The following is a 57,671-nucleotide window of genomic DNA, read 5'->3' as shown; positions in this document are numbered from 1 at the left end:
ATAATACACATATCGGCACATCCTGCGATGGTAAGGGCATTGGACTGAAATTTGCAGATGAGTATGGCGAACTTACTCTTTGCAACGGTATGATCAAAACAGAGAATGATGTGATCTCCTGTACAATTGATATCAGAGTACCTGTAACACTGAAATCAGATGAAGTCCGCAGGATGTGTGAGGGCAGACTTGAGGATGAGAATGGACGTATAGAGATTCTGGGAATTGGTGATGCCTTATTCTTCCCAAGAGAATCCCCACTGGTAAATGCTTTATACAAAGCTTACACAGATGTAACAGGCGATACAGAGAACAAGCCGATGGTGATCGGTGGCGGCACTTATGCAAAGTCTCTTAAGAATATCATTGCATTTGGACCTGAGAAGCCAGGAATCGATTATCGTATCCACAGTGCAGATGAATTTATCCTCGTATCCGGCATGGAAGAGGCAGTTCTGGTTTATATGGAAGCAATTAAGAATCTTCTGGCAATCTGATGAAAAATGATGGAGCAGCTATTAAATGGAGAGCAGAACATGAAGGCAGCAGTATTTTTCCCTGGTATCGGGTATCATTGTGACAAGCCGCTTTTATATTGTTCACGAAAGCTGGCGCAGGAATGCGGCTATGAAGAAACAATTGCATTAAGCTATACTTATGATGGCGGAAATATCCGGGGAAATGAAGAAAAAATGCAGCAGGCATTCGAAAGCCTTTATGAACAGGCGGAGAAAAGTCTTTCTGCCGTTGACTTTGACAAATATGATGAAATATTATTTGTCGCAAAAAGCGTAGGCACGATCATAGCATCCGCATATGCAGAGAAACACAGCATCAGATGCCGGCAGATACTATACACATCATTGAAATACACCTACAATTTTGCTCACAGAGAAGCCATTGCCTTTATCGGAACTTCAGATCCATGGAGTATTGTTTCTGAAGTACAGGCTTTTTCTCAAAAACAGCAGGTGCCAATGTATACTTATGAAAATGCAAACCATTCACTGGAAACAACAGATACACTGGAAAACCTGAAAATTCTCCAGGATGTTATGGGGAAAACCAAGGGATTTTTGGAGCGGAAATAAGAAAAAGCATATAATCATATTGAGTAGATATGGGTGAAGAAGTGTCAAGAAACTATTTCTTGACACTTCTTTTTGCTCCATGTGATAATCAATGATGCAAATTATTTTGCTGTGAGTCGGAGACTGCCCAATCAGTCAATGATACTATACTGCATCATTTCATAATGTAATCTGCATCCTTCTGTGATGTCAAAGGGCAGAAGTGCCCGCGCTACGAGTTTTAATTCTTCTTCAGGCAGATCTGTTCTGCGAAGATGTGCATAGTCACCGTCAATAGATTCTACGATATAATCACAAACTAACATAAAAATCCTCCATTTTACATTTTGTGTAACACAATGATCATATGATGTTAGGGTCAAAAAGCATTTTGCCCCTAACTTGATATCTATAGAATACCACAGAGAAAACAGATATCACAAGTGTCTTCGAACCATATAGACATAAAAAGAGGGCAGTGTTATAATTTTTCCTAAAGAAAATGCAATATGGGAGGTATCGCAATGTCTAAAGTTGTAAAGCTTTCATCCGTAATGGAAAGGGAAGAAAAATTAAAGGAAATCTATGAAGGTCTGGAAGAAATAAAAGATCAGCTGACAGCACTGATCGATGAGTATGAAGAAGAGGAGACACACACAGGAAAAGCAGATGAACTGATCGAAGCCCTGGATGCCCTTGAAGATGCTTCGGAAACTATAGAGGATGTGCTGGAAAATTAATGAGGGAGAAAGCATATTTTCACCTGCCCGGGCTGTTTGAGTTTTATGAACTGTATCGGATGTTTTTGCCATTATATCGGGAACACAGGGAATATTTTTATGACTGGTGCGAAATAGGTTCCGTATATGGTGCTCCGGCAGACTGTGTCTGGGGTGGAGGCAGGGCAGGCTTCGGAGAGAATGATCCGGAGGAGGTTCTTGAACTGATGCAGGAATATGGGATTTCTGCCCGACTGACTTTCAGCAATTCCCTGCTTCGCCAGGAGCACCTTTCAGACAGAAAATGCAATGCACTGTGCCGGTTGTTTGAGAGAAACAGAGAACCGCAAAACGGCGTGATCATTTATTCAGAATTGCTCTTGGAATATATTAAGGAGCAGTATCCGGGACTCTATTTTGTTTCCTCCACTACTAAGGTTCTGACAGATTTTACACAGCTTGAGGAAGAAATCAGGAGAAAAGATTTCCATTATGTTGTGCCGGATTTCCGGCTAAACAAGGCTTTTGATAAGTTAAATACATTGTCTCAGGCTGAGAAGGACAAAGTAGAATTTCTCTGCAATGAATGCTGCTGGTTCGGCTGCAGGGACAGAAAAGCCTGCTATGAAACGGTCAGCCGCAAGAATCTGGGTGAAAACTGCCCGGAGCATTACTGCAAGGCACCAGAAGGAGAGAGGGGCTATCTTTTTTCAAAAGCTATGGAGAATCCGGGATTTATTGGAATCAATGATATCCGGGATATCTATTTGCCAATGGGATTTTCAAATTTTAAAATAGAAGGAAGAGGACTCGGCAGTGCCCTGATACTGGAATTTCTGCTCTATTACATGACCAGACCGGAATACCAGATACATGTCAGAGAAAAAATCTATTTGGACAGTATGCTGGATCTGTTTTGAGAGATTTATACCACCGCATTGTGTTACTATATGACAATGCGGTGGTTTTTCTGTCCGAAAAAGTATGTAGATACCAGAACTCGGTTGCCGTAGCAGTGAAGTTGTCAAAATTATTCCGGAAACAGTTGACATAGCATACAGGTTCCTTTATTATATAGATAACCGATATATAGACAACCTATACAATGGGAGGTGAATACTATGGCTATTGAAAAATCACTGGTTTCCGGGAGTATGACAATGCTTATACTGAAATTGCTGTCAGAAAAGGATATGTATGGATATGAGATGATCGATACCCTGCGGCAGAAATCTCAGAACGTGTTTGAGCTGAAGGCAGGAACTCTGTATCCATTACTGCACAGTCTGGAGGATAAAGGATTTCTGACAGTATACGAACAGGAAGCTGCCGGAAAGACCAGAAAGTATTACAGCCTGACCAGACAGGGAAGAGGATTTCTGGAAAAGAAAGTTGAGGAATGGAAAGAGTATTCTGCAGCAGTGACCAACGTGCTTGTAATGGAGGTGTGATCTATGGACGAATATCTGAAAACATTACTGGAACAGATTCGCTGTAAGAAAGCGCGGCCTTATGTAAAACAGGAATTTCAGGATCATATAGAAGATCAGATCGAGGCAAATATGCAGGCAGGCATGGATCGTGAACAGGCAGAGAGGGAAGCTGTCCGGGATATGGGAGATCCTGTGGAAACAGGAATCTCTCTTGACAGTGTCCACAGGCCTCAGGTTGCATGGAAACTTCTGGGGATAATCGTTCTTATCAGCATTGCAGGCGTTTTGATACATGCAGGGATTGCCAGAAAAATCAGTGAGAACTCTGCGGCCGGTTCGGACAGATATGTGTTTCATGTTGTGATTGGACTTGCAGTTATGATGATTTTATATCTTCTGGATTACACTGTACTGGCAAGATTTTCGAAAATAATTGCTGTCATTTTACTGTTTGCCTGTCTGGTTACCTTGTTGGGTGGCTATCAGTTAAATGGGGCAAGATACTTCATTGTACTGCCGGGAGGAAGAGGAATATCCATGCAGACTCTGATGCTGTTTTATGTTCCCATATATGGAGCAATTTTGTATAAATATCATGGATGGGGATATAAGGGCTTGATGAGAGCAATCATATGGATGTTTGCACCGGTTATATTGGTCTATGCCATGCCTGCGCTTATGACAGCTTGTGTGATGTTGGTATCTATGCTGGTTATGCTGACAATCGCAATTCAAAAGAACTGGTTTACTGTGAGAAAAAGGAGAGCCATCTGTGGAATCTGGGCTGGCTTTCTGGCTATGCCTGTGGCAGCTTTTCTGATCAGGTATCTGAGAAGCAGTCTGACAAAATATCAGATCGCACGTTTACAGGCTGTTTTTTCAGGTGGTGGAGAAGAGGATTATTTCACCGAAATGCTGCATTCATTCTGGCAGCAAAATAAATGGATAGGGAAAAGTGAATCAGATGTAATGGGAAATCTACCGGCCTTTAATGCGGATTATATTCTGACCTATCTGTCATCTGTATATGGAACAATTGCAGCCATACTTTTATGCGGTGTTCTGGCAGTTTTGATTTTTGCAGTTTTTAACACTGCCATGAGACAGAAGAATCAGCTTGGAATGATGATGGGATGTGGATGCGGAATCGTATTTCTTATAAACTTTTTTATAAATATCCTGGAAAATCTGGGTATATTTCCACAATCAGTAACATTTCTTCCCTTTTTATCAGCAGGAGGAAGCTGCATTATAGTTTCCTATGGACTGATGGGGATTGTGCTGAGTACATACAGATATAAAAATATCTATCCACGGCATCTGAAAATAGGTTTTAAATTTGATAAAACCAAAGCGAAAAAAGCTCTGTATGTCTCAAAAATGTCCATGTGCATATGGACAGGAGGCACTGTTGTTGTTATGTGCGTTGCCATATATTGGGATTTGTGTAAGAGTTATATGAATATTCCGTTTAAAATCGTAACCATTGTACTGACATTGCTTTTGGTTGGAAATATGAGAAAGATCGTGCAGTACAATGAAATGAACAGATAGAAAATGTAAGAAACTGTATTAAGAAAGATACCGCCATATTGATTGTGATAAGTCAATATGGCGGTATCTTTATCCGTTAACTATTTGGAGTAATTGACTGACGGTATAATTTCCGGAATACTTCATCTGCATTTTTGTCTTTCAGATAAATCGGTTAGGTATTCCCGTATTCGTTAAGTATAGTCCTCATTCGTGCCTTGAAAATGTCTTCGGCTGTTCTTTTTGCTTTTATCATTTGTAAGGATTTCCGCTTGTCCTCCTTTATATGCTCATTTTACCAGAAAAAAATTTTTCCCGCCAGAGGAAAGTGCTTATATGATATTGAAAAAGATATGTAGGATACTTATCAGATAGGGGATATTTTTTTTAGTTGTACGTCTAATATATGTAAAAAAATTATTGCCGGCCGGCTAAAGAAGGTGGTGCTGAAATGACAAAAGAACAATTAGGAAGTCTGATTCTGGATTCAGAGAGACAATTGTATTCTACTGCCAAAAGCATTTTGAAAGATGATCAGGATTGCGCAGATGCTATCCAGGAAACAATTGTTAAAGCATTTTCAAAGATTAAAACTTTGCGGAACGACAAATATGCAAGAACATGGCTGATTCGAATACTGATAAATGAGTGCTATACGTTGTTGAGAAAATCAAGTAAATTTGTTCCATTGGAAGAAATGAATAAGAGTGCAGAATCTGGGATACAACAGGATACTGATTACAGTGAATTATATAAAGCCGTCAGTTCATTGAAGGAAGAACTGCGCCTGCCTGTTATTTTGTACTATATTGAAGAACTCAGTATAAGGGAAATTGCGCAGATCCTTGGAATAACTGAAGGGGCAGTCCAGAAAAGACTGGCCAGAGCGCGAGGAAAACTTAAGCGTGATTTGCAGGAAAATAAGGAGGTCATGATATGAGGCTGGAAGATTTGAAAAAAGAAATTCCGGAAACACCGGAATTTATCCACACAATGATCCAAAACGAGGTAAACAAACAGATGCAGGATAGGAAAATTACTTCTTTTCAAAACCACAAAACAAAAAAATGGACAGGCAGAAGAATAGCTGCAGCTATTGCCATAAGTGTTCTTCTGACTTCAACAATTACCTATGCCGGTGTCAGATTATATCATATATTTATAGAAAAGCAGGGGACTTATAGCATTTCTACAGGAATTAAAAAAGACAGTGGAAAAATTCATCTTCCTGAAAAAATTCATGAGATTGATATTTCAACGGATTATATTCCAGAAGGTATGGTGTGGACGGATGATATGCATTTACAGTATTCAGATCAGAATTGTCCTGGTGGATTTAGCTTTGCATTTGTACTTCTGGATGAGGATGATTTTGGAAAAACTGCACAGGACAGGAATGTTGTTGATTGTGAAGAAAGGACGTTTGGAAATTATGAAGGCGTATATTTAAAATATAACGATCTTATAGAAGATGGTTCATATAATCAGAGAATTTATCTTCTTTGCCCGGATGTGTACCGTGTAGTCGTTATTTATATCAGTGATAATGTTGAAAAAGAGGATGTATTTAATGTGGCTGAAAACCTTGTGATTAATGAAAAAGAGGAAATGATTAAAACTGCGGATTTCTTTAATACTTGGAGTGAATGGGTTTCATCTGAAGAAGGGTCCGGAGGAGATATGCTGACTTCTGTAAAAGATAATAAGCTGCCTGTACATAAAGTGGGAGACAGTATAGATATGTTTGGAACAGGGGAAGATAAGAATGGAAATTATATAGATAATGTAAAAATTTCTGTTTGTGCGGATTCTGTTCAGATTGCTGATGATCTGCAGTTGTTGGGTGAAAATCCTATTCCACAGAAATGGCAGGATGCAGTTGGGGCGGATGGAAAACTGATAACAAATACATTATCTTATGTTAAACTGGGAGATGGCGTTGATACTGTAGATGAGGTTGTAAAAACAGGCAGTGTTCCGCAAAAGCTTGTCTATGTAACTGTTACCTATACCAACCAGTCAGAGGAAGAAATCAATCATATGCTGTATCTTGGTTCATTAATGCTTTTAAATCATGAAGATGGAAGATATTTTATTCAGCAGGACAGATCAGGGAATGGATTTGACTGTGTTATCTGGGATGGAGCGGCACAAATCTCGGATATGACGTATTTCAGTGTATCTGAAGATTATGGAAATGGTGGAAATTATATTTCATCTTTAAAGCCCGGTGAGAGTGTGCAGGTAAATATGGCCTGGATTGTAAATGAAAGCGATCTGGATGATATATATCTGAATCTTAGTGGGGATGGAGTAATCTATGAATTTTCAGATTCTGTGCTGACAACAGGACTGGTTGATATTCGAAAATGACAAAATAGATTGTAGAATTAATGAAGCAATAGAATATAGTATAGAAAAGTACCGCCATATTGATTGTGATAAGTCAATATGGCGGTACTTTTATCCATTAATTGTCAGGAGTAATTGTCTTGCGGTATTTTTCACGTTTATCTGTCGGAACTTCCAGGGCGTTCATTGCCTGATCAATGGTCAGGTTCATATTTTTCATAAGTTTTTTGATAGAGTCGGTCTGGTTGAGTTCGATACCCTTTTCCATTCCCTCATCCATTAACATCTGTCCAAGTCTGGTCATTCTGATTACCTCCTTAATTTCGTCTAACTCAGCTCTATCTAAGAATTTGTCAGCCAATGTATACAACATGGCGGTTGCCTTTTCAGCACTCAGCTCAATATTGGGCTTTGCCAGACGAATTGCTTCTTTAAACATATCCTTGCGGCTCATTTTTCCGGACATCAATGGTGTCAGGGAAAGAGCTGCGTAATCATCTTCGGTAAAAGCTTCACCGTTATCCTGCTTCTGCTTTAATTTCCGGAATACTTCATCTGCATTCTTGTCTTTCAGATAAATCGGTTGCACTCTGTAAGTATATAATCCACAGTCTAGTTCAGATTTCACATTCGTAATCCCTCCGGAATAAATGACGTAAGTAATAACTTTCTTTCCTGTTTTGTTGGAATATACTGCATCATATGCATGGAATCTTCGCAAATCCGCTTCTTTTTTATCCGTAGTCTGAAACTCTGTATGTATATAGAACCCACCCGTAGTCAGAAAGGTAAAGTCCATATACAAAGACTGAATAGTCAGTTCCACCAGCTCTGTTGGTCCGATTTCTTCATACTGGTAATCAATTCCCAGAGTCTTAAGAATCGTATTCCGAAAATAGTCGAAGCCCATTTTCATAACAGCATCTTCGTGTTTAGCGTTTGCCATAAGGTACTCCCGTATTCGTTAAGTATAGTCCTCATTCGTGCCTTGAAAATGTCTTCGGCTGTTCTTTTGTCTTTTATCATTTGTAAGGATTTACGTTTGTCCTCCTTTATATGCTCATTTTACCAGAATATACTTCATTTCTCCAGTCGAAATTGTGAAAAGACAGGTTGACTTTTCGACAGTGTATTATTTACTCTGGAAAAAGAAAATTATTTTTATTAAAATTGCAACTTTACCATTCAAAATCCGTCTTATCTTATGAAGGCAAATAAAAGAAACGTGAGGTGAAAAAAGTGGAAGATACAGTAATTATCAATCTGTATTTTGACAGATCAGAAAAAGCCATACAGGCGACCGAAGAAAAGTATAGCAGGTACTGCTTCAGTATTGCCTGGAATATTCTGTATGATAAGGAAGACTCCGATGAATGCGTCAATGATACATGGTTGGCTGCATGGAGTTCCATACCACCCAGAAAACCGGCAATTCTGTCTGCTTTTCTTGGAAAAATAACCCGAAACCTGGCAATTGACTGTTTTCGCAGGAAAAAAGCTGCAAAACGGTCAACAGAGCACATATTAGAATTATGCAAAGAACTGGAAGAGATAGAGGATGTAACAGCATATTCTTTGAATGATGAAATCCAGAGAAAAGAGATTCTGGAAATCCTTGAAAAATTTCTGGAATCCCTGAAAAAAGGTGACCGTGACATTTTCATACGACGCTATTGGTATATGGACAGCATCAGTGAAATTTCAGCCCGGCATGGAATTTCGGAAAGCAGAATCAAATCCAGTCTCTATCGAAGCAGAAAGAAACTATGGGAAAGGGTGAAACATTTATATGGAAAAAGGATTTAAGACATTAGAACTGATTGGTGATCTGGATGATAAATATATTTACGAAGCTTCCAGACCATGGAAAAAACAGCATCGTTTTTTCCATATACAAAGGAGTTGGAAAACAGCAGTCGCCGGGATCATATTGCTTATTATGGTTGGATGCACATTAAGATATCAGGAAGATGTAAAAGCAGCATTACAGAGAGTAACTTCATGGATCGGACAGGCATTGGGAATTAAGAACGGTGATACCGATTCTTATACAAATGTTGTAGGAAAAAGCATTTCAAGAGATGGAATCACCATAACATTAAATGAGATTGTGATGGACAGCAAAAATTTATGGATTGCGTATTCCGACAGCGAAGATTCAGACGCAGATATGAAGGATGCGGTGGAAGACAAACTTTTATATACAGAAGTATGCATTAACGGTCAGGAAATTCAGCAGGGCTTAGGCCAAAGAACAGTTAATGCTTTCTCAGAAAATCCAATAACAGTGGAAGATTTCACAATCGGAGAAGAAGTTAACACTGAGGGAACTGTAAACATAGAGTTCAAAGTCTGGCCGATTGCAATGGACGATGCTGATATATGGGAAAATGTTCAGAAAATACAGGCTGATACAGAACCTTATACATTTAAATTTGCGACATCAAAAGAAGAGCTGGAGAAAAACAATGTGGATTTAAATCTGAATCAGAATATTAAAATGGATTCCAATGTCCTGAACCTCACAGAATTCAGATGGAATCCATTCGAAAGTACAATTTACGGAATGTATCATGGAACAGTATATATTGACAGTGATTATTATCTGATTGGAACAGACGATCAGGGAAACAAAATCTGCTATCAGGAGACAGGAAGAAATGGTCAGGAAACTATGTTCCGGCAAACGATAGGTCTATATCCCGGATATGAAGAAATCTCCCCGGAAGCAAACACAATCACATTACAGTTATATGAAGTAAAAAACGACACAGCGCATCAGGTGTCTGAAGAAAAAATGGATAAGGATCCCTCTGATGATATCTACGAAGAATCCACAGTCTATGTATATAATGAGGGAGAAAGCCCCACAGATGACGCAATACCAATAGGAGACAAGTTTACAGTACAGATAAGATGAAAATGAAGAAGACATATTATTTAAACAAAGATGTTCTGCCGACAATCCCGGTACCACATGATTGTATAATTAAAAAAATCCGTATAGAGCACAAATGGCTAATATTTACCTTTGACAATGATACATCCTATTATGATTCTGTCAGAAAACTTAGCCCAAACATCAGGAATTTGATTTTGAAATATCATCTAAGTAATCCAGAAGACTTTTCTGTATATAAGTGTAGTAAAACTTTAAAACGAATCTTAAATAAAGAATGCTATATACGCCAGAATACTAGGAAAATTACAAAATTATCTCGCAAACGTCTGGAATATTTGTACCATAATGTAGGATACTGTTCGATTATAACTAAGTTGCATTCAGATGCTCCTGTTATGATAGATGCAGGGGTTGATTATCTGGTATATGAGTGGATAGAATAGTATGACTAATGAAGTAAAATATATATCTTTGTAGACGTTACATCTTCGAAACGTTATACTATTTCCATAAACTAATCGAGGTGATCCCAAAATGAAAAACAAAATCCTGGTAATCGAAGATGACAGAGCAATTTCCGAATTATTATGTATGAACCTAACCATAGCCGGATACGAAACAGTAGCCGCCTACGACGGAATAGAAGCCCAGCGCCTATTGCTATGGAATGAAGATGCAGACCTTGCAGTTGTCGATATTATGCTTCCCGGCAAAGATGGCTTTGCTCTGATGGAAGATTTCCGCGCAAAGAATCTCCCGGTGATCTACCTTACTGCAAAAGATGACGTAGCATCCAAAGTAAAAGGCCTGAAACTCGGTGCAGAAGATTATATGGTAAAGCCTTTCGAAATGTTGGAACTTCTTGTACGGATTGAAAAAATCCTTGAAAGAACCGGCCGTGCAAAGAGAATTCTCACAATCAAAAATATTCAGGCAGATCTCCAGAGCCATCAGATTCTGAAAGATGGGATTCCCGTAAACCTGAAACCACTGGAATACGATCTCTTTATCCTGCTCTTACAGAACAAAAACATCGCACTTGGAAGAGAAGAACTATTAAAACGTGTCTGGGGCGAAGAATATCTGGGAGAGAGCAGAACTGTAGACGTGCATATCGGCCAGCTCCGCAAGAAACTGGAGTTGTACGATGAAATAAAAACAATCCCAAAACTTGGCTATCGACTGGAGGACTAATCGCTATGAAGTTGTGGAAACGGACAGTAGCACTTATGCTGATAACACTTTTGTGCTCTCTGATACCGGTCGGTGTCCTGAGCCTGTATGTCACAGGAAAAAGAAGCCTGAATAATGCTGCTGAAACCTATGGACGACAGCTTGCAAATGGAAAAAATCTCCTGGAACAATTTTGGGACAACAGTAAATATGAGCAGATGTCAGAAACAGGAAAAAAATCTTATCTGGAATTCCAGTTTCTGAGATGCTGCGGTGAGAAAATGCTCCTCATTAATTCCGAAAGTAAAGAAGCCGTAGTAAACTGCACAGATTATGAGATTGTCAGCATGGATAATCTCGGTTTAAACAACAAAACGGATTCCTATGAGTACAAAATCCAGAAACTGAATCACAAATACTTACTTTTACAGCATGCGCTGCTTACAAATCCAGAGGGTTACGAAATACTTTCAGTCCGTGATGTTACTTCTATGTTTACGGAACTGAGACAGACGGCAGCCTGGTTCCTGGGAATCTATCTGGCAGTATTTTGCATTGCTGGTCTGTTTATCTATCTAATGATGAAGCGGACCGTACAGCAAATGGAAAAACTGCAGGAAGTAGCCGGAAAACAGGAAATGCTTATGGGAGCACTTGCCCACGAAATGAAAACACCTCTTACTTCTATTATTGGATATTCAGACACTCTGCGGCATGTAAAACTAAACGATGAACAAAAAGACCGTGCCTTGGAACATATCAGCCGTGAGGGAAAAAGACTTGAAAAACTTTCCGGAAAAATGCTCCAGATGCTGGGGCTCCATCAGAATGATTCAATAAAAATGGAGTCACACTCTATAGGAGAACTGCTGGAACATGTAGTTCAGCTAGAGGCAGAACAGGTAGCGCAGAGACAGATACAATTACAGACAGAATACGAAGATTTTTCTATGAAAATGGATGATGAATTAATGGAAAGTCTTCTTGTAAATTTGATAGATAACGCTCTCCGTGCTACAGAAGCAGGAGGTCGTATTACCGTAAAAGCATATAAAGAATCGGGTAGGAAAATTCTGGAAGTTGCAGACAACGGTCGGGGAATCCCACAGGAAGAACTGGGAAAAATTACGGAAGCTTTTTACATGGTAGACAAATCCAGAAGCCGCCAGGAGGGCGGAGCAGGACTTGGACTTGCGTTATGTGTAAAAATCGCAGAAGTTCATGGAGGCAGACTGGACATCACAAGCCAGCTTGGAACAGGAACGAAAGTAAGAGTAATATTTGATAAAAAAAGATAAGGATTTAACCTGATCAAACAAATATTCTGCTTCAATTATGAATAACTGACCGATCCAGACGGATTCACTCGTTATTACATGGACAATATTAAACAGATGAAATTTACAACTTGTTTACATCTTGATGAATACATTAGAAGTACAGTATGGTACTCTTTTCTTATAAGAAGAGGGTACCTTTTTTAATGAATCAGGAACGTAGCGAATGCGGATAATTTTATCTGACAGACCAAATTAAGCAGCAAAGAAAATATTTTATCTGTTCAGCTACATATGCGAAAGGATGAGAAAGAAATGAAGAAAATAAAAATATTTGTGGGAGCTCTTTTATGTATGAATCTTTTAACAATATCAGGATGTGACAAGGTCGTTCATTCTGCCGTTGTAGAAGAAAAGGATAAGACTGTTGTAAAGACAGAGGAAAACAAAGAGAAAGAAACAGTTCAGAAAACAGTCACTGAACAGGTGCAGGCTCCGAAAACCTACAAGACAACCATCCAGTCCGATTTAAGATCCGCAGAACGAACAGATCAGGAAAATCCTATGAAATTTACCCTGACAGCCGATGCACCGGTGGAAGTGCCGGATGTGGATGCCATATGTCTGAAAAATGTAAAAAAAGCGACAATTTCTGAAGAAGAGCCACAGAAAGTACTGGATACTTTTGCCAAAGGGCAATTGTTGAAACAAGACTATGATGGATTGGCAGAAACATATGAGGTGGATGGACTGACGTACCAGTATACAGGTACATTCCCCGATTTAGAAGCATTTAGTTTTTTGGAAAAATATGCTGCGTTTGATGATGTGAACGAAGAAAATATGTCTCAGGATGAGAAAAAACAAAGAGCAGAACGATTTCAGAATTATATAAAAGCAGGAAATCAGAATATGACTGATGACGGCGCAGAAAATTATGTAAAGGATATTGTTTCTGGAGAATGGCACCTGTTTGACAGTGCATCAAAAGAACTCACAGAAGAAAACTGCACTTTGGAAAAGACCTCTTTTTTCTTTGAAAGAATGGTCGATGGTGTACCTGTTAATTATATACGGAATTCTTATCTGCCATATGATGAATTATCTCGTCCCTGGATAGATGAAGACGATAATTTTCATGAAGCGAAGTGCGATGTGTGGGATAATGAATCGCTGACAATGATTTTCTGCAGCGGAACACTTCAGAGTTTCCAACACAGTGATCCAATTGAGGTATCAGATGCTTCGGACGAAGCATTGTTTCTTCTGCCATTTGATGAAATCAAAGATATTTTTGAAAAAACAATCACCATGCAGATTATGACAGAGCAGGAAAACCGTCTGCCGGCAGTAGGTGGCATAAGTTTCAGCCGTTATCCCTCTATTGATACACAGAGTGTTGAGATGATGATAACAAAAGTCCAGCTTGGATATATGCGCGTGCGGGAGGGCAACAGCAGTACAGAGGGAAGCCTGATTCCGGTATGGGATTTCTATGGAAACTGGAATTCCCGGGAACCGGCCTATGCAGATGGCGGTGATGAAATGGTTATAGACAGCGTTACTATGGACCGCATTGGTGTACCGCTTCTCACGATCGATGCACGAGATGGCAGTGTCGTACAAAGAGTACAGGGCGGATCATCGACTACGTTTCCTGGTGGTATTGGAGAATGTGAATAAACGGTAATAAAAAAGTGCAGTGTTTATCTGGTTAAAATAGAAATGAAACCGGAAATATGGTATGATTGGGACAACAATTAAAACCAGAGCGTGTTTGGAAATAATTTCTACAATCTGCATGCTCCAGACATTAAGGAGGACACAACAATGGATGCAAACATGAAAAAAAGAAATGAACTTTTGGCAAAAACAGTGATTAAGGGACTGGAATCCCGCAATATGTCCGGGTATTATGCAAAAGATAAAGAAACAGCATTAAAGCAGGCCCTGGAACTGATCCCAAACGGAAGCACAATCGCCATGGGCGGATGCATGAGTGCACATGAGATCGGTCTGGTCAAAGCTCTGCAGGATGGAGATTATAATTATATTGACCGCGCAAAGCTTGAGCCTCGTGAGGGACTTATGGCAGCCTATGATGCAGATTTCTTTTTATCCAGTGCCAACGCAGTCACAGATGATGGCGTCCTTGTCAATATTGATGGCAATTCCAACCGTGTATCCTGCATCGCCCAGGGCCCGAAAAAAGTAATTTTTATTGTAGGTATAAACAAAGTCTGTCCAGATCTTGACAGTGCAATGAAGCGTGCCAGAAATGTAGCAGCTACAGCTAATGCACAGAGATTTGATATCAAAACTCCATGTAAGGAAACCGGAAAATGCTTTGACTGCAAATCCCCGGATACCATCTGCTGTCAGTTTCTGATCACCAGATATTCCAGACATAAAGACAGAATCCATGTGATTCTGGTAAATGACACACTTGGGATGTAACCAAATCAAGTAAGTCCCCGGCTTCGATTACGAATATCGGATTGCCCCCGAATAATAAAAAGAACAGTCTCATTGACGCATAATAAGTCAAAGGGGCTGTTCTTTTTTGGAAAACAATAGGTCTGAAAAAGTCAATATCTGTATCATGTAAATCAATACCGGAATGGTTTCTGACACAGAATCCTAATATAATATCCATGCGGCAGAAGGATAATCATATAAAAGAACAGATACAGGTTAGAGCGTGTCTGAAAAATCATTCCCGCAATCTGCACGCCCCACTTTGCGGGATATTTCACCCGAATTCAGTTGCCGTAGCCCGCTACGGCGCCCTCATCCGGGCAAAATATCCCACAAATTGTGACGCACATCTTGCAGAAAGCATTTTTCAGACACGCTCTAGCACTTTTGCAGCTTAAGAGAATTGTATTCACCGGGATTGCATCCGAATTGTCTGCGGAATGCCCGGGCAAAACGGCTGGCGTTGCTGAAACCGGTCATATCTGCAATCTGGATCATAGAATATTGACAGCTCTGAACCAGAGGCAGACTTTTGTTGACACGATATTCTTCCAGATAGCCGGTAATTGTTTTGCCGGTCATTTTTTTGAACAGGCGGCAGCAGACCTCTCTGGACAGATGAACCTGGTCTGCCAGTTCCTGTAGAGAGATTACAGATCCAAAATGCGTATTAAGATAATCCAGCATTTGTTCCAGCCTTTCCAGTTCCAGCTGGTTGGACGGAATAAATTTTGCAAGATCATTCTGATGTTCGCAGAGAATCATACCGAAAATCTCACAGAGAAGTCCCTTAATCTTCAACTCATAACAGAAGGTCTTCTGATCAAAGAGGGCTTCTGTTTCATTGAGCTTTTGGATCACAGTCCGGGTACATGAGTTTCCGGAAGCAAGAAGGATGCAGGGAACAGAAGAATTCTGGAGGAAAGGACGAAAACATCTGCGTTCCACATCACTTCCGTATTCGCCATATATGAAATCCGGACGTGCCAGAAAGGTACTGTATCTGGCATGACTGTTATTAGGTGAATGACAGCTATGAGGTACATTACGGTTCAGAAGAAGAACATCTCCAGGTCTTACAGTGTAGCTTTTCTGATACACCTGATAGATAGCTTCTCCTTCTCTGGGAAGACTGATCTCCAGGTCATTGTGCCAGTGGATAGGGACACTTTTTCCCTCAAATGCCCACAGGTCATCATGATTAACGGTCATGGGAAAACCGACAGTTCCATGTTCACAAAGTTCGCGGTTGGTTTCATCTACAAGAATTTTACGCATAGCCATATTACAGTTCTCCGATTTTATTATATGTACGCTGTGATGAATTGCTCACAGAAGCATGATCATCAACATGATCTGACAATTTATCACAGGATATATTCATTTACAATGCTTATTATAACCACAATTATAACGTTGGTATACACATCGTGCAAGGAGAGGAGTAGGAAACATGGCAAGATCAAAAGAGATGGATTTGACTACGGGTAATCCGTTCCGGTCATTGCTGAAATTTGCGATTCCTGTAATTCTGGGAAATCTGTTTCAGCTTTTTTATACACTGGCGGATTCTGTGATCGTAGGAAAAACGCTGGGAGCAGATTCCCTGGCAGCAGTAGGTTCCACCAGTATTATTATTTATTTTGTATTCTGTTTTATCAATGGATTTACAGGTGGGTTTGGTATCTGTCTGGGACAGAAATGCGGGGCAAAGGATGAAAAAGGAATGCGCAAGAGCGTTGCGGTTTCCACACTTCTGAGTATTGCCTTTACAGTAGTACTGACACTGATCTGCTGTCTGCTTTCTCATCAGATTCTGCGCTGGATGCAGATTCCTGCTGATATTTCCGGTGAAGCATATGACTATATGTTTGTAGTTTTGCTTGGCACAGGTGCTACCATTTTTTATAATATGATTTCAAATATGCTCCGTGCATTGGGAGACAGTAAAACACCATTGTATTTCCTGGTATTTTCATCTGTATTAAATATTTTTCTTGATATTCTGTTTATTGTACCGTTTCATATGGGGGTGGCTGGTGCTGCATGGGCGACTATTCTGTCACAGTTCCTTTCCGCAGTGCTGAGTCTGGTTGTAGGACTGAAGAATTTTCCGATTTTGCATCTGCACAGAGAAGATTTTACAGATTTAAAAGACACGGCAGTCTTGCACCTGAAGACCGGATTTCCTATGGGATTCCAGATGTCTGTCATGTGTATCGGACAGCTTGCCATGCAGGCAGTGGTAAACTCACTGGGTACTGCAGCAGTTGCAGGATATACCGCAGCATCGAAAGCAGATCAGCTTTCTGTACTGGTAAACAATGCAATGATGACCGCAATTTCCAACTATGTGGCTCAGAACTTTGGTGCAGGCAGATGGGACCGTATCCGTCAGGGCGTGCGCGCCTGCCTGATCCAGACAGAAGCATTTAACCTGATCATGTGTATTGGAATTCTGCTGCTGAGACATCCGATTGTAAGAATGTTTCTCTCAGATCCCACAAAAGAAATCTATCACTATTCAGATATGTATCTGACGATTGTAGCTCCCTTTTACTTTGTGCTTGGGCTGTTGGCAGTATATCGTACATCCATCCAGAGCATGCAGAATGGCAAAGTACCTTTTGCTGCATGTATGATTGAATTGGTTATGCGAATCGCTGCAACAGTAGGTCTTTCCGGAATCGTTGGATATACATCTGTATGTATTGCCAGCCCAATGGCGTGGATCGGAGCCTGTGCACTTCTGATCCCGGTTTACTATAAGATGATGAAAGGAAATTGTGCAGCATTACTGAGAACGGAGTGACGAGTAACAAGATTTTGAGATAACAGCCGCAAGGTGACACTTTACAATGGAAAAACGGATAAAAATGTGCTATGCTATCTATCAATAGACAGAAATCCGTTGATTAAGGAGAGTGAATTATGCGTTTTGTAATTCAGAGAGTAATGCATTCAAAAGTGACAATTAATGGTGAAGTACGAGGCCAGATAGGCAAGGGCTTTATGGTTCTTATCGGAGTAGGAGAAGAAGATACCGTTGAAATCGCAGATAAAATGATTCATAAAATGGTTAATATGCGTATTTTCGAAGATGAAAACGGTAAGACAAACCTTGGCCTGAAGGAGGTGGGCGGAAGTCTTCTGCTTATTTCCCAGTTCACATTATATGCTGACTGTAAAAGAGGAAACAGACCTTCCTTTATAAGAGCAGGGGCCCCTGATATGGCTGAAAATCTGTACAAATACATAATTGCCAGATGCAAAGAACACATTGATATTGTCGAGCAGGGAGAATTTGGGGCAGATATGAAAGTGGAGCTTGTGAATGACGGTCCCTTTACAGTCATATTGGACAGTAATGAATTATAATTATCTGTAACTGTTCAGTATTTTACGGCAGATTGCTGGATGATTATCATTATCTATAACAAGAAAAAGATATGAAAAAAGCAGTTATAAATTATCAGAAAACAACAGGAATTGCAAGAGAGGAGCAGATTTATGAAAATCGGATTTATCGGATGCGGAAATATGGCTTCTGCCATGATCAGTGGTATGCTGAAAAAAGGACTTTATAAAAAAGATGAGATTATTGTTTCCAATCTTACAGAAGAAGGAAGCAAACGAAGCAGAGAAAAGCTGGGAGTGGTTACAACCCTGGATAACCATGAAGTGGTAAAAAACACAAAACTGGTTTTCCTGGCCGTGAAACCGCAGTTTTATGAAGAAGTGCTGAATGAAGTAAAAGATGAACTGACACCGGAACACACAGTTGTAGGCATTGCGCCGGGGAAAACTCTTGCCTGGTTAGAAGAAAAATGTGGACAGCCTCTGAAAGTGGTAAGAATGATGCCGAATACTCCTGCTCAGGTTGGGGAGGGTATGACTGGTGTATGTGCCAATGAGAAAGTATCGGCAGAAGAACTGGCTCAGATCTGTGAGATCACAGACAGCTTTGGCCGTACAGAAGTAGTTCCGGAGCGCCTGATGGATGCTGTAGGTGCTGTAAGTGGCTGTTCACCGGCTTATGTATTTATGTTTATAGAAGCAATGGCAGATGCAGCGGTAGCTCAGGGAATGCCAAGAAAACAGGCATATCAGTTTGCGGCACAGTCTGTATTGGGAAGTGCGAAAATGGTACTGGAAACAGGTATGCATCCGGGTGAATTAAAAGACATGGTATGCTCTCCTGCCGGAACCACCATCGAGGGAGTAAGAATCCTGGAACAGAAGGGATTCAGAAGTGCTGTCTTTGAAGCTCTGAATGGAGCTGCTGAAAAAGGTAAAAAGATGTAATCTTAGTTATATATAAGAGGGACGCTCCGAAATATTGTTCTGCAAATACATATTAACAGAACAATATTTCGGAGCTGTTTTATTATAAATTTCCCTGACTCAGACGACTGTTATGATATTTACCGGAGTTCGTAACATCTTTGCCAAACCATACGGGTGGATTATAACTGAGCGCCTGTTCTTCAGAAGAAAATTCCACTTCTGCGAGATAGAGTCCTTCATAAGGAGCATCAAATACATCCAGTTCAATGATGAGTCCATCTTTTTCCGGGATAAGATAGCGGGTTTTGGAAATGAGGATTCCGTCAGCTTTTGGACGCATATGTTCATAGGATTCTTTGGTAAGTGGAAGATTATATTCCTCGCGGGTCATAAGACCTTTGGATTTATAGGTAAGATAGTAGTTATCATCCTCTTTGCGGATACGGACTACCGGTGCGGTGGATAAGTAACCCTGTTCCAGTCTGTGATGTGGATAAGAATTAAGATCTGCAGGCAGATTTTCTTTGGATATTAAAAATTTGCGTTCGATTTCCATGAGAAATGTTCCTCCTTAAATATGAAATGACAGTACAGTTTTATGATTATGATAACACTTATGGTGAGTATGAGACAAGAAAAATATGTGTGATATTGAGAAAACAGTAACTTATTAAGAATGAATATAACCAACAACTTTAATATTATGTTGGAATATTTGAAAAATGGAGATATAATATTTGTAAGTGCGTAGCTGTAAATATTTCTCACGATCATAGCTGGAGATTATGCACTGATATTCAGAGGAGGCCGTATGAAATCAGATACAAAAAAATATTATAAAATACCACAGAAAATGCTGGAAATCTTCCTTGCGCGTGGTTATCAGGAACTTAGAGTGGAGGATCAGAGCCTGTTTGATCCGTATTATGACAGTATGAATGAACACTGGTCAGCCAACACCAGCTTTTTGAATTTGATTGGATGGAGGGATTCCTATCCCACCTACTTCAAAATAGCAGAAGGGCTTTTAATCAATATTACATATTTGAATACAGAAGGGTATCCGGTAGCTGTTCCGTTTGTAGGAAACTATACGGAGGAAAAGATAAAGAAAGCTATGCAGATCCTGAAGGAAGATTTTGCGGGATTTGATGCACAGCTGATCATTATGGATGTGGTTCCATGGATGCTTCCTTATTATGAAGCCAGCGGCATTCAGTTTGAAATAGAGGATAACCGTGATTATATGGATTATACCTTTACGCCTGAGCAGTTTCTGGCAGGTATGGATATGCAGGATGACCGTTACCGTTATAATTATTTCAAACGCAGATTTGCATATGAGACAGAAGAGATAACCCCTTTCCATCGGGAGGAAATCCGGGAATTTATGGAAAGGGAATGGTGTGGGGAGAAAACTTGTGAGGAGTGCCACTGTGGCTGCCTGCTCCGGGTGATCGACAATCTGGTTCCTGTTTTTGATAAAATCAGGATTAATGGAATCTTTGTAAGAGTAGAGGGAAAAATGGCAGGACTTTGTATTGTGAGCTGCCGTAACGGACTTGGCGTATATCAGTATAAAAATGCAGTTAACCGGATCAAGGGAATTAATGAGTATTTGTTGCGGGAAAGCTTTGAACGATATCTGCAGTCTGCAGATACGATCAATTACACAGAAGATATGGGAGTTGAAAATCTGCGTTATTATAAAGAGCATATGGCGCCTGCCCATACTCTGCTATCAAAACTTACATTAACAGAAAGAGGTTAAGGTGCATGGAACATAAGAGAAAAAAACAGTGGATTTTAATAATTATGCTGCTTTTGACAGTATGTTCTGTTTTTGTAGTGTATGCAGGCAGGGAATGGATGTTTACCAATCCTTTTAAACCTTATACATTTTCTTCAGTATCCTATGCATCCGGAGATGGGGATGGATGTACTTATGTGATTGATGATTCCAACAGGAAAATATTGAAAATATCTGCTGACGGAAGGCTTTTATGGCGGGCATGTGCCTCTGATAAAAGTTTTCTGAGTGCCGAGCGGGTTGTGGCAGACGGAGACGGAAATGTATATCTTCATGATGTCCGTATTGAGCAGGGCGTTCAGATTGCCAGGGAAGGAATCGTCAAACTGTCATCAAAGGGAAAATATATATCAACGGTTGCTTCTGTAGAAGCAGAGAAAGGCAGTGTAAGGCGCAACATTGTGGGAATGGTACCCACAGAGCATGGTGTGATCTACATGCAAAAGGAAGATGACAGTATTCTGGTCAGCAATACAGAGCAGGGAAGCTCAAAGGCTTTTTCTGTTGCTGATGCGCAGGACAGGATTTTGTGCTGTGCTTATGACAGAGACAGTGATAGCCTGTTTTATGTGACTTATGATGGTAAAATTTATAAATATACAGACAGCGGACAGGATGAACTGCTCTATGACAGTGATACAGTTGACGGAAGTATTCCGCAGGAGATCAGTTACTCGGATGGAGTGCTTTATTCAGCTGATATTGGTCTCAGGGATATCATACGGATACCCTGTGATATGGAAAATACAGGAAGTACAGACAGACTTACTGTGGAAGAGTCTTTGAAGGAAAGAGAGATTGCATATCATGTGAGTGCACCGGGAACCCTGGTTTCCTCTACCAATTATTCTGTTATATTGTGGGATGGAGAGGACTATGAACAGTTCTGGGACGTTCCGCTATCAGGAAAACTGCAGGTATGGAACTGCCTGCTGTGGGCTGCCTGTGCAGTGATTGTCGCTGCTGTTTTGTTTTTTGCGGTGACTTTGTTAAAGATACTGGTAAAAAAATTCAGCTTTTATGCAAAGATTACCATGGCAGTCATAGGGATTATTGTGGGAGTTGCGGCTCTGTTTATTGGCACCTTGTTTCCGCAGTTTCAAAGTCTGCTGGTCGATGAAACCTATACAAGAGAGAAATTTGCCGCATCAGCAGTAACAAACAGACTTCCTGCAGATGAATTTCAGAGGCTGGAAAAGCCTTCTGATTTTATGAATGAGGATTACAGACAGGTCCGGCAGGTAGTAAGGGATGTATTCTTCTCGGATTCTGACAGTTCACAGGATCTGTACTGTGTACTTTATAAAGTAAAAGACGGAACTGTTACCCTGGTCTATACCCTGGAGGATATCTGTGTGTCCTATCCCTATGACTGGGAATATGAAGGCACAGATCTTCAGGAGGTTATGGAGCAGGGGGCTACAAAAACCTATGCTACAAATTCAAGCTCCGGAAGCTTTGTATTTATCCATAGTCCCATCCGGGATAAAAGCGGAGATATTATTGGGATTATAGAAGTCGGAACAGATATGAACAGTCTGACAGAGAAAAGCAGAGAGATCCAGGTGTCTCTGATCATCAATCTGATCGCAATTATGGTAGTATTTTTCATGCTTACCTTTGAGGTGATTTATTTTATAAAGGGAAGGCAGGAACTGAAAAGACGAAAACAGGAGGAAAACAATAGCAGACTTCCTGTGGAAATTTTCAGATTTATTGTATTTCTTGTTTTCTTTTTTACAAATCTGACCTGTGCGATTCTTCCCATCTATGCAATGAAGATTTCTGAGAAGATGTCAGTACAGGGATTATCACCGGCCATGCTTGCAGCAGTTCCTATATCTGCAGAGGTGTTATCCGGCGCCATTTTCTCAGCGTTTGGCGGAAAGGTAATACATAAGCTTGGGGCAAAGAAATCTGTTTTTGTAAGCTCTGTACTGCTTACAGCAGGACTTGGATTGCGAGTGGTTCCCAATATATGGCTGCTTACTTTAAGCGCCCTGCTTCTTGGAGCAGGCTGGGGAGTATTGCTTTTACTTGTCAATCTTATGATCGTGGAGCTTCCTGATGAGGAGAAGAACAGAGCCTATGCCTATTACAGTGTATCCTCCCTGAGCGGTGCAAACTGTGCAGTTGTGTTTGGTGGCTTCCTTCTGCAATGGATGTCCTATACAGCGTTGTTTGCTGTCACTGCAGTACTCAGTGTGCTGCTGTTTCTGGTAGCAAATAAGTATATGAGTAAATATACTTCAGATAACGAAGAGGAGAACTGCGAAACAGAAGATACACATATGAATATTGTTCAGTTTATCTTTCGTCCAAGGATTATTAGTTTTTTCCTGCTGCTGATGATTCCGCTTCTGATCTGTGGATATTTCCTGAATTATATGTTTCCTATTGTTGGTTCTGAATGGGGACTTTCGGAAACCTATATTGGATATACCTATCTTTTAAACGGAATTTTTGTACTGATCCTGGGAACTCCTCTCACGGAATTCTTTTCCAACAGAGGATGGAAGCATTTGGGGCTTGCAGCAGCTGCGTTTATTTATGCAGCAGCTTTTCTGGAGGTGGCAATGCTTCAGAATATACCATCTCTTCTGATCGCACTGGCATTGATTGGAGTTGCAGACAGCTTTGGGATTCCATTACTTACCAGTTATTTTACAGATCTGAAGGATGTAGAACGGTTTGGATATGACAGAGGACTTGGGGTTTACAGCCTGTTTGAGAATGGTGCACAGTCTCTGGGTTCCTTTGTGTTTGGCTATGTGCTGGTCCTTGGTGTAGGCAGAGGCCTTATCTTTGTGCTGATTCTTGTGAGTGTGCTTTCAGCAGCTTTCCTGATCAGCACCACATTTGCAGCACACAGAGACAAAAAAGGAGGTCAAAGAGCATGGAAAAAAGACGAAAGCTGAATGTTGAACTGATTAAATTTCTCATCGGTTCTATGTTGGTGGTTGGGGTTTTAATGCTTCTTGGAAGTTCTCTTGTGAATAACAGACAGTATAGAAAACTCTATAATGATAAAGCGCTTGAAATCGCGAAGACGGTATCAGATCAGGTAAATGGGGATTTTATCGAAGAACTGTGTAAAGAGATAGACACAGAGGAATTTGAACAGATCCAGGAAAAAGCAGTAGCAGCTGATGATGAACAGCCGATTATAGACTGGCTTAAAGCGAAAGGCATGTATCAGAATTATGAGAGGATAAATGAATATCTTCATTCTATACAGGCAGATATGAATATTGAATATCTGTATATTCAGATGATCCAGGATCATTCCAGTGTGTATCTGTTTGATCCTTCGTCAGGCTATCTGACTCTTGGCTATAAGGAAGAGCTTTCGGAAAGATTTGATAAACTGAAAGGAAACGAACGCTTGGAGCCTACTGTGAGCAGAACAGAATTTGGATGGCTGTCATCTGCGGGAGAGCCGGTACTTTCATCTGATGGAGAGAAATGTGCAGTTGCCTTTGCAGATATTGACATGACAGAGATTGTCAGAAATACCATTCGTTTTACTGTACTGATGGTATGCCTTTGCATTCTGATCATCCTGGCTGCCGGTATGGGCATATCCAGAAAAATCAAAAAGAGAATCTCCCGGCCCATTGAGCTGCTTACGGAAGCAACACACAAATTTGGCAATGGCGAGGAAGGGTATGATGAGAACAATATCGTAGATCTTGATATTCATACCAGAGATGAGATAGAAGAACTTTATCATGCAACCCAATCCATGCAGAAAAGCATTATTAATTATATGGATAACCTTACCCGGGTGACTGCTGAGAAGGAACGTATCGGAGCAGAGCTGAATGTGGCAACACAGATTCAGGCTTCCATGCTCCCATGTATATTCCCTGCATTTCCTGACAGGGATGAGATGGATATTTATGCGACCATGACACCCGCAAAGGAAGTTGGCGGAGATTTTTATGATTTCTTTATGGTTGATGACAGGCATATGGCGATTGTTATGGCTGATGTTTCCGGCAAAGGAGTTCCGGCAGCCCTTTTCATGGTTATCGGCAAAACCCTGATCAAGGATCATACACAGCCGGGCAGAGACCTGGGAGAAGTCTTTACAGAGGTCAATAATATTCTGTGTGAATCCAATGAAAACGGAATGTTCATTACAGCCTTTGAGGGGGTGCTGGATCTTGTGACCGGTGAATTCAGGTATGTAAACGCCGGACATGAAATGCCGTTTGTTTACCGCAGGGAAACCAACACCTATGAAGCCTACAAAATACGTGCTGGTTTCGTCCTTGCAGGGATAGAGGACATCGTATATAAAGAACAAAAGCTTCAGCTGAATATCGGAGACAAAATATTCCAGTATACAGATGGAGTGACAGAGGCAACGGATAAGGACAGGCAGCTGTACGGAATGGACAGACTGGATCATGTTCTGAATCAGCAGTGCTTAAGCAGTAATCCGGAAGAAACTCTGAAGCTTGTAAAGGCGGATATTGACGCTTTTGTAGGAGACAATGACCAGTTTGATGATATTACAATGCTGTGCCTTGAGTATACAAAGAAAATGGAGAATCAGAGACTTTTGAATAACTGTTGATGCTGTGAAGTGAAGTGCGGATATGTGACTGGAAATATAAAAAAGAAAGCGGACAACAGAATGGATCATACAGACGAATACATAAAAGAAATCTCAGAAAAAATTGACAGTAAGAAAGAATATTATGTTGAGATCAGTAATAAGATCTGGGAATTTGCAGAGCCCAGATTCCAGGAATACAGATCTTCTGAATTGCTGCAGCATGTATTAAAACAGGCAGGGTTTTCCATCAAAGCAGATCTGGCAGGAGAGAAGACTGCATTTATTGCAGAATATGGATCAGGAAAACCAGTCATAGCATTCCTTGGAGAATTTGATGCACTGCCGGGACTTTCACAGAAGGCAGATGTAGCAGAGAGGATTCCTGTACATACTGACAGCTGTGGCCACGGCTGTGGTCATCAGCTTATCGGAACAGGAACTCTTGCTTCTGCCATTGCATTAAAAGACTTTATGAAAGAACATAACCTGCAAGGCACGATCCGTTATTACGGCTGTCCTGCTGAAGAAAACGCAGGCGGCAAGGCATTTCTTGTACGTGACGGTTATTTTAATGATTGTGACCTGGCTCTTTGCTGGCACCCGGAACAGGGGCGGCGTGCATGCTACGGAAGCACCAAGGCAAATTTCAGAGTATTTTTTACATTCCACGGAACTTCGGCTCATGCATCCATGTGTCCCGAACTGGGCCGCTCTGCACTGGATGCAGTAGAGCTTATGGATGTGGGCGTAAACTACATGCGTGAACACATGATAGATGAGGCCAGGATCCACTATGCCATAACAGATACAGGCGGAGATGCCCCAAATGTAGTCCAGTCCAGGGCTCAGGTACTTTATGCTATCCGCGCCCCAAAGATCACCCAGGTAAAAGAACTCTATAACCGCGTATGCAACATAGCCAGGGGCGCAGCACTTATGACTGAAACTACTGTAGAAATACGCCAGGTAGCGGCATATTCAAACCTGATCTCCAGCAAAATCCTGGCAGATCACATGAATGCGTATCTGGAAAAACTGGGTCCGATCACTTACACTGAAGAAGAATATGCCTACGCACAAAAATTCCAACAGTCCCTCTCAGATCAGGACAAAAATCAACTCCCCACAATTGCCCGGGACTACTTCGGCCCCAAAGCTGCTGAAGTAATGAAAAAACCAATCTTTGAGCCAATGGCATACCAGAATTTGTACAGTGATCTCAAATACTCCACTGATGTGGGCGATGTAAGCTGGCTGGTACCAACCGTCCATCTCAACATCCCAACATTCGCAGCAGGAACCGCCCTCCACTCCTGGCAGGCAGTAGCCCAGGGAAAATCCTCGATCGCTCAAAAAGGAATGCTCTACGCCGCTAAGATCATGGCTCTCACAGCCATAGACTTCCTGCAAAAACCAGAGTTGGTAAATAAAGCCAGAGAAGAACTGACAAAAACCCTAAACGGTGAAACATATCCCAATCCATTGCCGAAAGACTTGAAACCAGAGATATGGTAAAAGCAGAAAGCTCCAAACAAACATTGTAACTCCAAACAAAAAATGCTATAATCCATTGCAGAAAATAGGATAAAACTTTTACAAAACAAATTAATCAGGAGGGACCTAAAATGAGCAAAAAAGTATACATTTTCCTCGCCGACGGCTTCGAAGACATCGAAGGCCTCACAGTAGTAGACCTTCTCCGCCGCGCAGAAATCGATATCAAAACTGTATCCATCAAAGAAACCAAACAGATCCAGACATCTCACGGTATCACCATGCTCACTGATACAACATTCGCAGAAACAGACTTCGCAGATGCCGACATGCTTGTCCTCCCGGGAGGAATGCCGGGAACTAAATATCTGGCAGGATACAAACCACTTACAGACCTTCTGACAGATTTCAACAGCAAAGGCAAAAAAATCGCCGCTATCTGTGCTGCACCAAGTGTATTTTCAGGTCTTGGATTTCTCAGAAACCGCAAAGCCACATCCTATCCGTCCTTTATGGAAATCATTGCCGGAGACGGTGCTCAGACCAGTGAAGACAGTGTGGTGGTAGATGGAAACATAACTACCAGCCGTGGCCTGGGAACAGCTGTAGACTTCGCACTTTCCCTGATTTCACAGCTTGAAAATGACGAAAAAGCAAAAGAAATCGCAGAATCAGTAGTATATACCCGCTAAATCGTCCTCAAACCCTTATTTTTATGCGAAAAAACACTAGCACTTTTGGATTTTTTGTGCTATACTGCTACAATGACTGTAAATATATAATTGAGTTATAGAGAGGTCTCCCGCTTCTGCAACAGTGGGAGCGGAGCTTAGACTTAAATATATAGAAATAGGTAAAAACTGTGAATGATATAACGCAGCTGAAAAACCAGTCGCAATCATAACCTGAAAATTAAGGAGGAACATGTAACATGAGTTTACAGGTGGAAAAAATGGAAAAAAACATGGCGAAACTTACTATCGAAGTTGCCGCTGAAGATTTAGAAAAAGCAATGCAGAATGCATACCAGAAAGCAAAAGGAAGAATTTCCATCCCTGGATTCCGTAAAGGAAAAGCTCCAAGAAAAATGATCGAGCAGATGTATGGCAAAGGAGTATTCCTTGAAGATGCTGTTAACGCTCTGATTCCGGAACACTACAGCAAAGCATTAGCTGAATGCGAACTTGAGATCGTTTCCCAGCCGACAATCGACATCACACAGGCTGAGCCTGGAAAAGCATTCATCTTCACAGCAGAAGTTGCTGTTAAACCGGAAGTTACATTAGGTGATTACAAAGGTGTAGAAGTACCGAAAACTGAAATCACAGTAACAGACGAAGACGTAGAAGCTGAACTCAAGAAAGAGCAGGAGAAAAACTCCAGAACAATCAGCGTAGAAGACCGCGCAGCTCAGTTAAATGATATTGTAACAATCGACTTCGAAGGATCTGTAGACGGAGTACCTTTTGATGGCGGACAGGCTACAGAGTATCCTCTGACACTTGGTTCCAACACATTTATCCCGGGATTCGAGGAACAGCTTGTTGGTGCTAAAGTTGGCGATGATGTAGACGTAAAAGTTACATTCCCTGAAGAATATCAGGCAAAAGAACTTGCAGGTAAAGAAGCAATCTTTAAATGTGCAGTTAAGAAGATCGAAGCAAAAGAACTTCCTGAACTGGATGATGATTTTGCAAAAGATGTCTCTGAGTTCGATACACTTGCAGAGTACAAAGAGCATGTAAAAACAAACCTTGAAGATAAGAAAGCAGACGAAGCAAAACGTGCAAAAGAAGATGCAGCAGTAGATAAAGCAATCGAAAATGCACAGATGGATATTCCGGAAGCTATGCTTATGACACAGTGCCGTCAGATGCTTGATGATTTCAGCAGAAGAATGCAGTCTCAGGGATTATCCATGGATCAGTACTTCCAGTTCACTGGCATGACAGCTGACAAGATGATGGAAGACATGAAACCACAGGCATTAAAGAGAATCCAGACAAGACTGGTTCTTGAGAAAGTAGCAGAAGTTGAGAACATTCAGCCAACAGAGGAAGAAGTAAATGAAGAAATCTCCAAGATGGCTGAAGCATACAAAATGGAAGCTGACAAGTTAAAAGAATTACTTGGAGAGCGTGAACTTGAGCAGATGAAGAAAGACATGGCTGTACAGAAAGCAGTTACTGTTATCGCTGATGCTGCTAAGGAAGTTTAATTTTAAAGTAATCGAATTTTAAGATCCGGAAAGAGGCAGACTCAGATGTCTATCTCTTCCGGAAAAAAAGTCAGCCGCGTAAATGGAGGCGTTTATATGAGTTTAGTACCTTATGTCATTGAACAGACAAGCAGGGGAGAGAGAAGCTATGATATCTATTCAAGGCTTCTGAAGGACAGAATCATTTTTCTTGGTGAGGAAGTAAATGATGTGAGTGCAGGACTGATCGTATCACAGCTTCTTTTCCTGGAAGCAGAAGATCCTGGTAAAGATATTCAGCTGTATATCAACAGCCCGGGCGGTTCCGTAACAGCCGGCATGGCGATCTATGATACCATGCAGTATATTAAATGCGATGTTTCTACCATTTGTCTTGGAATGGCTGCCAGCATGGGTGCCTTTCTTCTGGCAGGCGGTGCAAAAGGAAAGAGATTTGCTCTTCCGCATTCCACTATCATGATCCATCAGCCATCCGGCGGTGCGCAGGGACAGGCAACAGAGATCCAGATCGTGGCAGATCATATCGCACAGACAAAGAGAACTTTAAATGAGTTATTGGCTGCAAATACCGGTCAGCCGATAGAAGTTGTTGAGCGTGATACAGACCGGGACAACTATATGACTGCTGAAGAAGCAAAGGCATATGGACTGATTGACGGTGTAGTCATGCATAAATAATGCGAAAGATAAGACTCCTGTGAATCGTCACAGGAGTCTTATTAGTTAGTATAGAGAAAGGACAGACATAAATTCATGGCAGAAAAAATGAGAGAAGGAAAAGTAAGATGCTCCTTTTGCCAGAAGACAGAAGATCAGGTAAGAAAACTGATCGCAGGTCCGGATGGTAAAGTATTTATATGCGACGAGTGCATTGGCATCTGCTCAGAGATCATGGAGGAAGAATTAAATCCTTATGATGACGAGGTTTTGAATTCTGATATTAATCTGTTAAAACCGGAAGAGATCCATGCAGTTCTGGATGATTATGTAATTGGTCAGGATGCAGCAAAAAAGGCTCTTTCCGTTGCTGTTTATAATCACTATAAAAGAATTCTTGCGTCAAAAAATTCTGATGTAGAGCTTCAGAAGAGTAATATTCTGATGCTTGGACCTACAGGTTCAGGTAAAACTCTGCTGGCTCAGACACTTGCCAGACTTCTGAATGTACCGTTTGCTATTGCAGATGCTACTACACTGACAGAAGCCGGATATGTAGGAGAGGATGTTGAGAATATTCTTCTCAAGATCATTCAGGCAGCAGATTATGATATTGAACGTGCACAGTACGGAATTATCTATATTGATGAGATTGATAAGATCACAAGAAAATCTGAGAATCCATCCATAACCCGCGATGTTTCCGGTGAAGGTGTGCAGCAGGCACTTCTGAAGATTCTGGAAGGTACAGTGGCAAGTGTTCCGCCTCAGGGTGGCCGCAAGCATCCTCATCAGGAGTTTCTTCAGATTGATACAACAAATATTCTGTTTATCTGCGGCGGTGCTTTTGACGGAATCGAGAAGATCATTGAGTCTAGACAGGATACCAAGTCCATCGGTTTCGGTGCAGAGGTTTCTGTTAAGGAAGACAGAAATGTGGGTGAGATCCTGAAGGATGTAATGCCGGAAGACTTTATCAAATTCGGTCTGATTCCTGAGTTTATCGGTCGTGTGCCGGTAGTTGTAACTCTGGATGCGCTGGATGAGAATGCGCTGATCAGTATTCTGAAAGAGCCGAAGAACTCACTTACCAAACAGTATCACAGATTATTTGAACTGGATGGTGTTGAACTTGATTTTGAAGATGATGCACTTGAACTGGTCGCAAAGAAATCTCTGGAACGTAAGACAGGAGCCAGAGGTTTGCGTGCAATCATGGAAGGTTCACTGATGGATCTGATGTATAAGATTCCGTCAGATGACACGATTCGCAAATGTACAATTACCAAAGATGTAGTAGATGGCACCGGTGAGCCGGAGATCGTCCGCGGAGAAGCTCCTGCACAGGCGAAGACAGCCGGAAGCAGAAGAACGTCCCGGACACACAAGAAGGATAAACCGGAAACAGCCTGATGAAAGGGACTGAACAATAAATGACAAATCAGAATATAGTGCTGCCTGCGATCGCTCTCAGGGGGACTACCATCCTTCCCGGGATGATCGTTCATTTTGATGTGAGCAGGGAGCGTTCTGTCAAGGCGATTGAAGCTGCCATGCTTCATGACCAGAAGATTTTTCTGGTTACTCAGATTGATCCTGAGGTGGAATCACCGGATCTGGCAGGTGTATATCATGTAGGAACCATTGCCTATATCAAACAGGTTGTGAAACTTCCGCAGAACCTTTTGCGGGTACTTGTAGAGGGAACGGGAAGAGCCACACTTGTGAAATTTGAGCAGGAGTTTCCGTTTATCAGAAGTGAGATCACACCTGTTGATGAAGAAGAAATGCAGATGCCGGAACCAGTGATGGAAGCCATGCACAGAAGCCTTAAGGAATTATTCCACAGATACTGCATGGAAAATGGAAAAGTCAGCAAAGAGCTGGTAGCACAGATTTTAAATATAGATAATGTTGAGGAACTGGTTGAGCAGATTGCCGTAAATATTCCTTTATCTTATCAGAATAAGCAGAAGATCCTGGAGGCACTTACACTGGAGGAACGTTATGAAGTTCTGGGTGCAATCCTTGGAAATGAGATTGAGATCATGCAGATTGGCAGAGATCTCCAGAAAAAAGTGAAGGCCAGAATTGATAAGAATCAGAGAGAATATATTCTCAGAGAGCAGCTGAAACTGATACGTGAGGAATTGGGTGAGGATAATACTGCGGATGACGCAGAGGAGTTTAAGAAGAAACTCCAGGAACTTCAGGCCGGCGATGAGGTAAAAGAGAAGATCAGCAAAGAAATCGAGAGATTTAAGAATACCAACAGCAATGTATCCGAGAATGCAGTACTGCGTGGTTATATTGAGACCATGCTGGCACTTCCGTGGGAGAAGAAATCCACAGATTCTGATGATCTGAAAGAAGCATGGAAAGTACTTCAGGAAGGTCATTACGGTCTGAAAGATGTGAAGGAGCGTGTGATGGAGTTCCTTTCCGTCCGCAAACTGACACATAAGGGAAAAAGCCCGATCCTTTGTCTGGTAGGACCTCCCGGAACAGGTAAAACCTCCATTGCCCGATCGATTGCAGAAGCAATGCATAAGAAATATGTACGTATCTGTCTGGGCGGTGTGAGAGATGAGGCTGAGATCCGGGGCCACAGAAAGACTTATGTAGGAGCAATGCCGGGAAGGATCACTGCAGCATTACAGCAGGCAGGAGTGAGCAATCCTCTGATGCTTCTGGATGAGATTGACAAGACTAGCAGTGATTATAAAGGAGATACTTCTGCGGCACTTCTTGAGGTGCTTGATCCGGAACAGAACAGCAGATTTATGGATCATTATATAGAGGTTCCACAGGATCTTTCAGAAGTACTGTTTATTGCAACTGCAAACGATGTTCAGGGCATTCCGAGACCACTTCTTGACCGTATGGAACTGATTGAGATCGCAGGTTATACTGAGAATGAGAAGGAACATATTGCAAAGGAACATCTGATTCCGAAGCAGATGGAAGAGAACGGTATCGAGAAAGGTAAACTGACAATCCAGTCAGCGGCTCTTAAGAAGATCATCAACAATTATACAAAAGAAGCCGGAGTTCGAAACCTGGAGAGAACCATAGGACAGATATGCAGAAAGACTGCACGTCTGATCATGGAAGAAGATAAAAAGAAAGTTACAGTGACTTCAAAGAATCTGTCAGATTTTCTTGGAAAAGAGCATTTCAACTATCTTATGGCAAATAAGAAGGATGAGATTGGTATTTCCCGCGGGCTTGCCTGGACACAGGTGGGTGGCGATACCCTGCAGATTGAAGTCAATGTGATGCCAGGCAAGGGTGAGCTGATGCTTACCGGACAGCTTGGAGATGTTATGAAAGAGTCTGCACAGGCAGGTATTACTTATATTCGTTCCATTGCTTCCGACTATAAAGTTGAGCCGGAATTTTTCCAGGAAAATGATATTCATGTGCATATTCCGGAAGGGGCAGTACCAAAAGACGGACCATCCGCAGGTATTACCATGGCAACTGCAATCCTTTCCGCAATTATTAAGAAGCCGGTAAGGGCAGACCTTGCAATGACCGGTGAGATCACACTGAGAGGAAGAGTTCTTCCGATCGGCGGTTTGAAAGAAAAACTTCTTGCGGCAAAATATGCTAAGATCAAAGAGGTGTTAGTGCCGGCAGAAAACAAACCGGATATTCAGGAATTAGATAAGGAAATCACAGACGGACTTACCATTACCTTTGTAAGTTCGATGAAGGAAGTGCTGAACAGGGCACTGGTATAAAATAAATGGTCAGTCAGTAAAGATTGACCATTTGTTGTGAAAAAAGAGAGGAAATCAATGGTTATTAAGAATGTATCATTAGATATCGTATGCGGTATTACCAGCAAACTCCCGGACACCAACAGACCGGAGGTTGCATTTGCAGGAAAATCAAATGTGGGAAAATCATCGCTGATCAACGGGCTGATGAACCGGAAATCTCTTGCCAGAACAAGTGCACAGCCGGGAAAAACACAGACCATTAACTTTTATAATATCAATGAAGCCATGTATCTGGTAGACCTACCTGGTTACGGATACGCAAAGGTTTCACAGTCTGAGAAGGAAAAATGGGGCAAGATGATCGAAAGATATCTTCATACATCCAAAAACCTGAAGGCGGTTTTCCTTCTTATTGATATCCGTCATGATCCGTCTGCAAATGACAAGATGATGTATGACTGGATTCTGAACAATGGCTATGAGCCGATCATTATTGCAACGAAGCTTGACAAGCTCAAACGAAGCCAGGTTCAGAAAAATATCAAAGCAATCAAAGAAGGGCTGAAGCTGAGCAAAGATGGCATTATTATTCCTTTCTCTGCTGAGACGAAGCAGGGAAGAGATGAGATCTGGGCTCTGATTGACGAGTTGACCGGACTGGCAGCTACTGAAGAAGCCTGAAAAAATAAATATTCGCTGTTTACTGACGGGATTCTTTTCCTGTGAAAATAAGCAGCAGACAGACAAAATACGAGGACAAAAAATATTATGGGAATTATCAAGGCATTCAAGCTGGGATTTGACTATCTCAAGTATGATGAAGATGGTAACGTGCAGGATACGCAGCGTGCTGTCAATGATGTAAACCTGGACATTGAAGCCGGACAATTCGTGGCTGTTCTGGGACATAATGGTTCCGGAAAATCTACTCTTGCAAAGCACCTGAATGCGCTGTTGCTTCCGACGGAAGGAACTTTGTGGGTAGATGGGATTGACACGTCTAAAGAGCCGGAATTATGGAAAGTCCGACAGAAAGCGGGCATGGTTTTTCAGAATCCTGACAATCAGATCATAGGAACTGTAGTAGAAGAAGACGTAGGGTTCGGACCGGAGAATATGGGTGTGCCCACAGAGAAAATCTGGGAGCGTGTAGATGAGAGCCTGAAAAAAACAGGAATGACATCCTATCGTTATCATTCTCCGAATAAACTTTCCGGCGGACAGAAGCAGAGAGTTGCAATTGCCGGTGTCATGGCAATGCGTCCGAAATGCATCATTTTGGATGAGCCAACTGCAATGCTGGATCCGAATGGACGAAAGGAAGTTCTTGAGGCAGTCAGTGACCTTAACAGACGGGAAGGAGTGACAGTCATTCTGATCACCCACTATATGGAAGAAGTTGTTCATGCGGACAAGGTGTATGTTATGGACAACGGAGAAGTGGTGATGCAGGGAACACCCAGAGAGATTTTCTCACAGGTGGAAACTCTGAAAGAATACAGACTGGATGTGCCGCAGGTAACACTTCTGGCACACGAACTTCATAAAGCCGGAGTGGATGTTCCGGAGGGAATACTGACTACAGAGGAGCTGGTGAATGCCTTATGTCAATAGAATTAAAAAATGTAACTTATACCTACAGTCCGGGAACTGCCTATGAGATCCATGCGCTGAAAGATATCAATCTTTCTATTCCGGACGGACAGTTTATCGGAATTATCGGACATACAGGAAGTGGGAAATCTACACTGATCCAGCATTTCAATGCGCTGATCCGTCCAACTTCCGGTACGATCACTTATAATGGAGAGGATATCTGGGGAGAGAAATATGATCGTCGTGCCCTGCGAAGCGAGGTTGGTCTTGTATTTCAGTATCCGGAGCATCAGCTTTTTGAGAATGATGTGCTTTCTGATGTATGCTTTGGTCCCATGAATCAGGGATTATCCAGGGAAGAGGCAGAAGTAGAAGCAAAGAAAGCACTGCAGCACGTAGGTTTCAAGGAGAAAAATTTTAGTAAATCCCCTTTTGAGCTTTCCGGCGGACAGAAGAAAAGAGTTGCTATTGCCGGTGTACTGGCAATGAATCCGAAAATTCTTATTCTGGATGAGCCAACTGCAGGTCTGGATCCGAAAGGACGAGATGATATCCTTGACCAGATCGCAGAGCTTCATAAAGTAAGAGGGATTACTATTATCCTTGTATCCCACAGCATGGAGGATATTGCAAAATATGCGGAGAGACTGATCGTAGTCAATGACGGAGAAATCGCATATGACGATGCTCCCAAAGCAGTATTTGCTCATTACAGAGAGCTGGAAGCCATGGGACTTGCAGCACCGCAGATTACTTATATCATGCATGCGTTGAAGGAAAAAGGCCTGGATGTAGATGTAACTGCTACAACGGTGGATGAGGCAAAAGAGAATATCCTTGCAGTTTTAAGAAAATGTAATCCCGGGAAATTGTCCGGTGACAAACAATCTGTTTCAGACAGTCAGTCGAAAAAAGAAAATGCCAAAGCAGAAACCTTAATTAGTGAGATGGAAGCTGATCTGACTGAGGATGGGACGAAAGAGTCTCATTCAGATGCGCCTGATGAAGATTTAAGCATTCAGAAGGAAACAATGGATAAAAAGTCTGCAGAACAAGAAGAGAATGAGGGAGGGCAGGAAGTATGATCCGAGACATTACAATAGGACAGTATTATCCTGCAGATTCCGTTCTGCACAAAATGGATCCGAGAGCAAAGCTGGTGGGTACACTGGTGTTTATCATTTCTGTCTTTGTATTCCATACATTTCCGGGATATGCAGTGGCAACTATATTTCTGGCAGCGATGATCGTTCTTTCCAAAGTTCCTGTGAAATTTATGTTCAAGGGACTGAAGGCAATCGTGATGCTTCTTATGATCACAGTGGTATTTAATATATTTCTGACACCCGGAAAGGTTCTCTGGCAGTGGGGAATCCTGCATGTGACAGAGGAGGGCCTGAAGCTGGCCGGAAGAATGGCCATCCGCCTGACGTATCTGGTGATCGGTTCTTCTCTTATGACGCTGACTACCACACCCAATCAACTTACAGATGGTCTGGAACGACTTCTCAGGCCGTTAAATAAACTTCATGTGCCAATCCACGAGATTGCCATGATGATGTCTATTGCGCTGCGTTTTATCCCAATCCTTATGGAGGAAACCGATAAGATCATGAAAGCACAGATTGCACGTGGCGCAGATTTTGAAACCGGAAATATAATTCAGAAGGCAAAAAATATGATTCCGCTTCTGGTTCCGCTGTTTATTTCTGCGTTCAGAAGAGCAAATGATCTGGCCATGGCCATGGAAGCAAGGTGCTATCATGGAGGGGATAACAGAACCCAGATGAAGCCATTGCGTTATGAGTCCAGAGACTACATTTCCTATGTGGTGATGTGGGCTTATCTGGGAATCGCCATTGTTTTCAGAATTGTGGGAATCTGAGAAAGTACTGATATAATTTATAAAGATATTTTATATGCTGTAATCCGGTAGGAAAGGATTACAGCATATTGTTTATTTTGTTATAACAAAAGTTTTCAATTTTTATGGAGGAAAACAGATGAAAAGAATTGGTCTTGTAGTTGCATATGACGGCACCAACTACTGTGGCTGGCAGACACAGCCAAACGGGATTACCGTGCAGGGGGTTTTAAATGAAACACTGTCCGAGCTTCTTGGCGAGAAGATAGAAACGATCGGTGCAAGCCGTACAGACGCAGGGGTTCATGCCATGGGAAATGTGGCAGTATTTGACACCAACACACGCATTCCCGGAGAAAAGATTTCTTATGCACTGAACCAGCGTCTTCCGGAAGATATCCGCATTCAGCTCTCAGAAGAAGTAGAACCGGATTTCCATCCCCGTTACTGCGACAGCGAGAAAACATACGAATACCGCATCCTGAATCGCAAATTCCCAGTTCCGACAGAGCGCTTATACACCTATTTCTACCACTACAAACTGGATGTAGATAAGATGAAAGCAGCAACCTCATACCTGATCGGACAGCATGATTTTGCTTCTTTCTGCGGTGCAAAAGCGCAGGTAAAAACAACTATCCGTACAGTGACAGGAATTGATGTATGGCGTGACGGAGATATCGTAACCATACGTGTAACAGGAACAGGATTCCTCTACAACATGGTACGAATCATCTCCGGAACTCTGATCGAAGTAGGAAACGGACAGTATCCGCCTGAGAGAGTAAAGACAATTCTGGAAGCCTGCAACCGCGAAATGGCAGGCCCAACTGCTCCGGCACAGGGACTGACACTGATGGGGATTGAATTTTTTGATTGATAGTCAGGAGGAGAAAATCATCCGTTTCGATAATTGCCGGTGGGATAACTGATCAACAGTTTTTTTTACTGAAAACAAAAAACGGGGGAGTAACGAAAAAAGTTGAAAAAACGACACAAAACCTATTGACAGAACAGAACCCTTATAATATAATAACCAAATGTGACGTAGTGCGAGATGCTTAAGCCAAATAGCCCAGGCGAAAGTATTTATCAGCGGTTTCGGACATTTCCGCATTTTTAGCACCGGCGTTTCCAATAACTTATATTCGCGGGAAATTCCGCGGTTAATTAAACTATCGTTGATAAATAACAGGAGGTAAAACCATGCAGACTTATATGGCTAATCCAGATAAAATCGAAAGAAAATGGTATGTAGTTGACGCTGATGGATGTACTCTTGGCCGTCTGGCATCCGGAGTAGCAAGCGTTTTAAGAGGAAAAAATAAACCACAGTTTACACCACACGTAGACACAGGTGATTATGTAATCATCGTAAACGCTGACAAGATCAAAGTTACAGGTAAGAAATTAGAGCAGAAAATCTACTACAATCACTCCGATTATGTAGGTGGAATGAGAGAAACCACATTAAAAGAAATGTTAGCAAAGAAACCTGAGAGAGTTATCGAGCTCGCAGTTAAAGGTATGCTTCCAAAAGGACCTTTAGGAAGAAGCATGTACACAAAACTTTTCGTATATGCAGGACCGGAACACAAACATGAAGCTCAGAAACCAGAAGCTTTAACATTTTAATTAGGAGGTAGAAAACATTGGCTAGCGCAAAATTCTACGGAACAGGAAGAAGAAAAAAATCAATCGCAAGAGTTTATCTTGTACCTGGAACCGGTAAGATCACAATCAATAAAAGAGATATCGATGAATATTTTGGATTAGATACACTGAAAGTTATCGTTCGTCAGCCTTTAGCTGCAACAGAAACAGAAGGCAAATTTGACGTATTAGTTAACGTTCATGGCGGTGGATACACAGGACAGGCTGGTGCCATCAGACATGGTGTTGCAAGAGCCCTTCTTCAGGCAGACAACGACTACAGACCAGTTCTGAAAGCTGCTGGATTCTTAACTCGTGACCCACGTATGAAAGAACGTAAGAAATACGGTCTCAAAGCAGCTCGTCGCGCTCCGCAGTTCAGCAAGCGATAATCGACTGCTCAGACTATATCAAAATGGTTCAAAAACCCCGGAAAATCAAGGTTTTCCGGGGTTTTCTTATACCTAAACGGGCTGATATAGTTTGACCTCATTTGACCAAACGAGAGCCGTTTTCACTCAATTTTTAGGTTAAATATAGGACAACCGGCAAAAATGGGGTCAAAAAACGGCCTTAGTGGAAATAGGACAACCAGAAAGGGTGCTATGTGCCAGTGGCACATGTTCAGCACCGACCGGAGCGGGAGCGGAGAAGCGTTGGCAAAACAACAACCTGTGCGAACTTGGGAATAGGTCTGGCACAGGCCGGAAAGAAAGTGCTTTTAATCGACGGGGACCCACAAGGAAGCCTGACAATCAGCTTGGTTTTGAAATGTTTGCTGATGATTGTAACTGCACCGGTCATTTGGGTGTTGACGCTTTTTGTCTGGCTCTGCATGGGGCTGATCTACATATCCGGTCTGGTGCTTGGTCTGCTCAGCACGGTAATTGCTCTGCTTGGCGTGGCTGTGCTGATTACCTATTCCCCGCAGAATGGTGCAATTTTGCTGGTTATGGCATTTTTGATTAGCCCGATGGGACTGCCGCTGGCTACGATCTGGCTGCTGGGCAAGGTGCAGAGTTTGAAATTTGCGATCCAGGATTGGGCGTATGGGTAAATGATGTGAATATAATTTGGAATGAAAAAGAAGCAGGACAATGGGAGATGAGACCCAATGCCCTGCTTCTCTGTTTATTCGGAACGAACTGTAATATATTTTTGATTGCGACTTTTAGGTTTATCGGGAATAGTCATTTCTAATTGCCCGGATTCTAAAAGCGGATTGATATGCTTCAAAGTGAAGTTTCTTAAATCTTTGAAGCCGCAAAATACTGCAAGCTCTTTCTTGGATTTTGGTGTTGTGCAAAAAGCCAAAATCTGTTTGGACATCGTTGATAGTTCAATATCTTGGTGGGTAACTTGGTGGGTAACTTGGTGGGTATCACCCTCTAAGTTGTAGTTTACATTTTTCAAAATAACTCTGAAATCTGTCGCTGTTGAGGAAAATTCGGGCTTATATGCCTCTGTGTATCCAGGCAGCTTTTCAGTTTCACTGACGATTTTGCGTAGGCCACTTCCACGGCGTTCCATGTACTTCATGCGGTGGAACAGGTCAGCAATCACAGGGTTTCGTCGCATGGAACGGATACCGCGCAGCCACAGAATGAAATTCTGTGTTCAAAGGGGCTTGGGGACGCTGCCCTCAACAAGCAAGCGGAGAGGAAAATCACGGAGGGATTTTCTTCTCTGCGGGCCTGTGTGTATTAACACAGGCATTGCTTGCCTCTTTTCTCCGAAATTGAAAAGAACCAGTGAGAGAATCGTTAAATTTCACTCACTGGCTCAATTCGTTTCAAATTTTTCGGACAACTCTGTCAGTTCTTTCACCGTTTCCTGGGTGTGATGCAGCAGGGTGTCACGCATTTCTGGTGGACAGCTGGAATAAAGCATTTTCATCTGATTGACACCCTCATCCTCCAGAGAAACATCTGGACTTATAAGTGTATCTAAAGAGATGTGCAGGACCTTTGCCAATGCTCTTAAAATTAAATAAGAAGGATTCATTTTCCCCTTTTCGATATTGGCGATTTGCTTTACAGAAACATGGCTCAGATCCGCAAGCTCCTGTTGTGTCAGTTCTTTATTCTTTCGGGCTTCCCGCATTTTTTGCCCTAAAGCAGTTAAATCATCAATCGGCATAATCGTTCACCTCAATAATATTGTATCGTTCCGGTTTATGTGATGGAATGACCTTATTATGCCTGAAAAACTGTACGATTATGCCAATTTTATAAAGCTGCGATTGGTGATAAGCTTGTATTGTTCGAGGCAAAGAACTATAATGTACGCTGTGGAGGTGCAGAATGGATTATATGACACTAAAAGAGGCCGCCGAAAAATGGGGCGTGACACCTCGTAGAGTAAATTACTATTGTGCCGCCGGGCGCATATCTGGAGCTGTAAAGATGGCAACTATCTGGCTAATTCCAAAGGATGCGGAAAAGCCGATTGATGGTCGAACAAAACAAGGAAAGGTAAAAAAGTATGAGTAATATATTACTTCTTGAAGATGATCTAAGCCTGATTAACGGGCTTTCTTTTGCTTTCAAAAAGCAGGGATTTGAATTAAATATCGCCAGAACGCTCAAAGAAGCGGAGGAATTGTGGACAGACGGAAAATATGATTTGTTGGTGTTGGACGTATCTCTGCCAGATGGGTCTGGCTTTGAATTTTGCAAAAGAGTTCGACTTAAATCAAAGGTGCCAATTATTTTTCTGACGGCTTCGGATGAGGAAACAAGTATTATTATGGGGCTGGATATTGGAGGTGATGACTATATCACAAAACCGTTCAAACTGGGGGTTCTCGTTTCAAGGATTAACGCCTTACTTCGACGTGCAAATTCTTTTCAAGCAGCAGACACAGAATTGCAGTCGAATGGCATCAAAGTTCTTTTGCTGCAAGGACAGGTTTTCAAAAATGGGGAGCTGTTGGATTTGACTGCCGCGGAATACAAGCTACTGTGCTTGTTTATGAGAAACCCAAGCATGGTGCTGACAAAGGGACAAATTTTAGATAAGCTATGGGATTGCGACGGGAATTATATCGACAGTAGTACCCTTACGGTCTATATGCGTCGGCTTCGTATGAAGATCGAGGATAATCCAAGTGAACCACAAATGCTCCTGACTGTTCGAGGTATGGGATATAAATGGAATATTATCGGGTGAGGTGCAGAATGAAGATACTGGCAAATAAAGAAATCAAAAATCTATTTCATTCGCTTTCACTGGTTTTTGGGGTTACATTTCTCTTAGCCGAGGTTTTTCTATGGCTATCATATCGCCGGCTTTCTCTGTTATTGCTAATCCTTTTTCTATTGGCTGGTGGTGCTGTATGGGCAGTCTGCTTTGTATATTTTAATCGGCAAAATCAGATCATGGAGCAGGCGATATTACAAATCAATGCGTATCTTGATGGTGATCGCAATGCCCGTATTGAATGTGACAATGAGGGCGAATTGTACCGACTGTTTCATTCCATCAATTCTTTAGCGGCAGTGTTAAATGCCCATGCAGATAACGAGTTACGAGAGAAAGAGTTTTTGAAAAATACAATCTCCGACATTTCACACCAACTGAAAACACCGCTGGCAGCACTCAATATTTATAACGGACTCCTTCAAGACGAGGATATAGAAGTGTCCTCCGTGAAAGAATTTGCGGGTTTGTCTGAGCAGGAACTTGACCGTATCGAAACACTGGTGCAAAGTCTGCTCAAGATTACAAGATTGGATGCCGGAGCCATTGTCTTGGAAAAGAACGCAGAAAATGTTGCAGATATGATGCGGGATATTGAACTGCATTTTGCATATAGAGCCAGACAGGAAAAGAAAGAAATCATTCTGTCTGGCTCGGATCATCTTTCTCTTTTTTGTGATCGTGATTGGTTGAATGAGGCAATCGACAATATTGTGAAAAATGCGTTTGACCATACAGAAAGTGGTGCAACAATTCGTGTTGCGTGGAAGGAGTTGCCGTCTGGTGTCCAAATTGTGATAACGGATAATGGATGCGGCATCCACCCAGAGGATATACATCACATCTTCAAGCGGTTTTATCGCAGCCGTTTTTCAAAGGATACACAGGGGATCGGGCTTGGCCTGCCGTTGGCAAAAGCGATTATCGAAGCTCATGGGGGCCTAATAGAAGTGGAAAGTGAATTAGGAATTGGAACGAGTTTTATAATGAACTTCCCAATTCCTACAAAATTGTAGGCTGGTTGTAGGGCTACAGTAATATTAGGGTGCTATTCTTTCAATCGTAGACAGGAAATGAAGTTTACCTGTCTACATCGCAAGAACATAAGAAAGAGGTGTTTGCACTATGAATTTATTAGAGGTCAAGAATATTTGTAAGACCTATGGCAGCGGTGAAACTGCTGTAAAAGCGCTTAGGAATGTTAGCTTTTCTGTTCCTAAGGGAGAATATGTGGCAATCGTCGGAGAATCTGGTTCGGGTAAAAGCACACTGCTGAATATGATCGGTGCGCTGGATATGCCAACTTCGGGAAAGGTGCTGATTGATGGTAAGGACATTTTTTCCATGAATGACCGAAAACTGACGGTATTTCGCCGCAGGAATATCGGCTTTATCTTTCAGGCGTTTAACCTTATCCCGGAGTTGACGGTGGAACAAAATATGATTTTTCCGCTGTTGCTGGATTATCAAAAGCCGGACAAGAGATATTTGGAGGAACTGCTGACGGTTTTGAATTTGAAAGATCGTCGTAATCATTTACCCAGTCAGCTTTCCGGCGGTCAACAGCAGAGAGTGGCGATTGGCCGCGCATTGATTACCCGTCCTTCTCTGATTCTGGCAGACGAGCCAACAGGAAATTTGGACTCACAAAACAGCAGTGAGGTCATAGCATTGCTCAAAGAAACATCGAAAAAATACGAGCAGACCATCATTATGATTACCCACAACCGCAGTATTGCGCAAACGGCAGACCGGGTATTACAGGTATCAGATGGCACTTTGACTGATTTTGGGAGGTGCCGTGAATGAAAAGCTATCTTAGTCTCATTCCCATCTCCGCAAAGGTGCGCAAGCGGCAAAATCGTATGACTGTCTTGTGTATTATCATTTCGGTGTTTCTTGTCACAGCTATTTTCAGTGTTGCTGACATGATGATACGAACAGAAAGCGATTTTATGATAAGTAACCATGGAAACTGGCACATTGCAATAAAAAATATTTCACAGAACAATGCGGATGAAATCAGTAATCGTTCAGATGTTACAGCAGTTGGTGTAGCTTCTCAATTTAATTTTGAAGGAGAACAACCGTACCGAGTCAACGAAAAACGAACTGTTTTGTATGGCACCGATGAAGTCTATATTACTCAGATTTCAAATGGAATTGTAGAAGGAACATTTCCGGCAAATGATGAGGAAGTTATGCTTACACCTAATTCTGTAACTGCTTTAGGAGTACAGCTTGGGGATAGTGTAACCTTACATACCCCTGCTGGAGATCGGACATTTACAATCTCTGGCTTTGGCACAGATGATGAAAGCTATTATAACAATCAGACTTATTTGATAGGCTCTTATCTGACACAAAGTGCATTTACTTCTGTTATGGCACAAAACGGAGTAACAAACAATGAGTTGACTTATTATGTGCAGTTTGAAAGTGCAGCGAAAGCGGCAAATGCAATAACAGAACTACAGACACAGTACCAATTATCCGATGGGAGTATTTCTGAAAATACCGGCGTTATGGGCATGGCTGGGCAAAGCAACAATACAGCGATGCAGAGTATGTACGGATTGGCAGCAATTCTATTTGTTTTAGTGTTGTTGGCAGGAATATTGATGATTTCTGGCAGTATGAATAGCATCATTGCGCAACGAACTCAATTTTTTGGAATGTTGCGTTGCATTGGTGCAAGTCGTCAACAAATTATCCGCTTTGTCCGTTTGGAGGCATTGAACTGGTGTAAAACCGCGGTACCTATTGGAGTGGTTTTTGGAACAATAATTAGTTGGATTATTTGTGCCACACTTCATTATGGAATTGGTGGAGAATTTTCTACAACGCCAGTCTTTCAGATCAGCCCTGTTGGACTTATCAGTGGTGTAGTTGTTGGAGTGGTAACAGTATTTTTAGCAGCACAATCCCCAGCAAAGCGGGCTGCTAAAGTTTCACCCATATCTGCGGTTTCTGGCAATGTAGATAATAAATCTTCTGTTAAACACGCTATCAAGTTTAGCTTAGGAAAAATTGATAATTCACTTGGCATACATCATGCGGTTGAAAAAAAGAAAAACTGGTTTCTGATGACGGTTTCCTTTGCACTGACTATTATGCTGGTTTTTTCTTTTTCTGTAATTTTAGATTTTGCAAAGCAACTTGTTCCATCGTTGAGTGTCACATCAGCCGATATAGCATTATCCAGTTATGCAAATAAAATGGATATTGAGCGCAGCCTGGTCGATGAAATCAAAAAAATAGATGGGGTTGCAAATGCTTATGGAAGTAGCTATGTAGAAAACATTCCTGCAACATCTTCAAGAGCAGGAATAGACCATATCAATATTGTTTCTTATGATGATACACTTCTAGATTACTCAAAAGGTAGTATTGCTCAGGGATCATTAGATACAGTTTACGGGAACAGTAACAAAGTGGCAACCGTATTTAATAGAAACAATTCCTTGCACATCGGTGATACCATCCAGTTTGCAGGCGAAGAAGTTGAGATTACTTGCGCTCTATCACAAGGGTTATTCGGAGATGATTTGATTATTATTTGCTCACAGGAAACATTTGACCGTATCATGGGCGATACAAAGTATGGGCTTATTGGAATTCAGTTAGATTCAAACGCTACTGAAGAAACAATAGCAGAAATTAGAAGTCTTGAAAACGATGATATTATCATTACAGATCAGCGTGAAGGCAATAAACAAAATAATGCTACATATTGGGCTGCACGAATTGTTTGTTATGGCTTCTTAGCTATTATCGGAGTTATTTCGCTGTTTAATATCGTCAATAGTATCTCTATGAGTGTATCTGCACGAATTAAGCAGTATGGTGCAATGCGAGCTGTTGGTATGGATAATAGGCAGCTTAAACGAATGATTTCTGCGGAAGCGTACACCTATGCAATTTCTGGTTTGATAGTTGGATGTGGCATTGGACTCCCGCTTAGTCGATTTTTATATAATCGTCTAATTACACATTATTTTGGAATTGAGTGGAGATTTCCTATCCTGTGGTTTGGAATTGTCGTTGCCTTTATCTTCATATCTGCTATTGTGTCTGTTTATGCTCCTGCAAAGAGAATTCGCAATATGCCAATTACTGCAACCATCAATGAATTATAGTTTCATATGTTAATCTGCCGGACGACGGCAAAAGAAAAAAAGCCGTCGTACAGCAGACATATTTTCACGCGCCTTATGAAACGGCGGCTTTGATTTCAGAGCCGCCGTTTCTTTGCGTTTGTACAAACCTATGACGACTTGCAGGGACACGGTAGCCGATTGGAGGTTATTTTGCCGTGCCCCTTTTACTTTTTCAAAGCTCACATGATCTACATCAGTTAAAAAAAGCATTGCTCCTCCTCCGGGCAAGTATAACATTGCATCGGCATTATCGTTCCATGTGATTCAGTATAATAATGGCTGTTCTTGGCGCGCCAGTTTTCCCTCATGGAAATCTGGCGTTTTTTGTTGCCATTTTTTCGGAGATGACCCGGTTGTCTGCCGGTGTCGGTCTCCGCCTCCATTCGATTCACCCGTCAATCACCCGTGAATCGAAATGGAGGTACATAATGAAGAAAATTAACCTTCGGGAACTTTATCCTGATGTTTATACAACAGACTTTTTTGTAGATGTGACAGAGGAAGTAATGGAGACTATTCGGGCAGCTGAACGTGCGGAGGCTGCGTATGAGCGAAAGATGTATCGTTATAAAGCACAGTATTCTCTGGATTGCGAGAATGGCATTGAAAATGCGGTGCTGTTGAAGCCGCAAACACCGGAGATGCTTCTGGAGGAAAAACAGTTTCAGGAGTAGGTCTATGCCGCTGTGATGAAACTGCCAGAGAAACAGGCAAAGCGAATTTATGCCCGATACTATCTGGGAATGAAGGTAAATGAAATTGCCGAAGTAGAAAAGCCGTGTCCGAGACAGTATCCGCCGTGGATTAAAGCAGCTTGTAAAATATTTTTGATAAAATTTCATTTGATGCGCCTGTTTTTTGCCTTTTTTGTCAGTGTTAATAAGAAGGACAAGTTTTCCTTCTTCATCAGTACATATGGCACAGTTATGAAAAGAGGTGTCCTATATTATAGGACCAGAATCAAAGACGCGAATGGTAAGCTCGTAGCTATCTACGCAAAAACACCTGAAGAACTATACAACAAAGAAACGCTTGCGTTGGAACAGATAAACTTGTATTGTTCGAGACAAAGAACTATAATGTACTCTGTGGAGGTGCATAATGGATTATATGACACTAAAAGAGGCCGCCGAAAAATGGGGCGTGACACCTCGTAGGGTAAATTATTATTGTGCTGGTGGGCGTATCCCCGGCGCTGTGAAAATGGCCGGTGTTTGGCTGATCCCAAAGAACGCAGAAAAGCCGATTGACGGAAGGACAAAACAAGGGAAGGGGTTGCACCATGAATAAAATCCTGATTATAGATGATGACAGAGAACTGTGCGCTTTGATTAAACGTAGCGTACAAGCAGAAAACATAGAAGCTGATTTTTGTAATACCGGAAAAGAGGGCTTACAAAAATTAAGAGAGCAGGAGTATCAGCTTGTGGTGCTGGATGTGATGATGCCTGGTATGGATGGCTTTGAAACGCTGGAAGAAATCCGCAAAGAGAACAGTCTGCCGATTTTGATGTTCACATCTAAAAATGACAGCATTTCTAAAGTACGGGGCTTACGGGCCGGAGCGGACGATTATCTTACAAAACCGTTTGATATGGATGAACTGATTGCCCGTATTGCGTCTCTTATTCGCCGCTACACTCGCTTTAATCAGCAAGCTGGAGCCATACAAAAGCTAAATTTTGACGGATTGCAGATTGACCTTGAAAATCGTTCTGTTACTACATCAAACGGCACTTTTGAACTGCCCCCAAAGGAATTTGATTTGCTCCTGTACTGTTCAAAACATCAAGGGAAAATTTTGACCAAACAGCAGATTTATGAGGAAGTATGGGGCGAAGAATATTTCTATGATGACAGTAACATTATGGCGATTATCAGCCGACTTCGTAAAAAATTAGAAGTCAATCCTTCAAGTCCAAAGTATATACAAACGGTCAAAGGGATTGGCTACCGGTTTAATAAGGAGGTGTAGTCAGCATGGAAATTATCGTATTCTTGTCCATTGTGATTGCTGTTGGGGCTGTATTGACTGCCATCGTTCTCGTTCGGCGTGTAAAAAAACAAATAGCAGAAATGACCGATGTGCTGGTTGATGTGAAAAACGGAAATGGCAACCGGCGTATTCTATCTGCAACAAATGAACTGACAGTACCTCTTGCCTATGAAATTAATGAGATCGTTGTGGCCTATGAAAGCAGACTTTCAACTGTACGGCAGACAGAAGAAACCAACCGCCAGCTTATGACGAGCCTTTCCCATGACGTGCGAACGCCCCTTACTACTCTGCTTGGGTATCTTGACGCTGCACACAAAGGACTGGTCACAGGAAAAGACCGGGATGATTATATTGAAACCGCCCGTCGGAAAGCTCATGATCTGAAAGAATACATTGATGTACTTTTTGACTGGTTCAAGTTAAATTCCAACGAGTTTGCTTTGGAGATCCAGAGCGTTGAGGTCGCAGAGCTGACAAGAAATATTCTGATCGACTGGATACCGATTTTTGAGGATAAACAGGTTAATTATGACATTGATATTCCTGAACAGCCTGTCCGGGTAAGATTAGATATGGATAGCTATATGAGGATCATCAATAACCTTATTCAAAATGTAATCGCTCATAGCCATGCAGACAAAATTAAAATTTCCCTGTCGAAGAAGGAAAACAGTATGGAGCTGTTGCTGGCGGATAATGGAGTGGGAATTGAGAAGGAAGATTTGAAACACATTTTTGAACGGCTCTATAAGTGTGACAAAGGACGGTCTGAAAAAGGAAGCGGTCTTGGTCTTTCTATTGTCCATCAGCTTGTAGAAAAGATGGGTGGGAGTATAACAGTTGAAAGTTTGCCGGGAAAAGGAACTGAATTTATGTTGCTTTTTCCTTTGGAGAGTTAAGCGGGTTCCCGTCTTTATGGCGGGAGCCTTTGTCATTTTAGCCGAATTTCAAATTGCAAGGTTAATGCAAGGTTGCGGCAAGGTTAATGCAAGGTTGGCATGATAGAATACCTTACAGAACAGGAGGTTTTGAATATGGATACAAATTATATCATTGAAACAAAAAATCTGACAAAGCAATACGGCTCACAAAAGAGTGTGGCTGACTTAAATATCCATGTCAAGCGTGGGAGAATTTATGGTCTGTTGGGTAGAAACGGAGCCGGAAAAACCACAACTATGAAAATGCTGTTGGGCTTAACGAAGCCGACTTCCGGGGAGGTCAAAATCTGGGGAAAGTCTTTGCAAGGGAATGAAAAGAAGCTGTTGCCCCGTATCGGAAGCCTGATTGAGTCCCCCGGTTTTTATCCCAATCTGACCGGTACGGAGAACCTGCGTATCTTTGCTACCCTGCGTGGAGTACCAAACAATCATGCCATCAAAGACGCTCTGGATTTGGTCGGGCTACCTTACAAGGATAAAAAGCTGTTTTCGCAATACTCTCTTGGCATGAAGCAGCGGTTGGCGATTGCCCTTGCAGTCATGCACGATCCGGAGCTTTTGATTTTGGATGAGCCAATCAACGGTCTCGATCCCATCGGTATTGCAGAAGTGCGATCCTTTATCCGTGAGCTTTGCGACACAAGAGGAAAAACCATTTTAATCTCCAGTCACATTCTTTCGGAGATTTCCTTGCTGGCTGACGATATTGGAATTATTGACCACGGCGCATTGCTGGAAGAAGAAAGCCTTGCTGAGTTGGAGCAAAAAAGCAGTAAACATATCCGGTTTACGCTCTCTGATACTGCACAGGCGGCAAGAATTTTGGAACGCAATTTCCATGAAACCCATTTTTCCATACAAGACGACCACAATCTGCGTCTACACAATATGGAGCTACCCGTGGGGAAAATTGTAACTGCTTTTGTAGAAAACGGATTGGAGGTATCAGAAGCACATACCTGTGAAGAAAGTCTTGAAGATTACTTCAAGCGTGTGGCAGGGGGCGAAGGAATTGCTTAAACTAATCAAATGCGAATTTTTGAAATTGAAACGGAAGAAATTTATTCCGCTGATTATTTTGGCTGCGTTCCTGTTTCCAATCCCGCTGACTTATCTGATGACAACGCCCTCTATGATGGAGCGATATACGGATCGGGCAGATGCTTTCGATGGACTATTTAACATGGTGTTGGGATATGGTATCCAGTTTTTACTGCCCTGCATTATCGGAGTGATTGCCGCTATTCTGTTTTTTATGGAACGCGACAACGATACATTCAAAAATCTGCGTACAATTCCCGTAACCAGCACGCAAATGGTACTTGCAAAGATTATTGTCCTTTTTATCTTTGGAATTGTTTTTTGCGTGGCTTCTACCATTGCAACAATTCTTTGCGGAATTGGAACATTAGAAGTTTATGGAATTGGTTATAAGCTGTTTTTGGCGGTTGAAACGGGGATCTTCATTACGGAAGGAACACTCCCGTTGATTGTCCTTGTTGTCTTTTTCAGTAAGACCTATGTTTTTTCCATTTTGTTGTGTGTCTTTTACAGCGTTCTGAACATGAGTGCTACGGCATTGTTTGACACACTGCCTAAAACTATGTTATGGCTTCTGCCCACGCCACTGACTACATTTTGGAGTGCGGGAGATATGGCGGCTCATGGAATAAAAATGGACTTGGAGCAAATGACAGTGCTAATTCCCTCAACATTTCAAGTTGTATTCATTCTTGGGATTATGGCATTCGTTTCGTTCTTACTGATTGACAGACTATATAAGCGGAGGGGGGAATAAACATGGTTCGCATTGTAAAAACAGAATTTTATAAATTGAAAAGGTATCATATCCTTTGGGCGGGCGTTGCACTCATGCTCCTATCAGTCCTGCTGACCTTGTTTACCTCTATGGCGAATGATGGTTCCGTTTGGGATTTTGCCTATCTTACAGAACAGGTCATCAAAAACAATATGTCCATGATTTTTCCGATGTGTATCAGCCTAATTGCTGGATATATGATTTCTCGTGAGCAGACGGATGACACATTGAAAAATATTCTGACTGTGCCGATCTCTTTTAAGAAACTGTTGACCGGAAAATTGATTGTGTGCGGCGTATTGTCTATTATTTTTGGGCTGATATGCAGTCTGTTTACAATCATAGCAGAAATGATTGTGGGATTTCCCGGCTTTGAGATTTCCTTAGCTCTAAAAGCAGCCTTGCAGATTACTGCGGTTAATTTCTTTTTATATCTTGCGGTTCTGCCGATTATCGCTCTTACTTGTCGGAGGGCAGGCAGCTTTTTAGTCGGTGTAATCATTGCTTTTGTCTATGGATATGGAGGGATGTTTGCCGCGGGAAATATGACATTAGCAAATCTTTATCCGATTACCGCAAGTCTTGGAATGGTAGGCTACCGTAGCTATGATACCGCAGTCAACTGGAATATCGGAACCTGTTCTTGCAGTCTTGCGCTTGCTGTCGTTATTTCTGCCATCTTGATTTTGTGCATGAAAGAACGAGAAGCAACCCAAACAAAGAAAAAGGCCAAAAAGGTAGCTCCAAAGAAAGGCTGGTGATGATTTTATGAAGAAAATAGTTTTAGCATTAACATTCGTCCTTGTGGGAAGTTTTATGCTTGCTGGCTGTTCAAAAGATGAAATTCTCAATCATTACAATAACATTGTTCAGTCTGCGGGCTCCATAGAACTGACAGGGAAATCGTCACTGCAAGGGGAAAAAGAAAAAGGAAATGATGATTATACAGGGACTTATACGGCTGATTATGCGAACTTTTCAGGTACAGAGTATTTGTTCGGAGGAACTTCCATAAAGAGAGAAGCCGGTAAGGAGCTGTCCATTGATTGCACCTTGGAGATTACGGAAGGTACTGCAAAAGTATTTTGGATTTCTGGATCTGATGAAGCAGTCACGTTGATTGAAGCAACCGGAACTTATAGTGACACAATTACACTTCCTGATGGTGGAAATTATATCGGCATTGAATGTGAGAATTTCACTGGAAACATTGAATTAAATATTGAATAATACTCTGCCGGACGACGGCAAAAGAAAAAAAGCCGTCGTAGAGCAGACAATTTGACACGCCCATTTGAAACGGCGGCTTTGATTTTCAGAGCCGCCGTTTCTTTGCGTTTGCACAAACCTATGACGACTTGCAGGGACACGGTAGCCGATTGGAGGTTATTTTGCCGTGTCTCGTTTGCTTTTTCAAAGCTCACATGATCTACATCAGTTAAAAAAAGCATTGCTCCTCCTCCGGGCAAGTATAACATTGCATCGGCATTATCGTTCCATGTAATTCAGTATAATAATGGCTGTTCTTGGCGCGCCAGTTTTCCCTCACGGAAATCTGGCGTTTTCTTATAGATTTGTACTTGCCTGTTTATCCAATATACGGGAATATTAAAGCAGCTTCACACCCTTTCGGGAAAACATTAGTAAGTTTGAAATTGCCGTTATGAGCTATGGCGACTTGTTGGACAATCAGCAATCCAAGCCCATGTCTTAAATCAAGCCGTTCATCTGTGCTTTCCATATAATGCGGTTTTTCTTCCAGCTCTTGCAGCTTTTCAGCAGGCAGACCCATTCCGTTATCCGTAACCGCCAAGATAAGATGGTTTTGCGATGCTGTAAGAGAAATGCAGACTTCACAGCCCTGTGGGTTATGTTTCATGCTGTTCTGGACAAGGTTGTTTACGGCTCGCGAAATCAATCTGGCATCACATTCCAACACAGCATTTTCGGCGTCAGGAGTGATCTTAATTCCGATGTTGTAGCTATCGGAAATTCCTGTATTCAACAGGTCTGCTACATAGGATCGCAGTAGTTTGGATAAGCGAACCATCTCTTTATGAAGCGGCTGCATCTCATATTCCAACTGCGATACTAAATTCAAATCCTGCACGAGTTCTTTGATTTTGGCGCTTTGCTTTTGCACGATCACAGCCTGCTCTTTTACCCCCTCACTGGCTGTTTTGTCTGCGGCAATCCGGTCTGCATAGCCCATAATCATAGAAAGCGGAGTTCGGATGTCATGAGAGACCCCGCTGATCCAGTTGGCTCTGGCTTCGTTTTGCCTGCTTAATATCAGAGAGGCTTTATTTACGCTGTTCGCAATTTCGGATAACTCTCTATCAATATGGAGAGAAACGGGTTTGCCATCGGCCAATGTTTCAATGGCATCTACAATCGGTTCCGTGTTCTGGATGATCCTGCGTTTTGAAAAATAGTAGGCCAAAAACAGGCACAGCACATCCATGCCCAACATTCCTATCACATAGAGGGGAATTTTCTGAATAGTCTCCATGGAATAGTAGTTGCTGGTGAGCTTCATATAGCTATTCTTTGGATACCCTAGAACTAACAATCCATCCTCTGTACTCCAGACAAAAACAGGATAATCCTCCAGATAGCCTTTGGAAAATAAAGCTACCTCTTGAATGCTGTAATGTTGCGGCACTTCTTGTGGCACATCGAGCCGCCAGAAGCATTCGCCCGTTGACGTTAGATACATGGCCCAGATATTGTACTGGCGCAATTTCTGCTCTGCGTAATCGGGCAAACCTTCTGTGGTAGCCTCAGTAGAGGTCAGCTCAAGCATGGCGCGCGGGGACGCTTCTCCGTAATCCTCTGAAACTGTGTGATAGAAAGTCACGCCATACAGAACGACATTGACAATTACCAGGATCAAAAGAAACGCAGCGAAAGACGCCAAGTGCTTTGAAATATAGGTTCCAAAAGATTTCATGGCGTCACTTCCTTGTAATCAGTTTATAACCCAGCCCCTTGATCGTAATCAGGGAAACGGGCTTTGAGGGATCGGCTTCAATTTTTTCCCGAATCCGCCGTACATGGGCATTCAGGCTATTTTCATAGCCGAAAGGATTGTCGCCCCATAATGCTTCGCAAAGAGCGTCAACCGTAACGATCTTTCCCTCGTTGCGGGCCAGCGTTTCCAGCAGGGTATGCTCTTTTGCGGTCAGGGGGATAATCTCGCCGCCCTTGTTGACCTCTGCCCGGCTAAAATCAATCGTACATCCATCCAGGAAAACCCGCGGGCTGTCCTCTTTATAAGTTCGGCGCAAAACCGCATAGACACGCAGTAATAGCTCCTGCGGCATAAACGGCTTTGAAATATAATCGTCTGCTCCAAGGCCAAGACCGGCCAACTTGTCTGCTGCTTCGTCTTTTGCGGTCAGAAAGATGATTGGCACATTTGTAAAAGTGCGGAGCTGCTTCATCAGGGAAAAGCCGTCCCCATCTGGCAGCATGACATCCAAAACCATCAAGTCGGGTTTTTCTTTTTCTGCCGTTATTATAGCCTCTTTTACCGTTGCGGCAGTAAGTACCGTTTCAAAACCAGCATCGCTTAAAATATCGGATACCATTTTCAGCAAATCTGGCTCATCGTCTACAAGCAAGAGCTTCTTCCGATGCAGAAAAGAGTTGTCCATAGCGTCACCTCCCGAAAGTATTATAACATAGGATTTCAAGTCTGCGGAGGGCATCCTCAAAAAGTAAGGTAAAAGTAAGGACGGGAGAATGTAGATGTCAGGTTGAAGTTGTACCATAGAAGCATCGAAAGGAGATGTTTCTATGGACTATATCATTACAACGGAACATTTGACCAAGAAATATAAGAACTTCACTTCGGTCAATCATGTTTCGCTTCATATTCGCAAGGGCAGCATTTATGGTTTTCTTGGCCCGAACGGGGCAGGCAAATCCACTACCATGAAAATGCTGTTGGGGTTGACCGTTCCCACAAAAGGCAGCTTTACTATTGATGGGAAACAGTTTCCGCAGGATCGGATTGCCATTCTCAAAGAGATCGGCTCTTTCATCGAAGAGCCATCTTTCTACGCAAATCTCACCGGGCGGGAAAATCTTGACATTATCCGCCGCATTTTGGGACTGCCGAAAGCTGATGTGGAAGATGCTCTGGAACTGGTAGGGCTGACCGAGTTTGGCGACCGGCTGGCAAAACAGTATTCGCTGGGAATGAAGCAACGCTTGGGCCTTGCCGGGGCGCTCTTGGGGCGTCCGCCGATTCTGATTCTGGACGAACCCACAAACGGTCTTGACCCGTCTGGTATCCACGAAATCCGCAATCTGGTAAAATCCTTGCCCAGCCTTTACGACTGCACGGTGCTGATCTCGTCCCATATGCTGTCTGAAATCGAATTGATTGCAGATGACATTGGGATTCTCAACCACGGGCGGCTGCTGTTTGAGGGAAGCATGAATGATCTGCGTCAATACGCCCTGCAATCCGGATTCGCTGCGGACAATCTGGAAGATGTGTTTCTTTCTATGGTTGAGAAAGATAACATGGACAGAAAGCAGAGGGCAAAATTATGAAAACGCTGGCAATCGAACTTCGGAAAGGAAAGCGAACCGGCGTGATTCCCGTGCTGCTGGCCGTTGGTGTCTTGGGAGCCGCCTACGCATTTGTCAATTTCATTGTGCGGAAAGACACACTTCTGAATTTGCCGCTGGCCCCGATGGATGTCTTGTTGACCCAGCTCTACGGCATGATTATGGTGCTGAATCTGTTCGGTATCGTGGTTGCTACCTGCATGATCTACAACATGGAATTTAAGGGAAGTGCCGTAAAGAAGATGTATATGCTTCCCATCAGCGTCCCGGCCATGTATCTGTGCAAATTTCTGATTCTGACGGTCATGTTTTTGGTTGCTATCGTGCTGCAAAACCTGGCACTTGCACAGATCGGAATGACGGACTTGCCGGACGGAGCGTTTGAGATGGGTACGCTGGTACGCTTTGCCGGATACTCTTTTCTCACATCCATGCCGGTACTGTCGTTTATGCTGCTGATTTCCTCGCGCTTTGAAAATATGTGGGTGCCGATTGGAATTGGTGTTGCCGGTTTTCTGAGTGGTATGGCCCTTGCAAATTCGGGGCTGACGCTTTTGCTGGTGCATCCTTTTGTGATTATTCTGAAACCAGCAGTAGCCATGAGCGCCCAGCCTGATTCGACGGTTGCCCTTGTCGCTTTGGTGGAAACACTGTTGTTCCTTGCTGTGGGCTTGTGGCTGGCGAAGTACAGACGCTACGAGTAAGGAGGGATAATAAGAAATGAGTTTTTTGGATTTACTCAAAATCGAGTTTATGAAAGTAAAACGCTCCAAAATTGTACCCCTGATTTTCATTGCACCTTTATTGGTGGTGGTTTCCGGGGTTGCGTATTTGAGCAACTACTTTACACCGGAATACACCAATGCGTGGGCTGCCATGTTTATTCAAAGTGCGCTTGTTTACGCCTACTATCTGCTTCCATTCAGCATGATCGTGGTTTGCGTGATGATCGCAGGACGAGAAACAGGAAATAACGGGATTCTGAAAATGCTGGCGCTGCCGGTCAGCCGCTGCGCATTATCCATTGCCAAATTCTGTGTGCTTACCTTTTATCTGTTTATGGAGATGGTGGTGTTTCTTGTCGTATTTGTAATCGCTGGGTTGATTGCGACACAGACAATGGGAGTAACAGAAACCCTGCCGATTCTATATCTTCTGAAATGGTGCTTGGGGCTGTTTCTGACTATGCTGCCGTGCATTGCGGCTATGTGGGCCATCACTGTGCTGTTTGAAAAGCCGCTTCTTTCTGTGGGATTAAATCTGCTGCTTGTGATTCCCGGTGTATTGGTTGCGAATACGCCGCTGTGGATCGCCTACCCGTACTGTTACAGCGGTTATCTCGTTTCCTGCTTTCTCTATGACTTTACAGCAGAAACTTCCGACGCCGCTTTTTCGGTGTTTCCGTTCCTGCCGTGCGCGATTGTAGTGTTTGGCCTGTTTTTCGCGCTGGCTGTTACCCAATTTGGGGAAAAAGAAATGAGGTAAAACTATGGAAAAGAAAAAACTTCAATCAGTTAGTATCGCTGCGCTCATTGTGAGCATCCTACCGTTGGCGGCTCTTGCCCCATCGCTTCTGCACCTTTCGCTGTCGGACGGAGACCGAACCACTTGGGCTGGGGCCAATGTCGTTTTTGTCCTGCTGGGCCTGATTCTTTCGGTGGTATGTGTGCGGAGCAGGGAAAGCCGCAGCATTATCAATATTGTATCAACTGCAATCAGCGTTTTTTGGCTGCTGCTGATGGTGGGAATTGTTGTGCTTGCCATGTTCCTTACTTTCGTTCAGTGAGGAAACGGTTATGCGTAGAGTTGGGAAATTTATTGGATGCTACCTGATCGCGGTTTCTTTGCGTTTACACAAACCTATGACGACTTGCAGGGACACGGTAGCCGATTGGAGGCTATTTTGCCGTGTCCCGTTTGCCTTTTCAAAGCTCACATGATCTACATCAGTTAAAAAAGCATTGCTCCTCCTCCGGGCAAGTATAACATTGCATCGGCATTATCGTTCCATGTGATTCAGTATAATAATGGCTGTTCTTGGCGCGCCAGTTTTCCCTCACGGAAATCTGGCGTTTTTTGTTGTTAGGGCAAAGCCCTGTTTGCCATTGTGGAGTTTTTCGCTGATCCGAAAAACGGAGCTTTGGAAAACAAATAAA

58 protein-coding genes and 7 pseudogenes (1 of these 65 running past the window's edge) are annotated in these 57,671 nt (G+C 42.2%); 54 read left to right on the top strand and 11 right to left on the bottom strand.

Annotated features, from left to right (window positions below; genetic code table 11):
- Positions 1-497, top strand: partial view of a M20 family metallopeptidase gene (locus I4V44_RS11990; RefSeq protein ID WP_117845950.1) — the 3' end only. The gene continues 862 nt to the left of window position 1, outside the view; the window shows 497 of its 1,359 coding nt (coding positions 863-1,359); the start codon falls outside the window, past its left edge; its stop codon occupies positions 495-497.
- Positions 498-536: 39 nt separating this feature from the next.
- Positions 537-1,091 (top strand): alpha/beta hydrolase, encoded by a 555-nt coding sequence (locus I4V44_RS11985; RefSeq protein ID WP_196002777.1) that lies wholly within the window; start codon positions 537-539, stop codon positions 1,089-1,091.
- Positions 1,092-1,222: 131 nt separating this feature from the next.
- Here I4V44_RS11985 and I4V44_RS11980 read toward each other — a convergent pair whose 3' ends face one another.
- Positions 1,223-1,396: a hypothetical protein gene (locus tag I4V44_RS11980; protein WP_008706056.1), complete on the bottom strand. Its 174-nt coding sequence runs from the start codon at positions 1,394-1,396 to the stop codon at positions 1,223-1,225.
- 198 nt (positions 1,397-1,594) lie between these two features.
- Here I4V44_RS11980 and I4V44_RS11975 point away from each other — a divergent pair, with 198 nt between their 5' ends.
- The 6 genes from I4V44_RS11975 to I4V44_RS11950 all read left to right on the top strand — a co-directional run bounded on the left by I4V44_RS11975 (position 1,595) and on the right by I4V44_RS11950 (position 7,128).
- Positions 1,595-1,810 (top strand): hypothetical protein, encoded by a 216-nt coding sequence (locus I4V44_RS11975; protein ID WP_022379879.1) that lies wholly within the window; start codon positions 1,595-1,597, stop codon positions 1,808-1,810.
- Entirely contained in the window at positions 1,810-2,709 is a 900-nt protein-coding gene (locus tag I4V44_RS11970; protein ID WP_196002776.1) for a hypothetical protein, read from the top strand. The genes I4V44_RS11975 and I4V44_RS11970 overlap by 1 nt, the downstream gene beginning before the upstream one ends.
- Before the next feature lie 201 nt (positions 2,710-2,910).
- Positions 2,911-3,240: a PadR family transcriptional regulator gene (locus tag I4V44_RS11965; RefSeq protein ID WP_019160773.1), complete on the top strand. Its 330-nt coding sequence runs from the start codon at positions 2,911-2,913 to the stop codon at positions 3,238-3,240.
- Positions 3,241-3,243: 3 nt separating this feature from the next.
- Positions 3,244-4,776: an FtsW/RodA/SpoVE family cell cycle protein gene (locus I4V44_RS11960; protein WP_196002775.1), complete on the top strand. Its 1,533-nt coding sequence runs from the start codon at positions 3,244-3,246 to the stop codon at positions 4,774-4,776.
- Positions 4,777-5,206: 430 nt separating this feature from the next.
- Positions 5,207-5,695, top strand: coding sequence for an RNA polymerase sigma factor (locus I4V44_RS11955; RefSeq protein ID WP_196002774.1), 489 nt, complete (start codon positions 5,207-5,209; stop codon positions 5,693-5,695).
- Entirely contained in the window at positions 5,692-7,128 is a 1,437-nt protein-coding gene (locus I4V44_RS11950) for a hypothetical protein (protein WP_196002773.1), read from the top strand. Before I4V44_RS11955 ends, I4V44_RS11950 begins: the two co-directional genes overlap by 4 nt.
- A gap of 97 nt (positions 7,129-7,225) precedes the next feature.
- Here the strand turns inward: I4V44_RS11950 and I4V44_RS11945 are convergent, their stop codons facing one another.
- Positions 7,226-8,053 carry a hypothetical protein gene (locus I4V44_RS11945; RefSeq protein ID WP_196002772.1) on the bottom strand — a complete coding sequence of 276 codons (828 nt, stop codon included), beginning with the start codon at positions 8,051-8,053 and terminating at the stop codon, positions 7,226-7,228.
- A 293-nt stretch (positions 8,054-8,346) separates the two neighbouring features.
- On the opposite strand from I4V44_RS11945, the gene I4V44_RS11940 reads away from it, so the two are divergent.
- The 6 genes from I4V44_RS11940 to I4V44_RS11915 all read left to right on the top strand — a co-directional run bounded on the left by I4V44_RS11940 (position 8,347) and on the right by I4V44_RS11915 (position 14,916).
- Entirely contained in the window at positions 8,347-8,913 is a 567-nt protein-coding gene (locus I4V44_RS11940) for an RNA polymerase sigma factor (RefSeq protein ID WP_196002771.1), read from the top strand.
- Complete coding sequence (locus I4V44_RS11935; protein WP_196002770.1) at positions 8,897-10,027, top strand: DUF4179 domain-containing protein; 1,131 nt, start codon at positions 8,897-8,899, stop codon at positions 10,025-10,027. The genes I4V44_RS11940 and I4V44_RS11935 overlap by 17 nt, the downstream gene beginning before the upstream one ends.
- A 516-nt stretch (positions 10,028-10,543) precedes the next feature.
- Positions 10,544-11,203: a response regulator transcription factor gene (locus I4V44_RS11930; RefSeq protein WP_025581106.1), complete on the top strand. Its 660-nt coding sequence runs from the start codon at positions 10,544-10,546 to the stop codon at positions 11,201-11,203.
- A gap of 5 nt (positions 11,204-11,208) precedes the next feature.
- Positions 11,209-12,480 carry a sensor histidine kinase gene (locus I4V44_RS11925; protein WP_196002769.1) on the top strand — a complete coding sequence of 424 codons (1,272 nt, stop codon included), beginning with the start codon at positions 11,209-11,211 and terminating at the stop codon, positions 12,478-12,480.
- A 294-nt stretch (positions 12,481-12,774) separates the two neighbouring features.
- Positions 12,775-14,142: a DUF6034 family protein gene (locus I4V44_RS11920; protein ID WP_243280271.1), complete on the top strand. Its 1,368-nt coding sequence runs from the start codon at positions 12,775-12,777 to the stop codon at positions 14,140-14,142.
- Positions 14,143-14,289: 147 nt separating this feature from the next.
- Positions 14,290-14,916, top strand: coding sequence for a lactate utilization protein (locus I4V44_RS11915; RefSeq protein WP_178762217.1), 627 nt, complete (start codon positions 14,290-14,292; stop codon positions 14,914-14,916).
- Between the two features lie 152 nt (positions 14,917-15,068).
- On the opposite strand, the pseudogene I4V44_RS18300 reads toward I4V44_RS11915, so the two are convergent.
- Positions 15,069-15,266: pseudogene (locus I4V44_RS18300) on the bottom strand (DUF6783 domain-containing protein).
- Between I4V44_RS18300 and I4V44_RS18295 the strand changes: the two are divergent.
- Positions 15,225-15,335, top strand: a pseudogene (locus I4V44_RS18295) (DUF6783 domain-containing protein); the annotation flags it as partial. The pseudogenes I4V44_RS18300 and I4V44_RS18295 overlap by 42 nt on opposite strands.
- On the opposite strand, the gene I4V44_RS11910 reads toward I4V44_RS18295, so the two are convergent.
- Positions 15,316-16,221, bottom strand: coding sequence for an AraC family transcriptional regulator (locus I4V44_RS11910; protein WP_118569571.1), 906 nt, complete (start codon positions 16,219-16,221; stop codon positions 15,316-15,318). The pseudogene I4V44_RS18295 and the gene I4V44_RS11910 overlap by 20 nt on opposite strands.
- A gap of 169 nt (positions 16,222-16,390) precedes the next feature.
- Between I4V44_RS11910 and I4V44_RS11905 the strand changes: the two genes are divergently transcribed.
- The 3 genes from I4V44_RS11905 to proC all read left to right on the top strand — a co-directional run bounded on the left by I4V44_RS11905 (position 16,391) and on the right by proC (position 19,242).
- Entirely contained in the window at positions 16,391-17,749 is a 1,359-nt protein-coding gene (locus I4V44_RS11905) for an MATE family efflux transporter (protein WP_196002767.1), read from the top strand.
- 119 nt (positions 17,750-17,868) lie between these two features.
- Entirely contained in the window at positions 17,869-18,315 is a 447-nt protein-coding gene (gene dtd / locus I4V44_RS11900; RefSeq protein WP_008706007.1) for a D-aminoacyl-tRNA deacylase, read from the top strand.
- 132 nt (positions 18,316-18,447) lie between these two features.
- Complete coding sequence (gene proC, locus I4V44_RS11895) at positions 18,448-19,242, top strand: pyrroline-5-carboxylate reductase (protein WP_195284365.1); 795 nt, start codon at positions 18,448-18,450, stop codon at positions 19,240-19,242.
- Positions 19,243-19,324: 82 nt separating this feature from the next.
- On the opposite strand, the gene I4V44_RS11890 is transcribed toward proC, so the two are convergent.
- Positions 19,325-19,780, bottom strand: coding sequence for a CYTH domain-containing protein (locus I4V44_RS11890; RefSeq protein WP_196002766.1), 456 nt, complete (start codon positions 19,778-19,780; stop codon positions 19,325-19,327).
- Between the two features lie 255 nt (positions 19,781-20,035).
- On the opposite strand from I4V44_RS11890, the gene I4V44_RS11885 reads away from it, so the two are divergent.
- From I4V44_RS11885 to I4V44_RS11800, 18 genes and pseudogenes are all read left to right on the top strand, one after another.
- Entirely contained in the window at positions 20,036-20,995 is a 960-nt protein-coding gene (locus I4V44_RS11885) for a phosphatidylglycerol lysyltransferase domain-containing protein (protein ID WP_196002765.1), read from the top strand.
- A 5-nt stretch (positions 20,996-21,000) separates the two neighbouring features.
- Entirely contained in the window at positions 21,001-23,952 is a 2,952-nt protein-coding gene (locus I4V44_RS11880) for an MFS transporter (protein ID WP_243280270.1), read from the top strand.
- On the top strand, positions 23,931-25,619 hold the full coding sequence (locus I4V44_RS11875) for a SpoIIE family protein phosphatase (protein WP_196002764.1): 1,689 nt from the start codon (positions 23,931-23,933) through the stop codon (positions 25,617-25,619). Before I4V44_RS11880 ends, I4V44_RS11875 begins: the two co-directional genes overlap by 22 nt.
- Positions 25,620-25,679: 60 nt before the next feature.
- Positions 25,680-27,116, top strand: a complete 1,437-nt coding sequence (locus I4V44_RS11870; RefSeq protein WP_196002763.1) for a M20 family metallopeptidase — start codon at positions 25,680-25,682, stop codon at positions 27,114-27,116.
- 110 nt (positions 27,117-27,226) lie between these two features.
- Entirely contained in the window at positions 27,227-27,787 is a 561-nt protein-coding gene (locus I4V44_RS11865; RefSeq protein WP_118330990.1) for a DJ-1 family glyoxalase III, read from the top strand.
- Between the two features lie 239 nt (positions 27,788-28,026).
- On the top strand, positions 28,027-29,313 hold the full coding sequence (gene tig / locus I4V44_RS11860; protein WP_008705993.1) for a trigger factor: 1,287 nt from the start codon (positions 28,027-28,029) through the stop codon (positions 29,311-29,313).
- Between the two features lie 96 nt (positions 29,314-29,409).
- Positions 29,410-29,991, top strand: coding sequence for an ATP-dependent Clp endopeptidase proteolytic subunit ClpP (gene clpP, locus I4V44_RS11855; RefSeq protein WP_008705991.1), 582 nt, complete (start codon positions 29,410-29,412; stop codon positions 29,989-29,991).
- 75 nt (positions 29,992-30,066) lie between these two features.
- Positions 30,067-31,383: an ATP-dependent Clp protease ATP-binding subunit ClpX gene (clpX, locus tag I4V44_RS11850; RefSeq protein WP_026649519.1), complete on the top strand. Its 1,317-nt coding sequence runs from the start codon at positions 30,067-30,069 to the stop codon at positions 31,381-31,383.
- Positions 31,384-31,403: 20 nt separating this feature from the next.
- Positions 31,404-33,716, top strand: a complete 2,313-nt coding sequence (gene lon / locus I4V44_RS11845) for an endopeptidase La (RefSeq protein ID WP_025580709.1) — start codon at positions 31,404-31,406, stop codon at positions 33,714-33,716.
- 57 nt (positions 33,717-33,773) lie between these two features.
- The gene (gene yihA / locus I4V44_RS11840) at positions 33,774-34,379 is read left to right on the top strand and encodes a ribosome biogenesis GTP-binding protein YihA/YsxC (RefSeq protein ID WP_008705985.1); all 606 of its coding nucleotides are present in this window, start codon (positions 33,774-33,776) and stop codon (positions 34,377-34,379) included.
- A gap of 87 nt (positions 34,380-34,466) precedes the next feature.
- A complete protein-coding gene (locus tag I4V44_RS11835) occupies positions 34,467-35,312 on the top strand; it encodes an energy-coupling factor transporter ATPase (RefSeq protein WP_025580712.1) in 846 nt (281 codons plus the stop codon).
- Positions 35,303-36,148: pseudogene (locus I4V44_RS11830) on the top strand (energy-coupling factor transporter ATPase); the annotation flags it as partial. The gene I4V44_RS11835 and the pseudogene I4V44_RS11830, both read left to right, overlap by 10 nt.
- Positions 36,149-36,375: 227 nt before the next feature.
- Entirely contained in the window at positions 36,376-37,179 is an 804-nt protein-coding gene (locus I4V44_RS11825) for an energy-coupling factor transporter transmembrane component T family protein (protein ID WP_196002762.1), read from the top strand.
- A gap of 118 nt (positions 37,180-37,297) precedes the next feature.
- Positions 37,298-38,038: a tRNA pseudouridine(38-40) synthase TruA gene (truA, locus tag I4V44_RS11820; protein ID WP_055058354.1), complete on the top strand. Its 741-nt coding sequence runs from the start codon at positions 37,298-37,300 to the stop codon at positions 38,036-38,038.
- 326 nt (positions 38,039-38,364) lie between these two features.
- Complete coding sequence (gene rplM, locus I4V44_RS11815; RefSeq protein WP_008705976.1) at positions 38,365-38,793, top strand: 50S ribosomal protein L13; 429 nt, start codon at positions 38,365-38,367, stop codon at positions 38,791-38,793.
- A 17-nt stretch (positions 38,794-38,810) separates the two neighbouring features.
- Entirely contained in the window at positions 38,811-39,203 is a 393-nt protein-coding gene (gene rpsI / locus I4V44_RS11810; protein WP_008705974.1) for a 30S ribosomal protein S9, read from the top strand.
- Between the two features lie 221 nt (positions 39,204-39,424).
- Positions 39,425-39,574: pseudogene (locus I4V44_RS11805) on the top strand (ParA family protein); the annotation flags it as partial.
- 18 nt (positions 39,575-39,592) lie between these two features.
- Positions 39,593-39,868, top strand: a complete 276-nt coding sequence (locus tag I4V44_RS11800; RefSeq protein ID WP_029677219.1) for a CD1845 family protein — start codon at positions 39,593-39,595, stop codon at positions 39,866-39,868.
- Positions 39,869-39,942: 74 nt separating this feature from the next.
- On the opposite strand, the pseudogene I4V44_RS11795 reads toward I4V44_RS11800, so the two are convergent.
- Positions 39,943-40,398: pseudogene (locus I4V44_RS11795) on the bottom strand (ATP-binding protein); the annotation flags it as partial.
- A gap of 195 nt (positions 40,399-40,593) precedes the next feature.
- Positions 40,594-40,950, bottom strand: a complete 357-nt coding sequence (locus I4V44_RS11790) for a helix-turn-helix domain-containing protein (protein ID WP_196002761.1) — start codon at positions 40,948-40,950, stop codon at positions 40,594-40,596.
- Between the two features lie 164 nt (positions 40,951-41,114).
- Here I4V44_RS11790 and I4V44_RS11785 point away from each other — a divergent pair, with 164 nt between their 5' ends.
- The 5 genes from I4V44_RS11785 to I4V44_RS11765 all read left to right on the top strand — a co-directional run bounded on the left by I4V44_RS11785 (position 41,115) and on the right by I4V44_RS11765 (position 46,151).
- Entirely contained in the window at positions 41,115-41,303 is a 189-nt protein-coding gene (locus I4V44_RS11785; RefSeq protein WP_008705968.1) for a helix-turn-helix domain-containing protein, read from the top strand.
- Entirely contained in the window at positions 41,296-41,982 is a 687-nt protein-coding gene (locus I4V44_RS11780; RefSeq protein ID WP_118330994.1) for a response regulator transcription factor, read from the top strand. The genes I4V44_RS11785 and I4V44_RS11780 overlap by 8 nt, the downstream gene beginning before the upstream one ends.
- Before the next feature lie 8 nt (positions 41,983-41,990).
- A complete protein-coding gene (locus I4V44_RS11775) occupies positions 41,991-43,028 on the top strand; it encodes a sensor histidine kinase (protein WP_055153205.1) in 1,038 nt (345 codons plus the stop codon).
- Positions 43,029-43,137: 109 nt separating this feature from the next.
- A complete protein-coding gene (locus I4V44_RS11770) occupies positions 43,138-43,821 on the top strand; it encodes an ABC transporter ATP-binding protein (RefSeq protein ID WP_055066049.1) in 684 nt (227 codons plus the stop codon).
- Positions 43,818-46,151 (top strand): ABC transporter permease, encoded by a 2,334-nt coding sequence (locus I4V44_RS11765; RefSeq protein WP_196002760.1) that lies wholly within the window; start codon positions 43,818-43,820, stop codon positions 46,149-46,151. Before I4V44_RS11770 ends, I4V44_RS11765 begins: the two co-directional genes overlap by 4 nt.
- Positions 46,152-46,160: 9 nt before the next feature.
- On the opposite strand, the gene I4V44_RS11760 is transcribed toward I4V44_RS11765, so the two are convergent.
- Positions 46,161-46,382 (bottom strand): hypothetical protein, encoded by a 222-nt coding sequence (locus I4V44_RS11760; RefSeq protein WP_055153209.1) that lies wholly within the window; start codon positions 46,380-46,382, stop codon positions 46,161-46,163.
- A gap of 218 nt (positions 46,383-46,600) precedes the next feature.
- Here I4V44_RS11760 and I4V44_RS11755 point away from each other — a divergent pair.
- From I4V44_RS11755 to I4V44_RS11720, 9 genes and pseudogenes are all read left to right on the top strand, one after another.
- Positions 46,601-47,003 (top strand): annotated as a pseudogene (locus I4V44_RS11755) (sigma-70 family RNA polymerase sigma factor).
- Positions 47,004-47,098: 95 nt separating this feature from the next.
- Positions 47,099-47,221: pseudogene (locus I4V44_RS18290) on the top strand (tyrosine-type recombinase/integrase); the annotation flags it as partial.
- 52 nt (positions 47,222-47,273) lie between these two features.
- Positions 47,274-47,462, top strand: a complete 189-nt coding sequence (locus tag I4V44_RS11750) for a helix-turn-helix domain-containing protein (RefSeq protein WP_024738628.1) — start codon at positions 47,274-47,276, stop codon at positions 47,460-47,462.
- A complete protein-coding gene (locus I4V44_RS11745) occupies positions 47,455-48,147 on the top strand; it encodes a response regulator transcription factor (protein ID WP_055060323.1) in 693 nt (230 codons plus the stop codon). The genes I4V44_RS11750 and I4V44_RS11745 overlap by 8 nt, the downstream gene beginning before the upstream one ends.
- A gap of 5 nt (positions 48,148-48,152) precedes the next feature.
- Complete coding sequence (locus tag I4V44_RS11740; protein WP_196002759.1) at positions 48,153-49,070, top strand: sensor histidine kinase; 918 nt, start codon at positions 48,153-48,155, stop codon at positions 49,068-49,070.
- A gap of 135 nt (positions 49,071-49,205) precedes the next feature.
- Complete coding sequence (locus tag I4V44_RS11735; protein ID WP_118569909.1) at positions 49,206-50,132, top strand: ABC transporter ATP-binding protein; 927 nt, start codon at positions 49,206-49,208, stop codon at positions 50,130-50,132.
- Complete coding sequence (locus I4V44_RS11730) at positions 50,125-50,910, top strand: ABC transporter permease (protein ID WP_196002758.1); 786 nt, start codon at positions 50,125-50,127, stop codon at positions 50,908-50,910. The genes I4V44_RS11735 and I4V44_RS11730 overlap by 8 nt, the downstream gene beginning before the upstream one ends.
- A 2-nt stretch (positions 50,911-50,912) precedes the next feature.
- Positions 50,913-51,692, top strand: coding sequence for an ABC transporter permease (locus tag I4V44_RS11725; RefSeq protein WP_002594767.1), 780 nt, complete (start codon positions 50,913-50,915; stop codon positions 51,690-51,692).
- 7 nt (positions 51,693-51,699) lie between these two features.
- A complete protein-coding gene (locus I4V44_RS11720) occupies positions 51,700-52,161 on the top strand; it encodes a membrane lipoprotein lipid attachment site-containing protein (RefSeq protein WP_055054358.1) in 462 nt (153 codons plus the stop codon).
- 358 nt (positions 52,162-52,519) lie between these two features.
- Here I4V44_RS11720 and I4V44_RS11715 read toward each other — a convergent pair whose 3' ends face one another.
- Both I4V44_RS11715 and I4V44_RS11710 read right to left on the bottom strand, forming a co-directional pair.
- The gene (locus I4V44_RS11715) at positions 52,520-53,884 is read right to left on the bottom strand and encodes a sensor histidine kinase (RefSeq protein WP_196002757.1); all 1,365 of its coding nucleotides are present in this window, start codon (positions 53,882-53,884) and stop codon (positions 52,520-52,522) included.
- A 4-nt stretch (positions 53,885-53,888) separates the two neighbouring features.
- Positions 53,889-54,590, bottom strand: a complete 702-nt coding sequence (locus I4V44_RS11710; RefSeq protein WP_025581231.1) for a response regulator transcription factor — start codon at positions 54,588-54,590, stop codon at positions 53,889-53,891.
- Between the two features lie 142 nt (positions 54,591-54,732).
- On the opposite strand from I4V44_RS11710, the gene I4V44_RS11705 reads away from it, so the two are divergent.
- The 4 genes from I4V44_RS11705 to I4V44_RS11690 are packed head-to-tail and all read left to right on the top strand — an operon-like array spanning position 54,733 to position 57,301.
- Positions 54,733-55,497, top strand: a complete 765-nt coding sequence (locus I4V44_RS11705) for an ABC transporter ATP-binding protein (protein ID WP_196002756.1) — start codon at positions 54,733-54,735, stop codon at positions 55,495-55,497.
- Complete coding sequence (locus I4V44_RS11700; RefSeq protein ID WP_196002755.1) at positions 55,494-56,219, top strand: ABC transporter permease; 726 nt, start codon at positions 55,494-55,496, stop codon at positions 56,217-56,219. The genes I4V44_RS11705 and I4V44_RS11700 overlap by 4 nt, the downstream gene beginning before the upstream one ends.
- A gap of 16 nt (positions 56,220-56,235) precedes the next feature.
- A complete protein-coding gene (locus tag I4V44_RS11695; RefSeq protein ID WP_196002754.1) occupies positions 56,236-57,000 on the top strand; it encodes an ABC transporter permease in 765 nt (254 codons plus the stop codon).
- Between the two features lie 4 nt (positions 57,001-57,004).
- Positions 57,005-57,301 (top strand): hypothetical protein, encoded by a 297-nt coding sequence (locus I4V44_RS11690; protein WP_196002753.1) that lies wholly within the window; start codon positions 57,005-57,007, stop codon positions 57,299-57,301.
- Positions 57,302-57,461: 160 nt separating this feature from the next.
- Here I4V44_RS11690 and I4V44_RS17425 read toward each other — a convergent pair.
- Positions 57,462-57,671: hypothetical protein (locus I4V44_RS17425; RefSeq protein WP_207744253.1), on the bottom strand; the 210-nt coding region annotated here is incomplete at its 5' end.

It is taken from the genome of Blautia sp. 1001283B150304_161114_C9, assembly GCF_015668165.1.
GTDB lineage: Bacteria > Bacillota > Clostridia > Lachnospirales > Lachnospiraceae > Blautia_A > Blautia_A wexlerae.
The sequence above is the reverse complement of the archived record's forward strand: the minus strand, read 5'-3'. Positions and strand labels throughout refer to the sequence as shown.

Coding starts and splice junctions, on each gene's coding strand:
- I4V44_RS11870 (WP_196002763.1), top strand. CDS start 25,680: ATGGATCATACAGACGAATACATAAAAGAAATCTCAGAAAAAATTGAC.
- I4V44_RS11945 (WP_196002772.1), bottom strand. CDS start 8,053: ATGGCAAACGCTAAACACGAAGATGCTGTTATGAAAATGGGCTTCGAC.
- yihA (WP_008705985.1), top strand. CDS start 33,774: ATGGTTATTAAGAATGTATCATTAGATATCGTATGCGGTATTACCAGC.
- I4V44_RS11790 (WP_196002761.1), bottom strand. CDS start 40,950: ATGCCGATTGATGATTTAACTGCTTTAGGGCAAAAAATGCGGGAAGCC.
- I4V44_RS11935 (WP_196002770.1), top strand. CDS start 8,897: ATGGAAAAAGGATTTAAGACATTAGAACTGATTGGTGATCTGGATGAT.
- I4V44_RS11760 (WP_055153209.1), bottom strand. CDS start 46,382: ATGCTTTTTTTAACTGATGTAGATCATGTGAGCTTTGAAAAAGTAAAA.
- I4V44_RS11835 (WP_025580712.1), top strand. CDS start 34,467: ATGGGAATTATCAAGGCATTCAAGCTGGGATTTGACTATCTCAAGTAT.
- I4V44_RS11695 (WP_196002754.1), top strand. CDS start 56,236: ATGAGTTTTTTGGATTTACTCAAAATCGAGTTTATGAAAGTAAAACGC.
- lon (WP_025580709.1), top strand. CDS start 31,404: ATGACAAATCAGAATATAGTGCTGCCTGCGATCGCTCTCAGGGGGACT.
- I4V44_RS11800 (WP_029677219.1), top strand. CDS start 39,593: ATGATTGTAACTGCACCGGTCATTTGGGTGTTGACGCTTTTTGTCTGG.
- I4V44_RS11715 (WP_196002757.1), bottom strand. CDS start 53,884: ATGAAATCTTTTGGAACCTATATTTCAAAGCACTTGGCGTCTTTCGCT.
- I4V44_RS11960 (WP_196002775.1), top strand. CDS start 3,244: ATGGACGAATATCTGAAAACATTACTGGAACAGATTCGCTGTAAGAAA.
- I4V44_RS11965 (WP_019160773.1), top strand. CDS start 2,911: ATGGCTATTGAAAAATCACTGGTTTCCGGGAGTATGACAATGCTTATA.
- I4V44_RS11955 (WP_196002774.1), top strand. CDS start 5,207: ATGACAAAAGAACAATTAGGAAGTCTGATTCTGGATTCAGAGAGACAA.
- I4V44_RS11705 (WP_196002756.1), top strand. CDS start 54,733: ATGGACTATATCATTACAACGGAACATTTGACCAAGAAATATAAGAAC.
- I4V44_RS11785 (WP_008705968.1), top strand. CDS start 41,115: ATGGATTATATGACACTAAAAGAGGCCGCCGAAAAATGGGGCGTGACA.
- I4V44_RS11700 (WP_196002755.1), top strand. CDS start 55,494: ATGAAAACGCTGGCAATCGAACTTCGGAAAGGAAAGCGAACCGGCGTG.
- I4V44_RS11745 (WP_055060323.1), top strand. CDS start 47,455: ATGAATAAAATCCTGATTATAGATGATGACAGAGAACTGTGCGCTTTG.
- I4V44_RS11980 (WP_008706056.1), bottom strand. CDS start 1,396: ATGTTAGTTTGTGATTATATCGTAGAATCTATTGACGGTGACTATGCA.
- I4V44_RS11865 (WP_118330990.1), top strand. CDS start 27,227: ATGAGCAAAAAAGTATACATTTTCCTCGCCGACGGCTTCGAAGACATC.
- I4V44_RS11910 (WP_118569571.1), bottom strand. CDS start 16,221: ATGGCTATGCGTAAAATTCTTGTAGATGAAACCAACCGCGAACTTTGT.
- I4V44_RS11905 (WP_196002767.1), top strand. CDS start 16,391: ATGGCAAGATCAAAAGAGATGGATTTGACTACGGGTAATCCGTTCCGG.
- I4V44_RS11740 (WP_196002759.1), top strand. CDS start 48,153: ATGGAAATTATCGTATTCTTGTCCATTGTGATTGCTGTTGGGGCTGTA.
- I4V44_RS11780 (WP_118330994.1), top strand. CDS start 41,296: ATGAGTAATATATTACTTCTTGAAGATGATCTAAGCCTGATTAACGGG.
- I4V44_RS11735 (WP_118569909.1), top strand. CDS start 49,206: ATGGATACAAATTATATCATTGAAACAAAAAATCTGACAAAGCAATAC.
- truA (WP_055058354.1), top strand. CDS start 37,298: ATGAAAAGAATTGGTCTTGTAGTTGCATATGACGGCACCAACTACTGT.
- I4V44_RS11725 (WP_002594767.1), top strand. CDS start 50,913: ATGGTTCGCATTGTAAAAACAGAATTTTATAAATTGAAAAGGTATCAT.
- I4V44_RS11975 (WP_022379879.1), top strand. CDS start 1,595: ATGTCTAAAGTTGTAAAGCTTTCATCCGTAATGGAAAGGGAAGAAAAA.
- I4V44_RS11765 (WP_196002760.1), top strand. CDS start 43,818: ATGAAAAGCTATCTTAGTCTCATTCCCATCTCCGCAAAGGTGCGCAAG.
- clpX (WP_026649519.1), top strand. CDS start 30,067: ATGGCAGAAAAAATGAGAGAAGGAAAAGTAAGATGCTCCTTTTGCCAG.
- I4V44_RS11985 (WP_196002777.1), top strand. CDS start 537: ATGAAGGCAGCAGTATTTTTCCCTGGTATCGGGTATCATTGTGACAAG.
- I4V44_RS11775 (WP_055153205.1), top strand. CDS start 41,991: ATGAAGATACTGGCAAATAAAGAAATCAAAAATCTATTTCATTCGCTT.
- I4V44_RS11930 (WP_025581106.1), top strand. CDS start 10,544: ATGAAAAACAAAATCCTGGTAATCGAAGATGACAGAGCAATTTCCGAA.
- I4V44_RS11720 (WP_055054358.1), top strand. CDS start 51,700: ATGAAGAAAATAGTTTTAGCATTAACATTCGTCCTTGTGGGAAGTTTT.
- I4V44_RS11915 (WP_178762217.1), top strand. CDS start 14,290: ATGGATGCAAACATGAAAAAAAGAAATGAACTTTTGGCAAAAACAGTG.
- dtd (WP_008706007.1), top strand. CDS start 17,869: ATGCGTTTTGTAATTCAGAGAGTAATGCATTCAAAAGTGACAATTAAT.
- I4V44_RS11750 (WP_024738628.1), top strand. CDS start 47,274: ATGGATTATATGACACTAAAAGAGGCCGCCGAAAAATGGGGCGTGACA.
- proC (WP_195284365.1), top strand. CDS start 18,448: ATGAAAATCGGATTTATCGGATGCGGAAATATGGCTTCTGCCATGATC.
- clpP (WP_008705991.1), top strand. CDS start 29,410: ATGAGTTTAGTACCTTATGTCATTGAACAGACAAGCAGGGGAGAGAGA.
- I4V44_RS11875 (WP_196002764.1), top strand. CDS start 23,931: ATGGAAAAAAGACGAAAGCTGAATGTTGAACTGATTAAATTTCTCATC.
- I4V44_RS11890 (WP_196002766.1), bottom strand. CDS start 19,780: ATGGAAATCGAACGCAAATTTTTAATATCCAAAGAAAATCTGCCTGCA.
- I4V44_RS11880 (WP_243280270.1), top strand. CDS start 21,001: ATGGAACATAAGAGAAAAAAACAGTGGATTTTAATAATTATGCTGCTT.
- I4V44_RS11825 (WP_196002762.1), top strand. CDS start 36,376: ATGATCCGAGACATTACAATAGGACAGTATTATCCTGCAGATTCCGTT.
- I4V44_RS11885 (WP_196002765.1), top strand. CDS start 20,036: ATGAAATCAGATACAAAAAAATATTATAAAATACCACAGAAAATGCTG.
- I4V44_RS11770 (WP_055066049.1), top strand. CDS start 43,138: ATGAATTTATTAGAGGTCAAGAATATTTGTAAGACCTATGGCAGCGGT.
- I4V44_RS11920 (WP_243280271.1), top strand. CDS start 12,775: ATGAAGAAAATAAAAATATTTGTGGGAGCTCTTTTATGTATGAATCTT.
- rplM (WP_008705976.1), top strand. CDS start 38,365: ATGCAGACTTATATGGCTAATCCAGATAAAATCGAAAGAAAATGGTAT.
- I4V44_RS11970 (WP_196002776.1), top strand. CDS start 1,810: ATGAGGGAGAAAGCATATTTTCACCTGCCCGGGCTGTTTGAGTTTTAT.
- I4V44_RS11710 (WP_025581231.1), bottom strand. CDS start 54,590: ATGGACAACTCTTTTCTGCATCGGAAGAAGCTCTTGCTTGTAGACGAT.
- I4V44_RS11950 (WP_196002773.1), top strand. CDS start 5,692: ATGAGGCTGGAAGATTTGAAAAAAGAAATTCCGGAAACACCGGAATTT.
- I4V44_RS11925 (WP_196002769.1), top strand. CDS start 11,209: ATGAAGTTGTGGAAACGGACAGTAGCACTTATGCTGATAACACTTTTG.
- tig (WP_008705993.1), top strand. CDS start 28,027: ATGAGTTTACAGGTGGAAAAAATGGAAAAAAACATGGCGAAACTTACT.
- I4V44_RS11690 (WP_196002753.1), top strand. CDS start 57,005: ATGGAAAAGAAAAAACTTCAATCAGTTAGTATCGCTGCGCTCATTGTG.